We start from the raw sequence: 43,305 nt of genomic DNA on the forward strand, positions 1-43,305 counted from the left end.
CCACCTTTTAAAGTTTCTCCGTTAGAAACAGCTAAAACTTCTGTTAATTCAACTGTAGAATCTACTTCAGCGTTTAATTTTTCAACGTATATTACGTCTCCTTCTTGAACTCTAAATTGCTTTCCACCTGTAACTAATACTGCGTACATTAAAACACCTCCTCTAAATACGGTCTCGCCTCTGCAGGTACAAAGATTTAACTTTGTTTTACTTAAAACCTGTTACGTGCGGTCTACAAATGACATTCTATCACAAATTTATACATCTTGTAAAGAAATTTATCATACTTTCTCAATAGTTTTTATCTTGTAATGTTGGTAATTATCTTTTTGATTCGAAAAGATAAGTGGCTCTATTTTATAACCTTCAATATCATATGCAAAGTTTAAATAAATTTCTTTATCTAAACCTTCAATATTTTTTATAAAATTAAATAAATCCCCAGTAATATCATGTTCATAATTCTTATCTATCTCAATATAAAAATCCTTTATTGAGTTTTCTCTAGAGCATTTGATAATTTCATTTCTAATAAGATTTTCAATATATGATCTTTTTAGTAAAAATCCATTGCTTTTGCATACTTTACAAGGTTCTTCTAAATATTCATAAATTGATTTTCCTTTTCTTTTTCTTGAAACCTGTATAAGCCCAAGCTCTGTAAAAGGATATACCTTAACGTTACCTTTATCTTCTTTTAAAGCCTTACGTAATTCTTCTATTATTTTAGGTTTTTGATAATCTTCTCTTAAATCTATAAAATCAATTAAAATAATACCACTTAAATTTCTCAGTTTAATTTGCCTTCCACACTCTCTAGCTGCTTCTAAATTAGTTTGGAATATAGTTTTAGAAAAGTCACGCCCCTTGATATTCTTTCCGCTATTTACATCTATAACATACATAGCCTCTGTCTTGTCAATTATTATATATCCACCGCAAGGTAAATTAACTTTTTTATGACGTAATTTTAATATTTCCTTTTCAATGCCATAGAAATCAAATAAACTTCTTTTTTCACCATATAAAGATAACTGTATATGCTCTTTATCTTTTAATATTTCACTTATATTGTTTAAATATTCTTCATTATCAAAGAATACCTTAGTTTTCTTATTCTCTATTTCTTCGAAAAACTTCTTTAAAATAGTATTACTTTGAAGTTTGCCTAAATTAGTTGAATATCTAAGCTTTCTTTCCATAGCATCTTTCTTTTCTAGTAAGATTGCAAGCTCTTTTAAAAGTTCTTCTTCTGTAGCCTTTACAGATTCTGTCCTTAATACTATGCCAACATCTTTAATAGGCTTAATAATTGAAGTAAGTCTCTGTCTATCTATTACATCTTCAATTCTTTTAGACAAGCTTAATCCTTCATCTCCCATGATTAAAACTATATTCTTTCCTGCTATTGATATCTTATGAGTTACTTTGGCACCTTTATCACATAAAGGCTCTTTAACCACTTCTATTAAGATATCCTGCCCTTTTTTTATATTCATTCTTTTAAGCTCATCACTATAATACATATAAGCTTCTTTTTCCAGGCCAATATCTACAAAAATAGAATTTATAGCAGGCACTATATTTTTAATTCGTCCTTTATAAATCTCACCTATCTGTGGCTTTGATGTTTCTTCTTCAACTATACATTGAACAAGTTCACCATTTTGTTTTACAGCAACTCTAATCTGCTTTTCTCTACTTTCAACAAAAACTTCTCTCATATACACACATCCTAAAGAGCTTTAAATAATGGTACATACTTATTATCTTTTAATACGTACATTTCTTCTCTTTTTACACTAACAAATGATTCTGCATTTACATTCTCTATCTTGCTTGTTATAAATCTTGCTAAAAGATCAGCTGATAGATTTTCTCTACTTCCTGTAGCAATCAATGCATTGATAACTAATTCTCCATCTTTAACCCAATACTTTAACTCTTTAACTAAAGGCTTTATATCAGCCATCTTTTCCCCTTTTTTGCTTTTCTTTAAAGTTTCCCAAGCATTTTCATTTAAAAGTGAAGCCATTTTTTCCTCAACTTTTTCTTCATTAACTAACTTTAATTTAATTATGTATCTCCCTGCATCTAAAAGTGCCATGGCTTGTGGTACTCTCTTAACATTTTCTACAATTTCAATTGGAGTAGCTTCAAAAAATCTGATTGTTGGTGGAGCTGCCTCATTTAATCTTGCTAAAATATCATCTACTTGCATCTTTTCAGTTAATACTATATCCATGTATTCCCCATCAGAATAAACACCTACTGAAAGAGGTTGTGCTAAAGATAGTGCCATATGAGGATTGAATCCTTTAGAATATTCTATTGGAACTTCTGATCTTCTTATTATTCTTTGAATAGTTCTCATTAAATCCAAGTGAGAGATAAACTTTATACCTTCCCCTTTAGAAAATTTAATTAAGTATCGCACCTTCAAAACACTTCCCTTCCTTAAAGTTTACATTGATTCCACATCCAGTACAGCCTTCTCTACAGTTTCTTGTAGTTGCTGCAACCTTTGCTTTTTCATTTTCTCTTTCAAGATATTTTCTGTTTACACCTATATCTATGAAATCCCATGGTAATATTTCATCATAACTTCTTTCTCTATATACATAGAACTCTGGATCTATATTACATTCTGCCATTGCTTCATTCCAAATATCCATACTGAAGTATTCTGACCACCCATCAAACTTAGCTCCCTTTTCAAAAGCCTTAATTAGAGCTGCACAAGTTCTTCTATCTCCTCTAGCAAATACCGCTTCCATAAGAGATGTATCTTGGTGGTGGTACTTATAGCTTACAGCCTTGCTCTTAATAGCATATTTGATAGCTTTTATTCTTTCAGTTACAACTTCTGGTCTTTCCATTGGAGCCCATTGGAACGGTGTAAATGGCTTTGGTACTAATATTGATGAACTTGCTGTTATCTTTAACCCCTTAGCTCTTTGTTCTTTTGCTATGCTATAGTATACTTCTGCTATCTTATCTGAAAGCTCAGCAATACCTACCGCATCTTCTAATGTTTCATATGGAAGTCCTATTATAAAGTATAACTTAATTGTACTCCAACCTGATTCAAAAGCACTCTTAGCCGCTTCTAATATTCTTTCTTCTGTTAATCCCTTATTGATTACATCTCTCATTCTTTGGGAACCGGCTTCTGGCGCAAATGTAAGTCCACTCTTTCTTACTTTTTGAATTTCTTTTATTAAATCAACTGAGAAAGCATCAACTCTTATTGATGGAAGAGCTATACCTACTTTATTTCCTTCATGCTCAGCCACTAATTCAGTAATAAGCTTTTGTATATCAGAATAATCACATGTACTTAATGAAGATAAAGAAATTTCTTGGTATCCAGTGGCTTTCACAGCATCTCTTGCTTGTTTTATAAGTGTATCTCTGGTCTTTTCTCTTACTGGTCTATAAATCATACCGGCTTGACAGAACCTACATCCATTTGTACATCCTCTAAACGTTTCAAGAACAACTCTATCATGAACTATTTCAGTGTAAGGTACAATCATATCAACTGGGAAGTCTACCTTATCATAGTTATTTACTATTCTCTTTTGTACCTTAGCTGGTACATCTTCATACTTAGGTGTAAATTCCTTGATAGTTCCATCTTCATTGTAGGAAACATCATATAATGAAGGTACATATATACCCCTTATCTTAGATATTTCTCTTAAAAATTCTTTCTTCTTCCCTTTACCTTTATACTTTTTATAAACATCAAGTACATCATTCATCATTTCTTCGCCTTCACCAATTTCAAAGAAATCTACTATATCACATAATGGTTCAGGATTATATGCGCAAGGTCCTCCAGCCATAATGATTGGAGCATCTTCTCCCCTTTCAGAAGCTCTAAATGGTATTCCAGACATATCAAGCATATTTAATATATTTGTATAACTCATTTCATATTGAAGAGTAAATCCTAGTATATCGAATTTATCTAATGAATCTTTTGTTTCTAAAGTATATAATGGAATATTATTTTTTCTCATTAATTCTTCCATATCTGGCCATGGTGCAAAAGTTCTTTCACAATATGTATCTTCTCTTAAATTTATTGTATGATAAAGTATTCTAGTACCTAAGTGAGACATCCCAACTTCATATACATCTGGGAAACAAAATGCAAATCTTATATCAACATCTTTGGGATTTTTAATTACTTGATTTAACTCCCCACCAACATATCTTGATGGCTTTTCAACTTTACATAAAATATCATCACTAATTTTATTCATAAGTTCCTCCCTTATACATAATAAAAAGAAGTATCTAAGTACTTCTTTTTATTTTTCATTTTAACATATTATTAAATTAAATGAAACTAATTACTACACTTATCTCTTACCATAATATTCCTCTAAGCTAATGTTTCCATAAATTTTTAATCCTTCTATCAGTTCATCTTCTGCAATAATAAATTTTACTTTTAAATCATCATCAAGCACATAAAAAATATTAAACCTATTCTTATCCACTATCTTCATTAAATCCACAAGTCCCAATTTATAATATACAGAAATCACCCTATTTTCTAGATAGTTGTTCCTAATTAACTTTCGTACTTTTTTATAAATATTCCCCATTAAGATATACATAACCGCCTTTTTTTCAGTTCTCGTTATATAAATGATAATAACAGCAACTAGCAGCATAGTTACATTAATAGAACTATATTTATACACTCCATAAAAACAGATGGCAATGAATGCTCCCCCAATAAAATAACTTATGCCTGCTATCCTAAGCTGTGCTTCTTTATATAGCATCTTCCTAGATAATATAACCTCTAAAATTCTTGCACCATCTAAAGGATATGCTGGCAATAAATTAAATATTGCTAACCCTATATTAATAGTTACAACAATTTCAGATAGCTCAAATCTTACATAATAATTTACTAGTATAAATATAATAGCAATACATATATTAGATAAGGGACCAACTATGTATATAAGCAGCTTTTCTTTATAATTTAGCTCATCTACATCAAGCAGATCCACTCTTGCACCATATATATGCATTTGAAAATTATTAAATTTACTACCTCTCATCATTGCCAATATTATGTGACTGAATTCATGTATAAGTATTGATATAAAAGATATCAGCAAATTTTGTTTTTGTTCTAGATGAAGTATGATAAACATCAGTATTATTTCTGCAAAAATCAATATATTCCATCTATATAACAAACTGCACTTTACCTTTATGAAACCTTTTAAAAATATTTTTTTTATTTTCATATCATTTCTCTATTGGTGCTTCACTAATATTCTCTCTTATCCATTTTAAACATTTTGCTGCTCTACTTTTTATATCGCTAATCTTTACATACTTTATATCATCTATTATTTCAGAATAGCTGCTTCTTTCACTTATATTTTCTTTAAAGACATTAAAAGCTTCTACAGTGCTAGTATTATTGGAATACTTCATTGCTAATACTGTCACTAAAACAATAAATGTTACTATACATTGAAATATACAGTATTCACTACATTGCCTAAAAACATTACTACTCTTATTTTTCTTATAGCCATTACTAATATTCCTATATGACCTTTGGACTTTTGATTTATTAGTTATAGAATTATAGTATTTACTATATTCTGAATTATACTTTCCCATAGACAACCTCACAATAACACTTCAATACTAATTATATTTTTCTTATTAACAAATTATTCTATTACTACCTATAAAGAATGTATACTTCTTAAATATTTATCTATACATAAAAAATAGCCATGGATATTTTCCATAGCTATTTTACTATAACTAAAAATATATTTTCTTTTTACTCATTCCTATATTTAAAACAATTCCTAAAGAAAGAATTGTTGTTAAAAGAGAACTTCCTCCATAGCTTACCAATGGAAGCGTGATTCCTGTTATCGGCATAAGGCCTATTGTCATTCCAATATTTTGTGTTATAGCAAAAAAGAAATAGGACACCATTCCAATAGATACACATCTACCAAATATATCCTTGGAATTTTTCGCAATTTTTATCATTCTTGATATAAGAATACCATAAAAACTTAATAATATTATGGCTCCTATGGTTCCCCATTGCTCTCCTATTTGAGCAAAAATGAAGTCAGTTTCAACTTCTGGCACATATTCTGATGCAAAACCACCAGTACCATCATTACTATAACTATTATGTGCACCAAAGAATCCTCCTGAACCTATTCCAATAAGCGATTGCCTTAAGTGATATCCTGAATCAGAAGTATCAGTATCTGGATTCATAAATGATGTTATTCTTGTTTTTTGATAATCTTGAATAAGTCCTGAATTCCACAATAAAACTACTGCTAAAAGCATTGACCCAAGACCATAAAGTATTACTCTTTTATCAAGTCCTCCTATAAAATAAACACCTAACACCATAAAAAATAATACCATGGTCATCCCCATATCTGGTTGAATAACAATAAGTGCTGCTGGAATTACAGCATATATAGCTAAGGTGAAAAAATTTTTCACCGTATTTATATTGCCTTCCATTTCTTCAAGTTTTCGTCCCATCATCATAATAGTTGCAACCTTAGCAATTTCTGCTGGTTGTAGTGATATAACTCCTAAATCTATCCATCCTTGAGCTCCATTTACTGTTTTTCCTATAACTAAAACTAGTACTAATAATACTATTGATCCGCCATAAAATAAATTTGTAAATCCTTTAATAGTATTATAGTCTGATGCTAAGACAAAATATAAAGCAACTAAGGCAACTATAAAAAATATCAATTGTCTTTTAGGATAAAATATACCATAGTTTCCCTTAGTCGCTAAATATATATTAAGAATACCAAATGAAACTATACATATAATAGAAAAAAGCATCCATTTATCTAATTCTTTAAACTTTTTAAAATCAATTTTGAAACTTGGTATTAACTTCATTTTTTCACCTCCACAACTTATCATCTTATTATATAATAATTGACCGTTTTTCTCTATAAAATTTATGTAAATATAAAAGTTCTTTAAGCTTTCTGTAAGAAAGTAAACTTAAAGAACTTTATTTTTTACTTTAAACAATTGTTAGTATATAAAATTTATCTTCCACGCATATTTTTTATAGGAATATTTGCTACAAGAGCAGGTCCATTACCTGTTTCACTTGTTTCAGTCCTATTTAATGCTATTTCAACATCATCTGCATCAATCTCAATATATTTTGATAATACTTGTAATATTTCTACTCTTATTTTGTCAATAGTTTCTGGGTCTATATCCCCTCTATCGTGAATAAGTATTAATTTTAATCTATCTTTTGCTACATCCTTAGGAGTCGTTGTCTTATTATGAAAAATTTTTAACAAATCCATCATTCTTACCTCCTAATTCTTTTTAAATATTTTTATTAATTTTGAAAATATACCATTAGACTCTTCACTTAAATCTAATAGTGGAACATCTTCTCCAATAATTCTATTGGCAATATTTCTAAATGCTTTTCCTGAAATAGATTTATCATCTAAAACTATTGGCTCTCCTTTATTGGTTGATACAGTTATATTTCTATCATCTGGTACAACACCTAAAAGCTTCACTGATAAAGTCTCTATAATATCAGGTACATCAAGCATATCTCCTCTTTTTGTCATTTCATAGTTTAATCTATTAACTATTACTTCATGTTTATCCAATCCTTTAGCGTCTAGTTTTCCAATTACTCTATCTGCATCTCTCACTGATGTAATTTCAGGGTTAACTACCACTATAGCTCTATCAGCTCCAATAACAGCATTTTCAAAGCCTTGCTCTATTCCTGCTGGTGAATCAATGATAACATAATCAAACTCTTCCTTTAATGTATTTACTATGGATAACATGTCTTCTGACTTTATATCATCCTTATCCTTAGTTTGAGCAGTTGGAAGTAAGAATAAACTTTGGTATCTTTTATCCTTAATAAGTGCCTGCTTTAATCTACATCTATTTTCAATAACATCCATTATTGTATAAACTATTCTATTTTCTAATCCCATTAAAACATCAAGATTTCTTAATCCTGTATCTCCATCAACAACCACTACCTTTTTTCCGATAGCTGCAAGTGCTGTTCCTATATTAGCTGTTGTTGTAGTCTTTCCTACTCCACCTTTTCCAGATGTTATTACTATAGAAACTCCCATTTTTTTATCCCTCCAAAATTAATAACTATACTTATTTGGTAAATATGGCTCAACAATTATCATTCCATCCTTAACCCTAGCCACTTCAGGATAAGGAGGTTTAACATCATCAGGAGATACTGTAATTAAATCTCCAATTTGCAGAAGTTGAGGCTGTAGTATAAATGCAGCTATTATCGCTTCTCTATTGCCTCCAATACCTGCTCTTACACGCCCTCTTATGCTTCCAAGAACTATAATATTTCCACCTGCTGATACTTCTGCTCCACTATTAATATCACCAATAACAACAATATTACCTTTACTATTAATACACTGGCCACCTCTTATGGTTTTTTTTATAAATTTAGTTCTTCCTTCATATATACCTGTAAAGACTGTATCAGCTTCTATTTTTCTTTTGTTTGTATCATCAAATATACAATCTCTTATATGTATTTCTTCAAATAGCTTATCTTTCAATTTGGCTATTTCACTATCTGATACATTCTTAAGGTTTGCTATAATTTTTATTATAGAATTTTTATAAAACCCTTTTCCTATAGATAATACGCTTATAATTTCTGCAATAACTTCATCGAAATTTATAAATTTATCTATATTAACTATAACACTTATGCCCTCTTTATCACCTTTTATTTCAATTCTATTTTCCTTCATTGGTTACCCTCCACCAATTTCATACACTTTTTATTATAATTATACCATATATCAACAGTTAATAACATAATATACTATATATTTATAATTTCTACTAACTTTAACATAGTTTTTTTATTTTATCTTTTCTATATATATTATTATCGAACATTGTTTTAAAAAAATAATAGAGTTATCAAAAAATTGATAACTCTATATAATTATTGTGTACTTTCAGTTGCATCACTTTCCACATTATGGCTATTTTCTTCCTGATTTTCTTTATTATCATTTAGCCCATTTGCTACATATTTTTGATAACTTTCTGAATTTTTAGTATAATTTGAATAATTACTTTCTAATAATTCCTTAAAGAATGCTTCATATATAGCTAGATGAATAGTTGCTCCTTCACTACCTTTATTACCATCATATAAAGTTGAGAATATAGCAATTTGTGGATTATCCATTGGTGCAAAACTTATATAGTTACCATATGGTCTTCTTCCTATGACTGTATAATTTTCTTCACTACCAAAGTCTGCTGTACCTGTTTTACCTGCTACAGCAATTGGAAATGAATTAAAACTATTATAAGCTGTACCATTACCACTATAAGTGTTAACCATCCTCATACCTTCTTTTACAGCTTGTAAGTATTCACTAGGTATGTCTAATGTATCCACTATTTCTGGTTCAAACTCTTCAATTACTTCTCCATCTGGCGAAGTAATTTGATCAACAAGCCTAACCTTATATCTTGTTCCCCCACTTGCTAATGTGGCAACATAATTAGCTAATTGTAATGGCGTAAAAGCATTCATACTTTGACCAATAGCATCCTTAACTATTTCTGCATAAGTATCTATCTGAGTACTCATGTCGCTTATAGTGTATTGTGCTATAGCATTAGCTATTATCTCTGCTTGTTCATCAATACTAGTCTTACTACTTCTAGTACTATTATAACTTTCTAATGATGCTTTATATTCATCAGAAAGTTCCATTATAGATTTTATATAACTTATTAATTGACTAGCAAATTCATCAGCACTTGTAAGCTGTGCATCTGTACCCACTAGCTCTAAAGCTTTATTAATTTGTTCCTTCAAGTCTGACTTAGCATTAGCTAATGCTTCACTATCGGTATCATTTTTAGAAATATTCAACGGTGCATAATAGAATATTCCATTATAGTTTCCAGTTTTCAGACTATCTACTAATGTATACATAGGTGTATCAAGTATTCTATTTTTCCATGACTTAAAGTTATATGTCTGGCCGAAGTTTTCTTCTATTTCTATACCTGTAGAAGCATTGCCACCTTCTGTTACTCCAAGTCCAAATTTATAAGCATAATGAGCAATACTATCTAGTGCTGCTACTCTTTCTTTTTCATCATTAGAATTTCCACCATTTTTAAGATATAGTTCATACCCTACATTGTGGAAGAAGAAGTTTGATGAATGCATTAAAGCTTCTCTTACTGAAATAACTCCATTTCCAGTCTTTTGAAAGTTGTATTGTGTAAGATTTCCTACCTTCCACACTCCTGTATCATTTACCGTTGAATTAGTGCTAATTACTCCCTCCATAAGACCTGCAATTGCAGTTAATGGTTTAAATACAGAGCCTGGTGGAAGAAGTGCTTGTGTTGAATAATTGAACATTGCCTTTGGATATAAATCATAGGTATCTTCTCTTGTTCCATCTTCATTTAATGGAAATAATTCATCAATTGTTGATGTTGCACCAGTCTTAGCTATATGCTCAGCAGCAAAGGCTTTATAATCTGGTGAAAAGTATTGTTCATATAATTCATCACTTAATTGTCCTGTAGCAAAATCATTAGGATTAAATGTTGGGTAGCTTGCCATGGCAAGTACTCTTCCTGTACCAACTTCAATGGCCACTACTGAACCTCTAGTAGCATTAGACCTACCATTACCGTAATCTTTATTAGTTACATTAGCATCAACACGAGCTAAGGTATCTTTTAGTGCCTGTTCAGCTGCATATTGTACATCTTTATCAATGGTAAGATGAATATTATTCCCTGCATAAGATTCAAGCTTAAATAACTCTTCGGTAGTTCTACCTTCTGAATTAACTTTTACAGTAGTCCCTCCATCTTTTCCCTTAAGCTGTTCTTCAAAGGCAGCTTCAATTCCTGCTGCTCCAACTAAATCTGTGGATGCATCATATCCCTTTAGTTCATATATTTCTTCTTCAGTACTTGTTATAGACGAAACATAACCAAGTATTGATGATGCTACTGATCCATATGGATAATATCTAACTGGCTCTAAGTCAACATCTATCCCTGGAAGCTCATTTAACATCTGATAAAATATAAAAGCAGTATCCTTAGTTATATCACTGGCTATGGTAACTGATTTATATCCTTGATAACTCTGAAGATTTATAGCATCTTTAACTACCATATATTTTCTTATATCTTCTATTGAATATTTCTCTAATAAATCTTTTGTGATAGTCTTTCCATCAACATCCTTATACTTAGCAACAATGGCATTATATTCTTCCTTAGTATAATTTTCTGGAAGAAGCATCTTATACATTCCGTATAGCTCTACTAAATAATAAAAAGTATCCTCTGGTGTTATTTCTAATAACTTTTTATTTATATTAGCAAGTTCTTCATCAGTAAAATCACCATCATGATTTTTATATAACTTTTTTACTACTTCATCTTTTAACCCTCTATCGTTTTTAAATAAAAGTTCTGTAGCTTCCTTCACATCACTATTATCATTTTTAAAAGCAAAATAAAACTGTCCATTTGAATTAACTTTTAAAAGAAGATCATCTTCAAAATTTTCTCCATTTTCACTAAGTACTTTAAATACCTTATCTAAAGTACTAAATATTGCATTTGCAGATTCAGTAGTTTGCATATAGGTAAGTACATAAGTCTGCTCACTAGTTGCTAAAATATTTCCATCACTATCATAAATTATTCCTCTTGGAGCACTTTCTGATATAAATTTTGTGGAACTTGTATCTGCCTTCTCCTTGTAATCATCATATTTATATACTTGAAGATATAAAAGCTTAGAAAATAAGCTTGTAAATATCACTGCCATAATTATATATAACACTGTATATCTTGATATGGTCTTTTTCTTTTTTGGTTTATTTACTATCATTTAAACCTCCATCTATCATTATCCATATATTTATCGCAAGTAGCTAAAACTATATTATAAACAACTATCATAATAATGGAGTTGTAACATGCCGCTAAAATAGTAGCACTATAATTGATACTTTGATTAAATAATCTTAATATTATGGCTACAAAAAAGCCCTTTATTATGGATAATACTAATGTAGATAAAACTGGAACTATCTTATTTCCCTTTAAAATGTTTTCTCCTATTTTTGCCGCTAAAAAGCATAATAATAGATTGCTTAAAGAATTAATGCCAAATCCCTTGACAAAGTATATATCCTGAAGTATTCCACTAATTACCCCTATAAAAACCGCTTCATTTTTTCCACATACTATTGAATAAGCTATTGCAAAAATAAATAAAAGACTTGGATAACTGCCCATTATTTGATAATTAGGTAATAAGGAATTATCTAAGACTAAAAGGAAAATTGAAATAAGTATTATAAATATCTTTTTCATACATTTTCCTCCTAATCGTATTCAATTTCATCAATATTACTGTTAGGAATTACTACAAATAATTCTTCCACTTCATTAAAGTTAACAAAAGGCTCAACTACAGCACTTTTCATAACCCTAACATTATCTTCTTCCACTGATACAACAGTACCTACTGGTATTTCCTTTGGATAAATCTTACCAAGTCCTGATGTTATAATGATATCGCCTTCTTTAACATCTGAGCTTATTGGAAGATTATACACTACAGTCATATTGTTATCTTTCTTATCACTTAATCCTTGAAGCACCCCAGTGGCTTCTCTTGTCTGTTGATCCATTACAGCAACAGCAATATTTTCATTAAGTATACTTTGAACTATAGCAAAGTTACTAGCTACTTTTGTTACTTTTCCAACTAACCCCTTAGAACTTACTACTACCATATTCTTATTTATTCCATCATTACTTCCTTTATCTATTATGTATCCATCTGATAAGGAATTTCCACTATATCCAATTATATTTACTCCTACATACTTATAATTATTCTTAGATTCAGTGAAATTTAAAGCTTCTCTTAAGCGTTCAACTTCATCTTTTAATGATTCATATTCAATTAATTCATTGGCAAGTTTCGTATTTTTTTTCTTTAATTCTTCATTTTCTAATTTAACTTCAGAGAAGTTTAAAAAGAAATCTACTGTTTCTTTTACTCTACTATTTATATTATATACTATTTTTTGTAAGGGACTAACTACTGTACTAACACTACTAGATATACCATTTGCATCACTTTGCAAACTGTATATAATCATACCACAAAAGGCAACTGACAGTAAAACTATAGTTACTGCCAGTTTATTTTTAAAAGGTTTCATTATTGACCTCTTTGAGTTTTACTTAATTCATCAAAATTTTCTAGTGCCTTACCAGCTCCTAAAACAACACAATCAAGTGGTGATTCAGCTATGTGTACTGGCATGTTAGTTTCAGCGTTAATTAATTTATCTAATCCCTTTAATAAAGCTCCCCCACCTGCTAGCATTATTCCTTTTTCAATTATATCTGCTGCAAGTTCTGGTGGTGTCTTTTCTAATGTAGTTTTAATTGATTCTATGATTGCATATACCGGCTCTTTTAAAGCTTCTCTTACTTGTTCTTCAGTAATAGTAACTACTTTTGGAAGTCCAGTAATCATATCACGACCTTTAATTTCTAATGATTCATTTTCATCATCTATCTTGTATGCTGAACCTAATTGCATTTTTATATCTTCAGCAGTTCTTTCACCTATCATTAAGTTAAATTCTTTCTTAACATAAGCAATAATTGATTGATCTAATTCGTCACCAGCAACTCTTAATGATTTGCTTGTTACTATTCCACCTAAAGAAATAATAGCTACTTCTGTAGTACCTCCACCAATATCTACTATCATGCTTCCTGTTGGTTCACCTACAGGAAGTCCTGCCCCTATAGCTGCAGCCATTGGTTCTTCCATTAACACAACTTCTCTTGCTCCAGCATTTCTAGTTGCTTCTTCAATGGCTCTTCTTTCAACTTCAGTTACACCTGATGGATAACAAACTATTATTCTTGGGCTTGTAAATGCACTTTTGCTTGCAACTTTATCAATAAGCTTCTTTATCATTGTTTGAGCAACATCAAAGTCAGCTATAACTCCATCTTTTAATGGTCTTATTGCTACGATATTTCCTGGTGTTCTACCAATCATAAGCTTAGCTTCTGTACCAACGGCTAATGGTCTTTTAGTATTACTATTAATAGCTACAACTGATGGTTCACTTAATACTATTCCTTTACCTTTTACAAATACTAAAGTATTTGCTGTTCCTAAATCTATTCCCATATCTCTATTACTACTGAAAAATCCCATTTGAATTCCCCTTTCAATCTTCAATATTTAAATAATTCCTTTTTCTTTTAAACTCGTATAATTGTTTCTACCAATAATAATATGATCTAAAAGATTAATTCCCATAATTTCTCCGCACTCTTTTATTCTAATACTAACATTAATATCCTCTTTGCTAGGCTCTGGATTACCAGATGGATGATTATGAGAAATTATTATGTTTGCACTACCAAATTTAACGGCTTCCCTAAAAATTTCCCTTGGATGAATCAAAGATGAATTTAAAGTTCCTGTAAAAACATCCCTAGTTCTTATAATATTATTTTTTGTATCTAATAATATTAGCTTTAGTGTTTCCTGATTTAAAACATTCATTTCATTCATAAGCAATTCTGCTATATCACTTGGTCTTGTGATTTTAAATAAATCATTTTTTGCTCTTAAAGTCTTAAACCTTCTAAATAGCTCACTTAATGCAATTATCTGACATGCTTTAACATTCTTAATACCTTTGATTTTCTTGATTTCTTCATAGCTTGCATCCAATATTTTATCTAGTCCACCTAAGTTTAATATCAATCTAGTACTTAAATCAATAACATTTTCACCTTTAGTTCCAGTTCTCAATAATATAGCTAAAAGCTCCTCATTCCCTAAGCTATCAGCGCCATATTTCACTAATTTCTCCATAGGACGCTCACTTAATGGCAAGTCACTTATCTTTATATTACCCATAAAATCTCTCCTTAATTAGTTAAGTATTTATTTTATAGATAATTTTCCCCATCGCCATTATACAAAAACTATTTAACCTCTTCTAAAATATTATTTAATAAATTTAATGGAAGTCCAACAACATTGTAATAACAACCATTAATTCTTTCAACAAAAACCCCACCAATCCCCTGGATTCCATATGCTCCTGCTTTATCAAGCGGTTCTTTTGTAGATATGTACTTCAATATTTCTTCATTAGTCAAATCTTTAAACTTGACTTCAGTAAAAATACATTCTTTTTTTACTTTATTAGTTTTGCTATTAACAACAACAACTGCTGAATAAACCCTATGCACCTTTCCACTTAAATCTTTAAGCATCTTATATGCATCTTCTTCACTTTTAGGTTTTCCTAATATTTTATCACCATTTACAACTATAGTATCAGCTGCAATAATGATACTATCTTCACTTATTCTTGATAATACGTCTAAAGCTTTTCCTTCAGCTACTTCAATTACGTATTCTTCAACATTTCCATTAAACTTAACTTTTTCTTCATCAAAGTCACTTATTATAATGTCAAAATTGTCTATTATTCTATTTAATAGTTCCTGTCTTCTTTCAGACGCGGATGCCAAAATATATTTCATAACTTCACATCCTATTTTTTATTGATTATTTTTCCATATTTAAACTTATTTTAATCAATAAATAAAAATAAGTTTTTTTGAAAATAAAAAAAGAGTCCAACGCTTGTTATTAACCCTTAAATTTTCTTTTATATTTTATCACTTTATATGTGTTCAAACAAGCATTTTCCTCTCTATATAGAATTTTTTTATAATATTGTAAGATTTATTTTTTATAGTTTAAATTTAATTTTATATATCCTTAAAATTCAATAATATTGTATAAATATATTCCATTTCTTTAGGTACATTTGCCTTATTTATTTCTGTTTTTAAATTAGCAATATGTTCTTTTAAATTATTTAATATATCTATTTTCTCTCCTTCAGATATGTTTTCTAGCTCATTAGTCCATCCTTTAAAATCATCTGTATTAATTGACTTTACATCATCACTAACGGCTGTATCTAAAAGTCTTATATATCCATCACATATACTTGCAATCTGATATTCTACTTTATCATCATTATTAAAGGAAAATTTAATCTTTGTACACTCAATATTGCTACTTTTTAACTCACTTACAACTTCATCTACTTTATCACTTTCATATACTCCTGATAAGACCCTAAACTTATCTTCATCTTCATATATGAATGCACTATACTTTCCACTTATGGAATTTAATATATGATTAGCATTGCTTTCATTAGAAAAATATCCACATTGGACAGTATAAAAAACATAAGTATTACTTATAGCTGTACTACTACCTCCTTCTGAATTAGCAATTTCATTGCTATTAGCTTCTATAGAAGTTTCTTTACCTCTGTTTCCTGATGGAAGCTCATTATTTTTAGTTAATATGCTAAAAGCCACATATGCTAATGTAATACCACAAATCCCTGCTCCCACCACAGTTCCTACTAATTTTAATATAAATCTAAACAAATCATTATTTTTACTTTTCTTATAGTTATATCTTGTATACCTCATTTTCTCATCCACCACCTCTTATATTTTTATACTTAATATATATTCTCTTTCTTTGGTGGATATACTAACATCTTTTAAATTATGTTACACATTTCATTGGTATCATAATTAAGTCAGCATATACTTTCAGTAATACTCTAATTAAGTCGTCACAATTGACTAATGAAACGCTTATGTCTCTATGCTAATAAGCTAGTTAAATTTTCAAATTCAAGCATTAAAAAAATAGACCTTTCGGCCTATTTTTTTATTTAATTGATTTTAAAATTTCAACTAAGTATTCATAGCAATTTTTAACTGATGAAATACTCATATGCTCTTCTGGTGTATGAACATCATATAAATTTGGTCCAAAGCTTATCATATCTAAATTGCCTAACTTTTCATTAAATAATCCACATTCAACACCAGCATGGATAGCTACAATTTCTGCTTCTTTTCCATACATTTCTTTATGTACAGATTGGCATATTTCTCTTATCTTTGAATTAGAATTATATTCCCATGCTGGATATCCTGAATTACATTCTAATTCTCCACCTAAAAGATTAACTATAGTTTTACTTCTTAAAACTATTTCCTCTTTTAATGAAGATACAGAACTTCTTACTGCTGAATCATACTCTACAAAACCTTCAGTAGTTGTTAAAACTCCTAAGTTAGTTGAACTTTCTACTAGACCTTCTATTTCTGTACTCTTACTATTTATTCCTGATGGATAAAGATATAATAAATTAACTGCTTTTTCTGTGCTTTCCTTTGTAAATACTTTAGATACTGCTGCAACTTCTTGTACTTCTATATTTAACCCTGCATCTTGAGCTTTTAATTCATTTTTAACTAGCTTAGCAAATTCTAAAACTAATTCTGTTGCTTTTACTAAATCACTATCAGCTACCATAATAACCGCTTCTGCTTCTCTTGGAATAGCATTATTCTTTGCTCCACCATTCATTTCACATAAAGAGTATTCAACATTATTTAAAAGATGCTTTAGGATTCTTCCTAAAATTTTATTTGAATTTCCTCTTTCTTTAATAATATCCATTCCTGAGTGTCCACCCTTAAGTCCAGATATCTTTATTTGCATTGCTTTACCATTTGTTCTTTCTTCTCTTATCACTGGAAGCTTTCCTTTAGTTCTTATTCCACCAGCACAACTTACTAAAAGATATCCTTCTTCTTCATTATCAAGATTTATTAATATCTTTCCATGGATATGTTCTGGTGAAACAGCCATAGCTCCTGACATTCCTGTTTCTTCATCAGTAGTTATTAAAACTTCTAATGATGGATGCATAACATCATCTGAAGCAAGTATAGCCATTGCATAGGCAACCGCTATCCCATTATCTGCTCCTAATGTGGTATCAGTTGCATATATGTAGTCATCTACTATTCTTAATTTTAAAGGATCTTTCTCAAAGTCATGATTTGTTCCTTTATTTTTTTCACATACCATATCCATATGCCCTTGTAATATTACTGTTGGAGCATTTTCATACCCCTTAGTAGCTGATTTCTTTATTATTATATTCAAAGCCTCATCTTGAATGCTTTCTAATCCTAAACTCTTACCAAAATTTAAAAGATAATCACTTATTCCTTTTTCATTTCCTGATCCTCTTGGAATTTGTGATATTTCTTCAAAATATTTAAAAACTAATTTTGGTTGTAAATTGTCTAACACTGCCATAATTTTTCTTCCCTTCTGCTAAATTATACTAGAATTAAAATATATATCTAAGTATATCATATTACTAATGATACTTAAATTTATTATACCTAATTTAATGCTCTATTATTTTTAAGGTGTTAATATACAAAAAAAGACAAAGATACCTTACGATAACTAATAAAAATACCTATAGGCTTAATTCCCATAGGTATTTTTATTAGTTGTCAAAAAGTCCTTTAAATAAATCTCCTAAAGTTTCACCTTCATCGCTATCATTATATGCTAAGTATTCTTGACTTTTTTCTACTGCATCTCTAATGCTTAATGATAATTTTTTATTTTCAATATCTGCATTTAAAATTTTAACCTTTACTATTTGCCCTATTTCTAAAGCTTCGCTTGGTTTTGCTATATTTTCATCAGTAATTTCATTTATATGAACTAATCCTTCAACTCCAGGGAATACTTCTACAAATGCCCCAAAGTTTAATAGCTTAGCTACTTTTCCTTCTAATACATTTCCTTCTTTTAAGCTTTCTCTATGAAGGTTCCAAGGCTCATTATTTACATCTTTTAAGATTAATGATACTTTTTCATTTTCTGCATCTACATTACCTACAAAAACAACTACCTTATCCCCTACAGAAACTACATCTTCAACTCTCTTTACCTTTTCCCATGCTAAATCACTTATATGAATAAGACCTGTTATTCCTCCAATATCAACAATTGCACCAACTTTTAATATTTTTGTAACAACACCTTCTCTTTTTTCTCCAGATTTAACATTTTTCCAAAGTTCTTTTTTATGAGCATTGTATATTTCTTCTTCAATAACTCTTCTTGAAGCAACTACTTTTCTATTTCTTAAATCTAGCTCTATAAGCTTAACTTCTAATTCCTTACCTAAAAGATTCTTTAATTCAATTCTTTCTCTTGCAGCTTGTGATGCTGGTATAAATACTCTAATCGATCCATAGTAAGCTGCTAATCCACCTTTTATTTCTTCTTTAACAACTACTTTGATTGTTTTATTATTTTTATATGCTTCTTCTAATTCTTCTTTTTCTGTGATTTGAAGAGCTCTTACTCTTGAAAGCTGTACATACCCTTCACCATCATTTGGAGATAATACATATACATCTATTTCATCTCCTGGCTTAACTACTTCCAGTGGAGAAGCATCTGCATTTGTAAGTTCTTCTCTGGAAATTACACCATCAAAGGCATAATTTATATTAACTCTTACTTCTTTTTCATCAGCATCTATTACAATACCTTTTAATATATCTCCGCTTTTGATTCTTTTAACATCAAAATCCTTTAATAATTCGCCCATTGTGCTTTCTTCTCTTTTTTCTGAATTCATTAAACTCACTTCCTTAATAAACTTTTGTATTTTATCTAATTAATTTTTGAACTTTTTCTAATCAAGTTATAGCAATAATTAATAATATCGCTTCTTTTTATTATACCTATAAAAATTCCTTCATCATCTACCACTGGCACAAAATTTTGAGTAGTTGCTAGATTTATGATACTTTCTACATCTGCATTTATTGAAACAGACTTATGTTTTATTTTTCTTGGTATATCACTTACTTTTACACATTCAGTATTTCTAAATGTTAATTCAGGAGTATTTTTAAGTTTCCATAATAAATCTCCTTCTGTTAATGTACCTACGTACTTTCCACTTTTATCAATAAGTGGAATAGCTGTATATCCATGATGCTCCATCTTCTCAATTACTTGTCTCATAGTTACATCTAGATATTCATAAATTACCTCATTCTTTGGTGTCAAAAGAAATGCAATATTCATATTTCTTACCTTTCCCTCAAATATTCAATTAATACCTTAAGACATTATTTTTCTATACATAGCAATTATATAATTTTATTATAAAACTTTCAAATGTAAATCTATACACTTGCATTTTTCTTAATAAGTCTATTTTCATATTTTAGAAATTCAATCTCATCAATAATACTGTATACTTCCCTATAGATCATTTCTCCACTTAAACTCTTCTTTACAATAACCTCTTCTAAAATCCTGCTATTACATTTGGAGCATGTCCCAATAGCGACAAATCTCCATCCTAAATTAGTAAAATTATAATCTAACTCAATATTTCTTTTACATCTAGGACAAACTGGATTAATCTTAGAATAATCCAGTTTGAAGTTTTGAAGAGATTTTATCTCCAGTGCTGGCATATCAAATATATCCTTAACAATAAATTGTTTTACTGCTCTGGCATTATATATATTCTTAAAGACGCTTAATGTATATATAGAATCATTCAAAGCATCATGAAGCTTGCTTTCATCAACTTTTATCTTTAATTGTTGAAGAGCATTTTTTAAACTAAGAATATTCTTTTTACCTAATATCTTTGTTGTATATTCCTGAATATCAAGATATCTTTCTATCCAGCTTAAATCACTATATCCATGATGATTTGCATTCCTTATTATTTCTGCAATATCATCCTTTGCCCATGAGCATATGACATCTCCTTTACCTACCATCTTCTTAAGCATATCAAGCCCTTCATTAAAACTTACTCCATTTTCTAGCTCTTCTTTCTTTATATTTGTAATACTTAGTATTTTAGGATTGACTACAGGTATTACTGATGGCTTAATATATACTTTCAAATGCTCTAAAGGCTTCATATACATATCAACTTTAATTGCTCCAATTTCAATTATTTCATTAATTAAATCTAATTCTTTTAAATTTGGCATATCTTTATATATATTTGGATAATATTTATGTATTTCACTTAAATTATTAAATTCCAAATCAATTATAATAAAAGCCACTGCTCTTCCCCCCCATATATTAACCCTTTATATTGCTTTCTTAATTATACTTCAAGTTTTACTTTTTTTCTAATTTTCTACAATTTCTATTCCTGCAAGCTTCATTAAATATTTTGCATTTTGAGTCATACTTCTTCCATTTCTTAGTTTATAATCAAATTTAATCTTATCATCTATATAGTATTCTTGGAAATTAAAATTAATAAGCCAATTGTGTATGTTTTCTAAATCACATAACTCAAAGTCATGAGTTGAAACAAGTCCAATACCACCACTTTTCACCAATTGCTCAATCAATATTTTAGCTCCATCATGTCTATCTTTCGAATTTGTTCCTTTAAATATTTCATCTAAAAGAAAAAATACCTTTTCCCCACTTCTGGCAGCCTCTATCACTAATTTAATCCTCAATATTTCTGCATAAAATGAAGATATACTTTCTTCTAGATTATCTTGTGTTCTCATACATGTATATATACTAAAAATCCCACTATTCAACTTTTCAGCTCTCACAGGACTACCTATATATCCTAAAACCATATTAAAACCTATAGTTCTTAGGAAAGTACTCTTACCAGACATATTTGATCCTGTTATAAGAGCAGCTTTTTTGCCATGATGTAAAGCAAAATCATTACTTTCAGCTTTTTCTCCTAATAAAGGATGAGCAATCCCCCTACATTCAATGCTTCTTTCTTCAGCAAAGTCTGGATATGACCACTTTGGATTATCAAATGCTATATTAGAAATACTAATTAGAGCTTCAAACTCAGCTATAGTTTTAATCCATGTTCTAATCTTAAACCCATTTTTTCTTCTCCATTTTTCAAGATTATATAGAACAAATATATCACTTAGCATAAACACATTTAAAAGTAGATAATATGCATTAGCATTACTATCTCCTATCCAATTAACAATATTTTTAAGCTTATTAATTTCCACCATGCAGTTTTCTCCACTATTTATAAGCTTTTCTTTTAATTTAACAAGTTTTCTTGTAGAAAACTCTTCACTACTTAATATTCTTAATATCTTTTCATATTGAATAATGGCATTTTTATTTTCCAATATAATATTTATACTATCACTTAAATTCTTCGTTAATAGCTTTACCACAAGATAATTAACAAATAAATCTAAAATTAAATAATTTACAGGTACCCTTCCAGCAGCTGTAAGATATAAAAACAGCAAGGTAATAATGATAAATAAATATGGTACATATCTTACTGTAAAACTTATCTTTTCCTCCTTTTCCATCCAAGCTAAAAACTTATCCACTGAATGCTTATCTTTTTTTCCTTTATTAAATGATATATAAATATTTTCACAAAACTCTCTCTTTCCACTAAGTTCCTTAATAGCTTCTTGTCTATCCTTTATTATTTGCTTATTAGGCAATGACTTAAGAGATAATATTTCAGCTAATTTTTTTCTACCAAGGGGACTTTTAGTTGTATTTATCCATTGAAATAAAGAGTTCTTACCAAATATATCTAAGTCACCACTAAAATTATGGCTGTTATTTAAAAACTCTTCTCCTTTATCCTCAAATTCCTTCCACTCTCCATTTATCCTCTTTAACCCCTTTTCATTGTATTCTAACTTCAATAAGTACTGTTCTTTTTCATTTATCTTATTATTATGGAATATAGCTGTTAAAATAAAAATTAACAATGTAGCTAAAAATGAAGCACATAAATAAATAAACTTATCAGCTTTATATAGATAGTACATTACTGCTATGCCCACAATTACTATTATTAATCTTAGCACTGCAAAAGTTAATATTATTCTTTCTAATTCTCTTAAATTTTTATTAATTTTATTAATATTATTTTCATAATACTCTTTTGGATTTTCCATATCTCTACCTCATACTTATTTTTAAATTTCATTTATAAATGAATTTTTTAACTTTATAATCAATTGTATCATAAGAGAGAATATATCATAAAAGAAATTTTTTTTAAAACATTACTACTTATGAAGATAAAAAAAATAGAATATTATAAAACATATGAAGTTAAAGAATGTCTTAAGATTTTTATTAATGGAAGGTTATGGACAGCAATTTCTTTTTACATATCAGCATAGAAAAAAATCACTTGAAGACCTTACTATAGACTTTAATTATCTTGAATTATAACAAATCCCTTGATAAAAGAAGAAGATGCATTGCTGCATCTTCCCTTTTGTAATGATAAATCAATTTTTTGGTGGTTCATCCATTTCAGTCTCCATCCTTTCAAGGCATTGACCCTCTCTTGAGATTTCATACCGTTGTGGCTTATCTTAACCCACTTTCATATTGTTCTACCATTCTCTTAACCATTTCACCACCAACGGAACCACATTGTCTTGAAGTTAAATCTCCATTATATTCTTTAAATGGTACTCCTAACTCCATTGCTACTTCGTTCTTGAATGCATTTAACCCTTGCTTTGCTTCTGGAACTAATGCTTTATTTGACATTACAGATTCCTCCTTCGGCTACCGGTCTATATAAACAAAAGTACAAGAAAATTCTTCTTTACGAATTTTTTTACCTCCTGTTTACACTATTATATTGCCCCAGTATCTTTATATTATGCATATAAAAATTTATAAAGAATAATATTTTTTTCCTAACAAAAAATAATACTGTTTATAAATATAATTTAGGAGGTTTAATATGAAAATTAAAACTATAAAATTCTGCAGTCTTTTTCTATATGTTTTACTAATTTTTCAATTAGTATCAGCCTTTCCAATATCCTTTAGCAATAAAAATGAAACTTTAATTGTGAAAGATAGTGATGCAATCACTGGACTTCCAAATCGTTTTAGAGATTTAACTAATTTAAATATTTCAGGTAGTGCACAATTTACACCTTCTCAAATAGAAAATATAAAAAACTCCATAAATAAACCTGATATATGCATAGTTGATTTAAGACAAGAATCTCATGGATTTATAAATGATTTAGCTATCAGCTTCTACAGCATTGGTAAAGATTTAAATAATGGATTTATCACAGAAGAAACCATTTCTACTGAAGATAAATTATTAAATTCCATTAAGCAAAATTCACAAATAAATATATATGATAAACTTGGTAAAGTTTTAACTAATATTACTGTTGATTCTGTTTCCACTGAAAATAATGCAATTAATAAAAATGGGTTAAAATATCAGCGTTTTGCTGTTAAGGATGGTGGAATTCCATCTACTACTGTAATAGATGATTTTGTAGATTTTATTAAAAATAAACCTGAAGGGCAGCATCTTCATTTTCATTGTGATGCTGGTGAAGGAAGAACTACAACTTTTATGGTACTATATCAAATTATGACTGATAATGGTAACTTAGCCTTAGATCAAATCTTATGTTATCAATATAATATGGGTGGCATTATTTTAACTGATGATGTAGATAGAGCCTACTTTCTAAACTCATTTTATAATTATGTTGAAAAAAATAAAGCTGATAACTATAGCATTAAGTTTTCTCAGTGGATTAAGCAAAAATAAGGAGCTGCTAAAAAATACAGCTCCTTATTTTTTAATTATCTCTTGTTGCTAAAACAACTCTATGAATATGCATTGTTAAATATATTATTTCATCTTCATTAACTTCATAATTATATGTATTTTCTATATAATCTTTTATCTTCAGTGCACATTTATACGCCTCAGAATAGCTATTTTCAATAATTTTAGCAAATATTTCATCACTAGTATTCTCTTCTTTACTACTAGTAATAATTCTCTTAGTGAAATATTTTAAATGAGTAAGCAATCTATCATAATTCAAATCATCCTCATTAAATTCCAATTTATAATTTAACCTGATAATTTGTAAGATATCTTTTATTATATTAGTAGAAGTAATTGATTCAGTGGTAATTTTATTATATGTTGCATTAACAAAATGAAGTGCTATAAAGCCAGCTTCATCTTCTGGAAGATTTATTTCTAATTTTTCATTTAAATAATCAACAACCCATAATGCCACTTTAAATTCTTTTTTATGTATTCTTCTAATTTCATTAAGTAAATCATTTTTTAAACTTATATTATTTTTAAATCTCTTTATAGCAAATGATATATGATCTGATAATGAAATATATATTTGATTATCTAATTCTGTATCTAATTCTTTCGATGCATAAGAAATTATTTCATCGGTAATTTCAAAGACACCTTCAGGTATTTGATTGATTAGTTTTTTTATTTTATCACCTAAAGTCTTATTTTCTACCATAAATCTTTTTTCAATTTTACTTTCATCAATTTCCTGACCTATTTTTTTTCCAAAGGCTATTCCTTGACCCATTAGAATTATTTCTTTCCTTGTCTGTGGTTCTATAGATACAACAACATTGTTATTTAATACCTTTTCTACTATCATTGATTACCTCATCTTCTACATAAAATATAAAAACCTAAACTAAGCTCATCTTAATTTAGGTACCTATATTATTTTATTATATACTATCATTACATAAAAACGTTGTCAATACATAAATAAAGCATATACTACTTATTTATAAATTATATCAATTTATCTATTATTTTACAACACATATTTTGTCATCTGAAATTTTTATAAAAAAAAAGTTAGTATAAATACTAACTTTTTTGTGGCAGGGGCAGTAGGATTTGAACCCACAACCAATGGTTTTGGAGACCACTACTCTACCGTTGAGCCATACCCCTTTGACAAAAGTTATTTTATCATAGTCCACAATAATATGTCAACAAGTTTTTTCTTACAATAAACAAAGTTATTATAATTGATACTGGATAATTGATAATTATCCAATATCAATTTTTAAGAGGCTGATTCTTCAATTATCTTTTTAAGTATAATTCCTTTTATAACATCATAGCTTATATTGCTTGGAACCTGTTCTTTTATGGCCTTAAGTTTATTAAAGCCCACATTCTTAATGACTCCCTTTACTATTTCCTCATCCTGTTCATTAAATATATCACTAAAGTCTATTTTAAAATCTATGCTATTTCCTTCACTTATATATTTTTCAACATGAGAAATAATGGTAGTAAGCGTTAATTCTCTTTCTCCAGCAGTCTTCCTTAAACTACCACATACTCTTAACATCTCCACTGTATTTATATATGATTTTTCTTTAATATTTTTGCTACCCTCTATATTATTTTTCTTTTCTTCTATTGATATATCACTCTTAGCTTTTGATATCCATATATGATTTATATTATTACTATTTAAATAATTCATTATCTTTTCAATAAATTGCTGACCATACTTATCATATTTTCTTTCACCTACACCACTAACCTCTAACATCTGTTCTTTATCTACAGGCATTCTTGAACTTAATTCTTTTAGTGTACTGTCTCCAAATACCATATATGGTGGCACCTTTTCACCAACTGCAATTTCATGCCTTAGTCTTCTTAATATCTCAAATAATTCATTATCAACTGTAAAACTAGCCTTATTGATTTTATGTTCTCTAATCCACACAGTTCTTTTACCTTTTACTATATCCATAGAATTATTATTTAAGCTAACTACTGGATATTCACCGCCATAATTTAAATATCCTAAAGCGATTAAGGTATTGATAAACTCCGTAAGATTATCCTTTGAATAATCCTTCATTATGCCATAAGTACTAACTTCATTTAATTTTAAATCCAATAATTTTTTATTTTTTGAACCACGTAAAACATCTACAAGCATGCCAACACCATAACCTCTTTTTACCCTATATACACAAGATATAACCTTTTGAGCATCTATGGTCTTGTCTTCCTTGCTTTGCTCTGTATCACAATTACTACATTTATTGCAGTTCCCTTCATATTCTTCACCAAAATAATTAAGAATATATTTTCTATAACATTCTTGTGTATATATTAGGTTTACCATCGTCTGAAGCTTTGCATATTCCTTTTCTTTTCTAACACTGTTAGAAGTACCTATATCTATAATGTATCTTTGTGTCTGTACATCTGAAGGTGAAAAAAGCATTATACATTCACTTTCCTCACCATCTCTACCAGCTCTTCCTATTTCCTGATAATATCCTTCCAAGCTTTTAGGCATATTATAGTGTATTACATATCTGATATCAGGCTTATCAATTCCCATTCCAAAAGCATTAGTAGCTACCATCACATTGGCCTGATCATAAATAAATCGTTCCTGTGCTACCCTACGCTCTTCATCATTTAATCCTGCATGATATCTTTCACCCTTTATATTATTTGCTATAAGCATTTCATATATAATATCTACATCTTTTCTGGTGGCACAATAAATTATTCCACTGGCACCTTCGCTACTATTTATGTAATCCAAAATATACTGCTTCTTCACTACAGCTTTTTCTATGGTTATTTTTAAATTCTTCCTATCAAATCCAGTTATAAAAATTTTCGGTTCATTAAGCCTTAATAGATTTATAATATCTCTTCTGACTTCCTCAGTGGCAGTAGCTGTAAAAGCTGTTATTATTGGTCTATATACTAACAAATCAATAAACTTACTTATCCTTCTATAACTACTTCTAAAATCATGTCCCCATTGTGATATACAATGTGCTTCATCTACAGCAATTTGTGATATTTTTACCCTTGTTATCAAATTTAAGAATTCTGTTGATTCCAATCTTTCTGGTGCAACATAGAGAATTTTCACCTCATTTTTAATTACATCATTTAATATACTCTTAATTTCGTTCTCACTTAAGGTTGAATTTATATATGCACTTTTAATCCCCATATTTTTAATATTATCAACTTGATCCTTCATTAAAGATATTAAGGGAGAAATTACAATAGTAAGTCCATCTAATATAAGGGCAGGCACCTGATAACATATAGATTTTCCGCCACCAGTTGGCATAATTGTTACTACATCTTTTCCCTCTAAAATAGACGTAATAATTTCCTCTTGCCTTTCTCTAAATGAATCATATCCATAATATTCTTTAAGGACTTCTCTTGCTCTATTTATCATCTTATCACTCCTGACTATTCTTTTTTATTTAAAATTATTAACATTCTTTATTTTTCTATTCAAACATTTGTTCGTTTTTATATTATAAGCATTAACATGAATAATACTTGCTAAAGCAATCATATTACTATGTTAATGCAGACTAATTATAAATCATAAACTTTTTTTATTTTCTTCTATAAATTAATTATACATATAAAACTTGTCCTACATATATCAAATTTGCATTGCTTATATTGTTTAATGATACTAAATTTACTACTGTTGTGCCAAACTTTGTTGCTATAGAGCTTAAAGTATCACCTTCCTGTACAATATAAGTTCTACTACTATTTCCTGATGATGGTAACTTTAAAACTTGACCTACATATATCAAATTAGGATCACTTATATTGTTTAATGATACTAAATTTGCTACTGTTGTCCCAAATTTTGTTGCTATTCCGCTTAAGGTATCTCCAGCTTGCACTACATAAGTTATTCCTTGACCTAATCCTGAAGAAGACTTATCTGAAAAATATAAAATTTGCCCTACTGTTATTAAGTTAGGATTAGAAATATTATTCCATCTTACAAGCTGATCTACTGTAACACCAAAATCATTGGCAATGGCACTTAAAGTATCATTACTCTTCACTGTATAAGTTCCATCTAAATTCTTTGTTCTTCCTACTGGTGCTGGAGTTACTCCACCTGTACTTTCTCCGCTGCCTGGATTTCCAATAAACATTCCATCATAAAAAGTATTTAAATCTACATATGCATTTATTCCAGGAATTATCCCTTGATCTGAATATTGATGTCCTACAAATCCAGTCCAAATACCTCTTAGTGTTGGAGTTGATACATAATAATGAGCAACCCAAAGTCCATAATTTAAAAGATTTATATCTATAAGATTATCTCCAGCAAAATATGCACCTGAATATATTACACAATCTAATCCTAAAACTTGCTTTACCCTATTAATAAATAATAAAACCTGATTATTTATATCAGCCATTGATACTTCAACGTCAATAACAGGTTTTATGGTCATTCTATCTTTATATTTATTTATTACACTACAAAAATAATCAGCTTCTGCTATTCCTTGCCCTCTGAAGAAATGATAAAAACCAACATTAAGCCCTGCATTTAAAGCTCCAGAAGCATGGTTATCAAAATACATATTGGTATATGTGGTACTTTCAGTAGCTTTCACAATACATATTTCAACTCCACTATTTCTTACTGCCGAAAAGTCAATATCGTACCCTTGATAACTAGAAATATCAATTCCTTTATAACTACTCACGTTTTCATCCTCCTTGATTTTTATATAAGAATACTTCTTTCCTCTTATATAATATTTACATAAAGGTGAAAATGTTAAAAATAAAAATTAATTTTATATAAATATATATTTTTACGCATAAAAAAAAACTAGCAAGTATTACTTACTAGTTTTACTGGCAGGGGCAGTAGGATTTGAACCCACAACCAATGGTTTTGGAGACCACTACTCTACCGTTGAGCCATACCCCTAAGTACAAAGTATATTATATAATGAAATATTACAAAAATCAATATTTTTATTCTAATTTATATAATTCTTTTCTTTTTTATATATTTTGGATAGAATATAAGTTAGAGAAATATTAGTTTAATTTATGTAATTAAGCTTTATTGTTGAAAGGAGAGGAAATATGATTTTTTCTGTTAGTAACATAGAAGAAACTACTTCCATAGGTTATGAACTTGGAAAATTACTTAATGCTGGGGATATTATATGTCTAACTGGTGATTTAGGTACTGGTAAAACTCATATAACAAAAGGAATTGCTAAGGGCCTTAGCATTGATGAATACATAACAAGTCCAACATTTACAATAGTTAACGAATACGATTCTGGAAGATTAAAATTAAATCACTTTGATGTTTATAGAGTTTCAGACCCTGATGAAATATATGCCATTGGTTTTGATGATTATATATTTTCAGATGCAGTTTCAATAATTGAATGGGCTAACTATATAGAAGATATTCTACCAAAGGAATATTTACATATTCATATTGAAAAAAATCTTGATAATGGAGAAAATTTCAGAACCATTACATTAACACCATATGGTGAAAGATATAATTACATAAAGGAGTTAAAAGTATGATAGTTTTAAGCATGGACTCTTCATCTTTAGTTACTACAGTTGCACTACTTAAAGATGAACATTTATTAGGTGAATTTACCTTAAACTTCAAAAGAGAACATTCTGTAATCCTTATGGAAAAGATAGAAATGCTACTTAATGATTGCAATATAGATATTAGCGAAGTTGATGGCTTTGTGGTTTCTAAAGGTCCTGGTTCATTTACAGGTCTTAGAATAGGTATGGCTACAGTAAAAGGATTAAGCATGGGTTCAAATAAACCTTATCTAAGTATTTCTAGTTTAGATGCATTAGCTTATTCCCTAATTAATTTTGATGGCATAATCTGTCCTATAATGTATGCATTAAGAGATAGTGTATTCACATGCATGTATAAATCTTCTAATGGAGAACTTTCAAAAATAATTGACTATAGTGCTCTTTCTTTAGATGAACTAGTAGAAATATTGCAAGAAAAAGATAAATCTGTCATCTTTACCGGTGATGGAGTATATAAGTATAAAGAATATTTATTAAAAAAGCTTCCTAACGCTAAGTTTGCCCCTAACCATCTAAGTGTTGTAAAAGCTTCAGCTCTAGGAGAGCTAGGAATGGAACTTTTAAGACAAGGCCAATGCGATGATATAAATTCTTCACCTTTATATCTAAAGAAGCCTCAAGCAGAAAGAGAATTAGAACAAAGGATGAAAATGCAAAATGGCCATATTGTATAAGCCAATGGATTCATCCCATGTACAAGGAGTTTTTGAGTTAAGCAAAAACTCCTTTCATATTCCTTGGAGCTTAGAATCTATAAGTCAAGAGATTACTAATACTCTTGCTAGATATGTTGTTGCTATTGATTCCCATAGTAATAAAGTAATAGGCTTTGCAGGAATGTGGATTATTGCTGGTGAAGGCAATATTACAAACATAGCAGTTGATGTTGATTTTAAGCGTCTTGGCATCGGCTATAATTTATTATCTTCCTTATTTGATATCTGCCAAAAAGAAAATTGTCCAGATATAACTCTTGAAGTAAGAGTATCTAATATTGCTGCACAAAAGCTTTATGCCAAGGCAGGATTTATTAATGAAGGCATAAGAAAAAAATATTATGATGATAATGGCGAAGATGCCATGATTATGTGGAAAAGAAACATTATATAATTTAAATTATATTAATTTTTAATTCATATTACTTCTCTTAAACGTATAGTATAGTTAATAAAGTGTATTAAGTGGAGGTATTTATATGGAAACTAATGCTGGTTCTACTCTTTTACCTGTTATTAAAATTATAAATAATACTACGAAAGAACTTACTAATGTGGTATTATCTTATGAAGGTCTTAATGACTCTTCAATACAAATTAGCAAATTAAATACTAACTCAGAAATTATTACAACCATAAGTACATCATTTGTTAAAGATACTGTGAACCTTATACTAAGCTACGATCATGATAATATTCATGAAGAAAAGATAGTTTATCCTAATTTCACTGCCAATTCATTAATTAAATTGACTTTAGAAATTAGTGATGTAAATGGTGAACATAATATAGTAAGTATCATTGAAAAAGATCCTGTGGATAATCCAATAGAATTAATGAAAGCAGAAAAAACAAACACTCATAAATTTATAATAATTGCAGGTATAGCTACTTTAAGTGCTCTTTGTTTATATACTATTCAAAAAAATAAAAATTCAAAATGAAAATATTTAATGACAGCTATAATAGTAGCTCACTATGCAAAAAACTTCTTTAGTGCAATAATTTCTATAACTATTTCACCAAAGAAGTTTTTTTATTTTAACTATGCTACATTTCTTTTATCTCCCAATCTTGAATCAACCTTAAATATAGACATTGATAATCTTTTATATAATATAAATGTACCAATACACACAATAAGCGCCTTTATACCATTAAATGGTATAAGTCCAACAAAAACATATTTTGTTAAATCAACTTCTATTCCATAGGCTGGAAGTAAGAAGTATATATTAGCAATAATCCCTACTAATTGCATAACTAATGCACCAACTACCATCCCTGTAATAGCAGATTTCTTGCTTTTATTTCTATTGTATAACCATGCCGCTGGCGTTACTAAAGCAACCCCTACTAATATATTGGCAATTTCACCTACTCCAAAAGTTGCGCTTCCTTTAAGTAATAATTTCAAAATAACTTTTAATACTACAATGATTCCACCAATAACTGGTCCATAAGCAAATCCTCCTATTAATGCTGGAATTTCACTAAGATCAATCTTTAGCCACGGAAATATAGGTACAATTGGAAAGTCAAAATACATAAGTACTACTGCAATTGCCACTAATAACGATATTTTTATGCTTTTGTTTAAATCTTTTCTTTTATTCATATATAATCCCCCTTTATCTCTCAGTGGAGGTATAAGTTTTGTTTCATTTATATTTTTATATCCTAGAAACTTTTTATACTTTAAATTAATGCACAGGCATAAAAATATTTTGCTGTAATAAAAAATCCTGATGCTATAAAACATCAGGACGTAATTAACTTTATTTTAAATATAAATAAAACTTACTTATTGCCTTCTTTCATCCAGACTATACTGTCGGCTTCGGAATCACACCGAATCATGCTATTTCTAGCTCGTGGGCTATAACCACCGGTGGGGAATTGCACCCCGCCCTGAAGATATATTATTTTATACTTATATTATAGTTCTAATAGATTCTTATTTCAAGATATACTTATAATAATTTCGTTATTCCTTTATATCTTTCATAGTAAGTGCAATTCTCTTTCTCTTGCTATCAACTTCCATAATTGCAACTTTTACAACATCGCCAACTTTCACAATATCAAGAGGATGCTTGACGAATTTATTAGCCATTTGGCTCTTATGCACCAATCCATCTTGATGTACTCCTATATCAACAAATGCTCCAAAATCAGATACATTTCTTACAGTTCCCATTAATACCATTCCTGGAGTTAAGTCTTTTAAATCTATGACACCTGTTTTTAAAATAGGCTTTGGCATATCTTCTCTTGGATCTCTTCCTGGTTTTTGCAGCTCTTTAATAATATCCTTAAGTGTAAGTTCTCCTACTTCTAATTCCTGTGCTAAGTTCTTCAATCCTTTAGTCATAACTCTTTCTTCAATATCATTTAATTTTCTATCAGATAAATCTTCTTTAGAGTATCCTAATATCTCCATAAGCTTTTTAGCTATACTATAAGATTCTGGATGAACAGAAGTATTATCAAGAGGCTCTTTACTTTCCATAACTCTTAAGAAACCAGCACATTGCTCATATGCTTTTTGACCTAATCTCTTAACTTTTAGTAGTTCTTTTCTGCTGCTAAACCCACCTACTTCATCTCTATACGCTACTATATTATTAGCAATGGATGTGTTTATTCCTGCAACATAAGTTAGCAATGAAGGTGTTGCTGTATTTAAATCTACTCCAACCTTATTTACTGAATCTTCAACTACTCCACTTAATGATTCATCTAATTTTTTAGGAGTTACATCATGTTGATATTGACCTACACCAATGGCCTTGGGCTCTATCTTTACTAGTTCTGCCATTGGATCTTGCAATCTTCTTCCTATAGAAATAGCTCCTCTTATGGTAACATCTAAATCTGGATATTCTTTAGCTGCTAACTCTGAAGCAGAGTATACTGAAGCTCCTGCTTCTGATACTATTACATATGCTAGTCCCTTATCTGTTTCATTCTTTATTTCACTTATTATTTCAGCAATTACTTCTTCTGATTCTCTTGAAGCAGTACCATTTCCTAAAGAAATTACATCTACGTTATATTTCTTAATCATTTCTTTTAATATTTCCTTAGTTCCTTCTATATCTCTTTTAGGAACTGTAGGATATACTGTTGCCTTATCCAAGAATCTTCCTGTTGCATCTAATACAGCCACTTTACATCCAGTTCTAAAGCCTGGGTCATATCCCATAACTACTTTACCTTTTATAGGTGGTTGCATAAGAAGTGCTTTTAAGTTTTCCTTGAATATTAATATTGCTCCCTCTTCACCTTTATCAGTAAGCTCATTTCTAATTTCCCTCTCAATTGATGGGAATATCAACCTCTTATAAGAATCTTTGATGGCTACTTTTAAATATTCAGCCGTTATAGAATTCTCTTTAAGTATCTTACTTTCTATATAGCTTATTATCTTCTCATCATTAACAGAAATCTTTACAAATAATATCTTTTCTTTTTCACCTCTGTTGATTGCTAATATTCTATGAGAAGGTATCTTAAATACCTCCTCACTATAATCATAATACATTTCATAAGGAGTGCTTTCTTCACTTGAACCTTTAGTTTCAATTTTACCTTCTTTAAAGACTATATTTCTAATATACTTTCTAAGGGCTGCATCATCAGATATTCCTTCGGCTATTATATCTAATGCTCCAGCTATAGCATCTTCAATACTGTTTACAGCCTTTTCTTCATTAATAAATGCTTCTGCTTGCTTTTCAACTGTGCCATTAAAATTACCTGCCAAAATAATATCAGCCAATGGCTTTAATCCTTTTTCTAAAGCAATGGTTGCTCTTGTTCTCTTTTTAGGTTTAAAAGGTCTATATATATCTTCTACTTCAGTAAGGGAATCAGCCTTTTCTAATGCTTTAACTATTTCCTCAGTAAGTTTCCCTTGTTCATCAATTAATCTTAATACATCCTCCTTCCTATCCTTTAAACTTCTTAAGTATGTCAGTCTTTCAAAAAACTTTCTTAATATATCATCACTTAAAGCACCTGTCTGCTCTTTTCTATATCTAGCTATAAAAGGTACTGTATTTCCTTCATCTAATAATTTAATTACATTTTGTACCTGTACTAATTTTATTCCTAATTCTTTTTCTAATCTTTTTTCAATATTTACCATTGTTCTCTCCTGTAAAAATATTTTTCCCAATACCTCTATTATAATATTTTTATTTTATTTTTACAGTATTGATATTAAGTTATATTGGATTTATAATTAAATTGTAATTTTTTACCATTAAGAGGTGATTCTTTGCGTTCTATCTTTAATAAATTTATTAATGTAATGCTTATTCTTTTACTTGTTATTTTAATTTTAAACAGATACTATGTTATTGAATTCAATGTTACTTTAAGAAATATATTTATATACCTTTCCTTAATCATAATATTGTTAACTTCCATTAAGGAAGCCTTAGAAGGATCAGGATTTAATAAATTTCTTGGCATAATAATTATACTTTTGGCTATTGTCGGCGGCATTATTACTGTTATAAATGGTAAAATAAACTTTTTTGTTTTTCTCTGTCTTTTATTTTCCTTAGTTCATAGTTTTTTAGAAATTGTATATTCAAAATAATAAATATTTATTATGGTATTCATATTACACTGCCTCAATTAATAATATTAAGTATATATTATTAGCTGAGGTATTTTTTTATGAAAAAAAAGATCTTTTATTTTTCAACCTTATTGATTACTATTCTTTGCTTGTTCACATGTATTGCCTTAAATGATCACATATATAATTTCAATGCCGAAAATGTTGTGAAAAATATAAAATATCTATCTTCCTCATCCTTTGAAGGAAGACGTTCTGGTAGTGATGAAAATCTTTTAGCTGGGGAAATAATAAAAAATAAATTTAAAGATTTAAAATTAAGCCCCTATAAGAATACTTATATTGAAGAATTTATTACAACTTGCCCAGTAAAAACTGATGAAACAGTTTATTTTAAAATTTTTGATGATAATGGAAGTGAATATTTAAAATATGGCGAAGACTATAAGGAGGATATGATTAATTTCAATGCTAATTCCTTTACTTTTTCTAATAAAGATAAGATAAATATTTTTTCTACCTCTATTGAGGTATCTAATGATGAAGGAACTCTATTATTTTATCTAAGTCAAAATGATGATTTATCATTTAGAAGTTCTTTTATGTGTGAACTACGTTTTGATTTAGTAATTGCTCTATCTTCTAAAGGCTATAATAAAATAATTGATGCCTTAAAGAATGGTAAAACCTTAACTACTTATATTCCTTTTAAAAATGCAGACAAAAATTTAGTTAACATTCAAGGAATTATTGAAGGTTCAGATCAATCACTAGCACCATTAATCCTTACTGCACACTTTGATCATCTCGGTAGTGATTCACAAAATAATATTTATTACGGTGCTTTAGACAATGCTTCTGGTACTTCATTTTTATTGGAACTTGCCAATACCTTATCCACCTTTGGCAAACCTAAACGCTCCATAATTTTTGTTGCTTTAAATGCTGAAGAACTTGGACTTAAAGGGTCTAACTTTTTTGCTGAGAACAATTACTTTGATATTAAAAATTCAAAAGTTATTAATTTTGACATGATAGGTGCAAAAGATTGTCCCATTACCTTTATTCAAGGAGTAGCCTTCAAAGGTAATTCTTCTAACATCTTAAATTCACTTTCTAATATCTGTTCAAATGACTCTATAGAATATCTAGTGGAATACGAAAATTCTAGCGATCATGCAAGCTTTAATGAATTAGGCATTGATGCATTAACCATTTGCCATAGTGATACGTCACATATTCATACACCAACTGATACTGTAGACTATATTGATACTGATGCCATAAATACAGTATATAAAGTAGTTAATAAAGAAATTAAAAAAGATTGCTACAGTACTGTAACAACCTTTATATATAGTAGAAAATCTATTAATTTATTATTAATTATACTTTTAGCACTTATTATCATTGGCATACTAAATACAAAACCTTTTAAAAAAGCTAAATAGCTTTTTTAAATTATGAATTATGAGTGATGAATTATGAATTATGGTATAAACTCCTATAGGGAGTTTAAAAAATTTAAATATAGAAACTCTTTGAGTTTCATCCTTTATTCATCATTCATAATTCATCATCCATAATTACTTTTTAGCTTCTTGCTTTAAGTAGCTTATGATAAATTGGTCGATTTCTCCATTCATCACAGCATTTAAATTAGATGTTTCTTCATTTGTTCTGTGATCCTTCACCATATTGTATGGATGGAATACATATGATCTTATCTGACTTCCCCATCCCATATCTTTAAGCTCACCTGTTAAATCTTCGATTTTTTCTTTATGAGCTCTTTCTTTTAATTCAATAAGCTTTGACTTAAGCATTGCCATTGCAGTATCTTTATTGGCAAATTGACTTCTCTCATTTTGACATTGCACCACAATACCTGTTGGTAAGTGAGTTATTCTAATAGCTGATTCCGTCTTATTAACGTGCTGACCACCTGCTCCACTGGCTCTATAGGTATCTATCTTTAAATCCTCTGGTCTTATATCAATATCTTGATCCTTAGTTAATTCTGGAAGAACTTCTACTGAAGCAAAAGAAGTCTGCCTTTTTCCATTGGCATTAAATGGTGAAATTCTTACCAATCTATGGACTCCTTTTTCAGCCTTTAAATAACCATAAGCAAATTCACCTTTTACTTTTAAAGTTACACTTTTAATACCAGCTTCATCACCTTCTAAAAGATCTAAAGTTTCAACTTTATATCCCTTCTTATCACACCATCTTGTATACATTCTAAGAAGCATTTCAGTCCAATCATTAGCATCTGAGCCACCAACACCTGCATGTAAGTTTAAGATGGCATTATTTCTATCATATTCACCTGATAAAAGAAGCTCTACACGATAATTTTCAACTTCTTTTTCAATTGATCTTATTTCTTTTATAACTTCATTTATAGTATCTTCATCCTCTTCTGCTAATTCAGCCAATACTTCTATATCATCAATTCTACTTACTAAGTTTTCATATCTTTCTATTTTATCTTTTATTATCTTACATTCTTTAGTAACTTCTTCTGCTCTTTTAACATCATCCCAAAATCCATTTTCTTGCATTTGAAGCTCTAATTCTTGAAACCTTTTTTCTAAGCCTCCTTTGTCAAAGTGAAGCCCCCATTTCCTTTAATATATTTTTTAAGCCTGTTAGTTTAGAAACTTCTTGTTCTAACTTTAATAACATTGTATCACTTCCTTACCTTAAATAAGCAAGGTGAAAAATGCCTAATTAAAATAAGACACTTTCCACCAATAGTTTTATATTTCTAATTATGCTTCTCTACCACAGCAGTTTTTATATTTCTTTCCGCTTCCACATGGACACATATCATTTCTGCCAACTCTATTTTCACTTTTTACTGGCTCATTTTTCACTGACTTATCATTTCCATGACTTGCACCAGTTTCTTCTGCAACCTTTTCTCTTTCAACTGGTCTTTCTGCTCTTACATGATATAGTAATTTAACAGTTTCCATCTTAATTCCTTGTATCATTTCATCAAACATTGCACTACCTTCCATTTGGTATGCTTGAATAGGATCTTGTTGCTTGTATGCTCTTAATCCCATTCCTTGTTTTAAATGATCCATATTATCTATATGTGCCATCCATTTTTGATCAACAACTCTTAAAAGAATTACTCTTTCAATTTCTCTCATTTGCTCTTGACCAAACTCTTCTTCTCTTTCACTATAGATACTTCTTGCTTTTTCTACTAATATACTTATTATTTCTTCATTAGATAAATCTGCTAACTCATCTACAGTAAATGTTCCATGTGGGAAACATATATCTTCAAGATATTTTAATAACTCTTTTATATCCTCTTCAATATCTATATGTTCACCAACTAAATGACTGTTAACTGAAGATGTTATTACTTCCTCTATCATTCCTTCAATTTGCTCTTTTAAGTTCTTTCCATCAAGAACTTCAGCTCTTTGCTTGTAAATAACTTCTCTTTGTAAATTCATTACATCATCATAACCTAATAAATTCTTTCTTATGTCAAAATTATTTCCTTCAACCTTCTTTTGAGCATTTTCGATAGCCTTAGTAACCATTTTACTTTCTATAGCTTCATCTTCCTGTAATCCTAATTTATCTATAACACCTTGAATTTTTTCTGAACCAAATATTCTCATTAAATCATCTTCCAATGAAATATAGAATACTGATTCACCAACATCTCCTTGACGTCCTGCTCTACCTCTTAATTGATTGTCAATTCTTCTTGATTCATGTCTTTCAGTACCAATTACTTTTAATCCACCAACTTCTAGTACACCTTCTCCAAGCTTAATATCAGTACCTCTACCAGCCATATTTGTTGCTATAGTAACCATACCTAATTCTCCAGCATGAGAAATAATTTCAGCTTCCTGTTCATGATATTTAGCATTAAGAACTTGATGTTTTATTCCCCTCTTCTTTAATAAAGATGAAATATATTCTGACTTATCTACACTAGCTGTACCTACTAATACTGGTTGATTTTTACTATGAGCCTCTATAACTTCTTCAACTATTGCATTATATTTTCCTTTTGCATTTTTATAAATCATATCATGTCTATCTATTCTTGCTATAGGTTTATTTGTTGGAATTACTATAACATCTAATCCATAAATTTCTCTAAATTCATTTTCTTCTGTTAAAGCTGTACCTGTCATACCTGAAAGCTTATTATACATTCTAAAGTAGTTTTGGAAAGTAATTGTTGCAAGAGTTTTTGATTCTCTTTGAATCTTAACTCCTTCTTTAGCTTCAATTGCTTGATGAAGCCCATCTGAATATCTTCTACCTTCCATAAGTCTTCCAGTAAATTCATCTATAATAACTACTTGATTATCTTTAACAATATAATCTTTGTCTAATCTCATTGTATAATTTGCCTTTAATGCTTGAGTTACATAATGTTGAAGTTCTAAGTGTTCTGCTTCTGCATAATTTTCAATACCAAAATATTTTTCTGCTTTTTCCATACCACTATCTGTTAATAAAACAGCACTTGCTTTTTCATCAATATTGAAATCTTGATCTGCTATTAAACTTTTAACAAAATTGTCTGCTACATTATAAAACTTGGTAGACTTATCTCCCATTCCTGATATTATAAGAGGAGTTCTTGATTCATCTATTAAAATTGAGTCAACCTCATCTACTATTGCAAAATTAAGTTCTCTTTGAACTCTTTCTTCTTTATATATAACCATATTATCTCTTAGATAATCAAATCCAAATTCATTATTTGTTCCGTATGTTATATCACAGTTATAAGCTTCTCTTCTTTGAGCTGGTGTAAGTCCATGAATTATACATCCTGTTGTTAAACCTAAAAATCCATATAGTTTTCCAACTAATTCTGATTGAGTTTTTGCTAAATAATCATTTACTGTGATTACATGAACACCTTTTCCTGCTAAAGCATTTAAATATGCTGGAAGAGATGCAACAAAAGTTTTACCTTCCCCTGTTCTCATTTCAGCTATTCTTCCTTGATGAACTACCATTCCTCCAATAAGTTGAACTCTAAAATGCTTTATTCCTAAAACTCTCCATGAAGCTTCTCTACAAACTGCAAATGCTTCTGGTAATATATCATCTAAAGTTTCACCTTTTGATAATCTATCTTTAAATTCCGTAGTTTTATTTCTTAACTCATCGTCACTTAACTTTTGCATTGATTCATCTAATGATTGTATTTTATCTACTACAGATCCAAGTCTTTTAACTTCTCTCTCGCTATAAGTCCCAAATAGTTTTTCTATAAATCCCATAAGTATATCCTTTCGTCATCTATATCAAATGATTTTTTCTTTAATATTCTTTCTATAGATTATAACATTTAGCATATTTATAATTCAACTATAAAACTACTGTCTTTCAATCTATATGCTTTCTCCAAAAATAAAAGCCACCTATCTTCTAAAATAGGTGACTTTTTCTATAATATTATTTATAATCTGGTTCTAAAAGTCCATAATTTCCATCTTTTCTCTTATATATTACATTTACATTATTTGAATCAGCATCTCTGTATACAAAAAAGTTATGTTCAATTAACTCCATCTGTAGCATTGCTTCCTCTGGACTCATTGGCTTTATATTAAATCTCTTTACTTTAACTATTTCTCCATCTTTTTCTTCATTTTCTTCTACTGTTAAAGGCTCAAAATTAGTAAATCTTAAAGAATCATTATTTCTTCTTTGTAACTTAGTCCTTTGCTTTCTTATTTGTCTTTCTAATTTTGCTTCTACTAAATCTATTGATTTGTACATATCTTCAGTAGTTTCTTCACATCTTAGGATAACTCCATTAAAAGGTATAGTAACCTCAAAAATTTGATTGTTTTTTTGCACTGTAAGTGTGGCTCTTGCTTCTATATCTGGACTAAAATATCTATCTAATTTAGATATCTTCTTTTCAACCATCTCTTTTAATGCTGGTGTTACATTAATATTTTTACCTATTACTGTTACTTTCATAAAGTCAACCCCTCTCGTTTTTACTCAAAATATTAATATAAATATTAATATGACCTTTCATATTTATATTTTACCACCATTCCCTTTGACTTACAATAAACATATGTTAAATTTTCAGAAAATTAAAACTCTTTTTTCAACATCCTTTTAATGACTTTTACATTAATTTTCAAAATATTATCTACTTTAAGTAAAAAATAAAAAAACACTAATTTAAATTAAATTAGTGTTTTTTTATAAAGCTAGCTGACCTGGCTTTTGCCCCCACACTCGCCTACTGGAGCTTTTGCTACCCGGAATTAACCTCTCACTACTAACACTCTCAACATCTCTGTTGGTAGGACTAACATCTATACCGCACCATGCTCATTAGCTCTTTGTCTAACTTACGTGGATCGTTTCGCCTGCGACTGGCATCGACTTTCATCCACAGACCTAGCTTTATACTACTATTATATATTGCTTTTTGCAATTGTCAATAGATAAATTTTATTTATATTGCATTTTTCGATACTTTTTTTACATTCATTTATAGTAGCACCAGTGGTATAAACATCATCAATTAATAAAATATTTTTTTTAAAAAGCTTTTCTTTATTTTTTATTGTAAAAGCATTTAATATGTTTTTTGCTCTTTCTTCTTTCCCTAAAAGCTTTTGTTCTTTTGTTTCTTTTACCTTTACTAAACAATCAATAATAGGTATGTCTAAAGCTATACTCATATTTTTTGCTAGCATCCTACATTGATTAAATCCTCTTTTTTTTAATGATTTCTTACTTATGGGTACATAACATATGTAATCTATACTTAAATGTTTTTCCCTAATTATCTGGCATAGAAAATCAGCTAAAACCTCACCTGCTATAAAGCTCTTATGATATTTTAAATTTAGAATAAGTTTTTTAAGTACTCCTCCATAATATCCATAAGCTATTATTTCTTCTTGCTCTTGAACTCTCTTTATATCACTTTTGCACCTGCTACATATTCCTCTAAATCCTTCGATTCCACAAATTATGCATTTATTATCATATGGGTAAATAATATCTAAAAGTGCTTCTATTACAATATTTATTATCTTAATAAATTCTTTTCCCATAATTTTTTATTAAATTCTCTTATTATATTCCTAGACTTATCCATCTCTACAGAGGTTTCTCTTGAAACCAAAAGAACTTCTGGTAATATATCACTTTTTACATATATACATCCACATAAATACACAATTTGTTTATAAGTATAACTTGCATCATCACCAAATAATATTAATATATTCACATCTTCAATGCTATTTATATAATCTCCCATGCTGTTTGTTACTATAAAAGCAGGCTCATTTTTAACAATATTTTTTATATTTTTAAAATCATCACCTTTTTCATACTTAACAACTTTTGCATTATTATCTTTTAAATTATTCTTATAGGTATAATATACCTTACTTAGTTTTTCTTCGTCAGGAACCATAATAATTACATTTTTATTATTATAGCTAAACCATTTCACATATTCATATACCGCCAGTGGAATATCATCTTCTAATTTTATCCTAGTATTTAGAAATCTTGGTTCTATCATTGGCATAGGATTTAATAAATAAACCAAATC

38 protein-coding genes, 2 tRNA genes, 1 pseudogene and 1 riboswitch are annotated in these 43,305 nt (G+C 29.0%); of the genes and pseudogenes, 6 read left to right on the plus strand and 35 right to left on the minus strand.

Features of this window, described 5'->3' with window-relative positions; genetic code table 11:
- The 23 genes from rplU to Q5O29_RS04660 form a co-directional block, all read right to left on the minus strand.
- Positions 1–149: 50S ribosomal protein L21 (gene rplU, locus Q5O29_RS04550; protein WP_302631754.1), on the minus strand; the 149-nt coding region annotated here is incomplete at its 3' end.
- A 132-nt stretch (positions 150–281) separates the two neighbouring features.
- Positions 282–1,724: an Rne/Rng family ribonuclease gene (locus Q5O29_RS04555; RefSeq protein ID WP_022211815.1), complete on the minus strand. Its 1,443-nt coding sequence runs from the start codon at positions 1,722–1,724 to the stop codon at positions 282–284.
- 11 nt (positions 1,725–1,735) lie between these two features.
- Positions 1,736–2,437, minus strand: coding sequence for a TIGR03936 family radical SAM-associated protein (locus tag Q5O29_RS04560; RefSeq protein WP_022211816.1), 702 nt, complete (start codon positions 2,435–2,437; stop codon positions 1,736–1,738).
- A complete protein-coding gene (locus tag Q5O29_RS04565; RefSeq protein WP_022211817.1) occupies positions 2,421–4,274 on the minus strand; it encodes a TIGR03960 family B12-binding radical SAM protein in 1,854 nt (617 codons plus the stop codon). Before Q5O29_RS04565 ends, Q5O29_RS04560 begins: the two co-directional genes overlap by 17 nt.
- Before the next feature lie 99 nt (positions 4,275–4,373).
- On the minus strand, positions 4,374–5,282 hold the full coding sequence (locus tag Q5O29_RS04570) for a site-2 protease family protein (RefSeq protein WP_022211818.1): 909 nt from the start codon (positions 5,280–5,282) through the stop codon (positions 4,374–4,376).
- 1 nt (position 5,283) lies between these two features.
- The gene (locus tag Q5O29_RS04575; RefSeq protein WP_022211819.1) at positions 5,284–5,667 is read right to left on the minus strand and encodes a hypothetical protein; all 384 of its coding nucleotides are present in this window, start codon (positions 5,665–5,667) and stop codon (positions 5,284–5,286) included.
- Positions 5,668–5,817: 150 nt separating this feature from the next.
- Positions 5,818–6,951: a rod shape-determining protein RodA gene (gene rodA / locus Q5O29_RS04580; RefSeq protein WP_022211820.1), complete on the minus strand. Its 1,134-nt coding sequence runs from the start codon at positions 6,949–6,951 to the stop codon at positions 5,818–5,820.
- A 155-nt stretch (positions 6,952–7,106) separates the two neighbouring features.
- Positions 7,107–7,379, minus strand: coding sequence for a cell division topological specificity factor MinE (gene minE / locus Q5O29_RS04585; RefSeq protein ID WP_186835153.1), 273 nt, complete (start codon positions 7,377–7,379; stop codon positions 7,107–7,109).
- Between the two features lie 12 nt (positions 7,380–7,391).
- Positions 7,392–8,189 carry a septum site-determining protein MinD gene (minD, locus tag Q5O29_RS04590; RefSeq protein ID WP_022211822.1) on the minus strand — a complete coding sequence of 266 codons (798 nt, stop codon included), beginning with the start codon at positions 8,187–8,189 and terminating at the stop codon, positions 7,392–7,394.
- Positions 8,190–8,207: 18 nt separating this feature from the next.
- Entirely contained in the window at positions 8,208–8,849 is a 642-nt protein-coding gene (minC, locus tag Q5O29_RS04595; protein ID WP_022211823.1) for a septum site-determining protein MinC, read from the minus strand.
- Positions 8,850–9,049: 200 nt separating this feature from the next.
- Positions 9,050–11,998: a penicillin-binding transpeptidase domain-containing protein gene (locus Q5O29_RS04600; RefSeq protein ID WP_022211824.1), complete on the minus strand. Its 2,949-nt coding sequence runs from the start codon at positions 11,996–11,998 to the stop codon at positions 9,050–9,052.
- Complete coding sequence (gene mreD / locus Q5O29_RS04605; protein ID WP_022211825.1) at positions 11,995–12,486, minus strand: rod shape-determining protein MreD; 492 nt, start codon at positions 12,484–12,486, stop codon at positions 11,995–11,997. The genes Q5O29_RS04600 and mreD overlap by 4 nt, the downstream gene beginning before the upstream one ends.
- Positions 12,487–12,497: 11 nt before the next feature.
- Positions 12,498–13,346 (minus strand): rod shape-determining protein MreC, encoded by an 849-nt coding sequence (mreC, locus tag Q5O29_RS04610; protein WP_022211826.1) that lies wholly within the window; start codon positions 13,344–13,346, stop codon positions 12,498–12,500.
- The gene (locus Q5O29_RS04615; protein ID WP_022211827.1) at positions 13,346–14,365 is read right to left on the minus strand and encodes a rod shape-determining protein; all 1,020 of its coding nucleotides are present in this window, start codon (positions 14,363–14,365) and stop codon (positions 13,346–13,348) included. The genes mreC and Q5O29_RS04615 overlap by 1 nt, the downstream gene beginning before the upstream one ends.
- A gap of 27 nt (positions 14,366–14,392) precedes the next feature.
- Entirely contained in the window at positions 14,393–15,079 is a 687-nt protein-coding gene (radC, locus tag Q5O29_RS04620; RefSeq protein ID WP_022211828.1) for a DNA repair protein RadC, read from the minus strand.
- A 68-nt stretch (positions 15,080–15,147) separates the two neighbouring features.
- A complete protein-coding gene (locus Q5O29_RS04625; RefSeq protein WP_022211829.1) occupies positions 15,148–15,714 on the minus strand; it encodes a Maf-like protein in 567 nt (188 codons plus the stop codon).
- Between the two features lie 231 nt (positions 15,715–15,945).
- Entirely contained in the window at positions 15,946–16,689 is a 744-nt protein-coding gene (locus Q5O29_RS04630; RefSeq protein ID WP_022211830.1) for an SPOR domain-containing protein, read from the minus strand.
- 247 nt (positions 16,690–16,936) lie between these two features.
- Positions 16,937–18,385, minus strand: a complete 1,449-nt coding sequence (locus tag Q5O29_RS04635) for an aminoacyl-histidine dipeptidase (protein ID WP_022211831.1) — start codon at positions 18,383–18,385, stop codon at positions 16,937–16,939.
- Positions 18,386–18,584: 199 nt separating this feature from the next.
- On the minus strand, positions 18,585–19,736 hold the full coding sequence (rpsA, locus tag Q5O29_RS04640) for a 30S ribosomal protein S1 (RefSeq protein ID WP_022211832.1): 1,152 nt from the start codon (positions 19,734–19,736) through the stop codon (positions 18,585–18,587).
- 35 nt (positions 19,737–19,771) lie between these two features.
- Positions 19,772–20,191, minus strand: coding sequence for a CBS domain-containing protein (locus tag Q5O29_RS04645; RefSeq protein ID WP_022211833.1), 420 nt, complete (start codon positions 20,189–20,191; stop codon positions 19,772–19,774).
- Positions 20,192–20,292: 101 nt separating this feature from the next.
- A complete protein-coding gene (locus Q5O29_RS04650; RefSeq protein WP_022211834.1) occupies positions 20,293–21,201 on the minus strand; it encodes a 3'-5' exonuclease in 909 nt (302 codons plus the stop codon).
- Between the two features lie 69 nt (positions 21,202–21,270).
- Positions 21,271–23,070 (minus strand): DNA mismatch repair protein MutS, encoded by a 1,800-nt coding sequence (locus tag Q5O29_RS04655; RefSeq protein WP_022211835.1) that lies wholly within the window; start codon positions 23,068–23,070, stop codon positions 21,271–21,273.
- A gap of 424 nt (positions 23,071–23,494) precedes the next feature.
- Positions 23,495–23,680: an alpha/beta-type small acid-soluble spore protein gene (locus tag Q5O29_RS04660; protein ID WP_022168533.1), complete on the minus strand. Its 186-nt coding sequence runs from the start codon at positions 23,678–23,680 to the stop codon at positions 23,495–23,497.
- A 199-nt stretch (positions 23,681–23,879) separates the two neighbouring features.
- On the opposite strand from Q5O29_RS04660, the gene Q5O29_RS04665 reads away from it, so the two are divergent.
- Positions 23,880–24,719: a dual specificity protein phosphatase gene (locus tag Q5O29_RS04665; RefSeq protein ID WP_022211836.1), complete on the plus strand. Its 840-nt coding sequence runs from the start codon at positions 23,880–23,882 to the stop codon at positions 24,717–24,719.
- Between the two features lie 31 nt (positions 24,720–24,750).
- Here Q5O29_RS04665 and licT read toward each other — a convergent pair whose 3' ends face one another.
- From licT to Q5O29_RS04690, 5 genes are all read right to left on the minus strand, one after another.
- Positions 24,751–25,599 (minus strand): BglG family transcription antiterminator LicT, encoded by an 849-nt coding sequence (gene licT, locus Q5O29_RS04670; protein ID WP_022211837.1) that lies wholly within the window; start codon positions 25,597–25,599, stop codon positions 24,751–24,753.
- Between the two features lie 233 nt (positions 25,600–25,832).
- Positions 25,833–25,907, minus strand: a tRNA-Trp gene (locus tag Q5O29_RS04675).
- 115 nt (positions 25,908–26,022) lie between these two features.
- Positions 26,023–28,197 carry a DNA helicase RecQ gene (gene recQ, locus Q5O29_RS04680; protein ID WP_302623294.1) on the minus strand — a complete coding sequence of 725 codons (2,175 nt, stop codon included), beginning with the start codon at positions 28,195–28,197 and terminating at the stop codon, positions 26,023–26,025.
- A 190-nt stretch (positions 28,198–28,387) separates the two neighbouring features.
- On the minus strand, positions 28,388–29,497 hold the full coding sequence (locus Q5O29_RS04685; RefSeq protein ID WP_022211839.1) for a LysM peptidoglycan-binding domain-containing protein: 1,110 nt from the start codon (positions 29,495–29,497) through the stop codon (positions 28,388–28,390).
- 155 nt (positions 29,498–29,652) lie between these two features.
- Positions 29,653–29,727, minus strand: a tRNA-Trp gene (locus Q5O29_RS04690).
- A 161-nt stretch (positions 29,728–29,888) separates the two neighbouring features.
- Here Q5O29_RS04690 and tsaE point away from each other — a divergent pair.
- The 4 genes from tsaE to Q5O29_RS04710 all read left to right on the plus strand — a co-directional run bounded on the left by tsaE (position 29,889) and on the right by Q5O29_RS04710 (position 32,049).
- Positions 29,889–30,350 carry a tRNA (adenosine(37)-N6)-threonylcarbamoyltransferase complex ATPase subunit type 1 TsaE gene (gene tsaE, locus Q5O29_RS04695; protein WP_022211840.1) on the plus strand — a complete coding sequence of 154 codons (462 nt, stop codon included), beginning with the start codon at positions 29,889–29,891 and terminating at the stop codon, positions 30,348–30,350.
- The gene (tsaB, locus tag Q5O29_RS04700; protein WP_022211841.1) at positions 30,347–31,063 is read left to right on the plus strand and encodes a tRNA (adenosine(37)-N6)-threonylcarbamoyltransferase complex dimerization subunit type 1 TsaB; all 717 of its coding nucleotides are present in this window, start codon (positions 30,347–30,349) and stop codon (positions 31,061–31,063) included. Before tsaE ends, tsaB begins: the two co-directional genes overlap by 4 nt.
- Positions 31,047–31,499: a ribosomal protein S18-alanine N-acetyltransferase gene (gene rimI / locus Q5O29_RS04705; protein ID WP_022211842.1), complete on the plus strand. Its 453-nt coding sequence runs from the start codon at positions 31,047–31,049 to the stop codon at positions 31,497–31,499. The genes tsaB and rimI overlap by 17 nt, the downstream gene beginning before the upstream one ends.
- Before the next feature lie 85 nt (positions 31,500–31,584).
- Positions 31,585–32,049 carry a hypothetical protein gene (locus tag Q5O29_RS04710; RefSeq protein ID WP_022211843.1) on the plus strand — a complete coding sequence of 155 codons (465 nt, stop codon included), beginning with the start codon at positions 31,585–31,587 and terminating at the stop codon, positions 32,047–32,049.
- 101 nt (positions 32,050–32,150) lie between these two features.
- Here the strand turns inward: Q5O29_RS04710 and Q5O29_RS04715 are convergent, their stop codons facing one another.
- Both Q5O29_RS04715 and Q5O29_RS04720 read right to left on the minus strand, forming a co-directional pair.
- On the minus strand, positions 32,151–32,723 hold the full coding sequence (locus Q5O29_RS04715; protein ID WP_022211844.1) for an ECF transporter S component: 573 nt from the start codon (positions 32,721–32,723) through the stop codon (positions 32,151–32,153).
- A 187-nt stretch (positions 32,724–32,910) separates the two neighbouring features.
- A riboswitch (FMN riboswitch) is annotated at positions 32,911–33,028 on the minus strand.
- A 64-nt stretch (positions 33,029–33,092) separates the two neighbouring features.
- A complete protein-coding gene (locus tag Q5O29_RS04720) occupies positions 33,093–35,258 on the minus strand; it encodes a Tex family protein (protein WP_022211845.1) in 2,166 nt (721 codons plus the stop codon).
- A gap of 539 nt (positions 35,259–35,797) precedes the next feature.
- Between Q5O29_RS04720 and Q5O29_RS04725 the strand changes: the two genes are divergently transcribed.
- The gene (locus Q5O29_RS04725) at positions 35,798–37,150 is read left to right on the plus strand and encodes a M28 family metallopeptidase (RefSeq protein WP_022211847.1); all 1,353 of its coding nucleotides are present in this window, start codon (positions 35,798–35,800) and stop codon (positions 37,148–37,150) included.
- Positions 37,151–37,285: 135 nt separating this feature from the next.
- On the opposite strand, the gene prfB is transcribed toward Q5O29_RS04725, so the two are convergent.
- From prfB to Q5O29_RS04750, 5 genes and pseudogenes are all read right to left on the minus strand, one after another.
- Positions 37,286–38,390 (minus strand): peptide chain release factor 2 gene (prfB, locus tag Q5O29_RS04730; protein ID WP_186835719.1). Its coding sequence is split into 2 segments (ribosomal slippage): positions 37,286–38,311 and positions 38,313–38,390, totalling 1,104 coding nucleotides; the frame shifts between segments, so codons are not numbered across the junction.
- An 86-nt stretch (positions 38,391–38,476) separates the two neighbouring features.
- Positions 38,477–40,987, minus strand: a complete 2,511-nt coding sequence (gene secA / locus Q5O29_RS04735; protein ID WP_022211849.1) for a preprotein translocase subunit SecA — start codon at positions 40,985–40,987, stop codon at positions 38,477–38,479.
- 175 nt (positions 40,988–41,162) lie between these two features.
- Positions 41,163–41,696: a ribosome hibernation-promoting factor, HPF/YfiA family gene (gene hpf, locus Q5O29_RS04740; protein WP_022211850.1), complete on the minus strand. Its 534-nt coding sequence runs from the start codon at positions 41,694–41,696 to the stop codon at positions 41,163–41,165.
- A 452-nt stretch (positions 41,697–42,148) separates the two neighbouring features.
- Positions 42,149–42,796, minus strand: a complete 648-nt coding sequence (locus Q5O29_RS04745; protein ID WP_022211851.1) for a ComF family protein — start codon at positions 42,794–42,796, stop codon at positions 42,149–42,151.
- Positions 42,772–43,305, minus strand: a pseudogene (locus Q5O29_RS04750) (hypothetical protein); the annotation flags it as partial. The pseudogene Q5O29_RS04750 and the gene Q5O29_RS04745, both read right to left, overlap by 25 nt.

Source organism: Clostridium sp. CAG:265 (assembly GCF_000436575.1).
Taxonomy (GTDB): domain Bacteria; phylum Bacillota; class Clostridia; order Clostridiales; family Clostridiaceae; genus Clostridium; species Clostridium lentum.

Coding starts and splice junctions, on each gene's coding strand:
- Q5O29_RS04555 (WP_022211815.1), bottom strand. CDS start 1,724: ATGAGAGAAGTTTTTGTTGAAAGTAGAGAAAAGCAGATTAGAGTTGCT.
- Q5O29_RS04565 (WP_022211817.1), bottom strand. CDS start 4,274: ATGAATAAAATTAGTGATGATATTTTATGTAAAGTTGAAAAGCCATCA.
- Q5O29_RS04570 (WP_022211818.1), bottom strand. CDS start 5,282: ATGAAAATAAAAAAAATATTTTTAAAAGGTTTCATAAAGGTAAAGTGC.
- Q5O29_RS04575 (WP_022211819.1), bottom strand. CDS start 5,667: ATGGGAAAGTATAATTCAGAATATAGTAAATACTATAATTCTATAACT.
- rodA (WP_022211820.1), bottom strand. CDS start 6,951: ATGAAGTTAATACCAAGTTTCAAAATTGATTTTAAAAAGTTTAAAGAA.
- minE (WP_186835153.1), bottom strand. CDS start 7,379: ATGGATTTGTTAAAAATTTTTCATAATAAGACAACGACTCCTAAGGAT.
- minD (WP_022211822.1), bottom strand. CDS start 8,189: ATGGGAGTTTCTATAGTAATAACATCTGGAAAAGGTGGAGTAGGAAAG.
- minC (WP_022211823.1), bottom strand. CDS start 8,849: ATGAAGGAAAATAGAATTGAAATAAAAGGTGATAAAGAGGGCATAAGT.
- Q5O29_RS04600 (WP_022211824.1), bottom strand. CDS start 11,998: ATGATAGTAAATAAACCAAAAAAGAAAAAGACCATATCAAGATATACA.
- mreD (WP_022211825.1), bottom strand. CDS start 12,486: ATGAAAAAGATATTTATAATACTTATTTCAATTTTCCTTTTAGTCTTA.
- mreC (WP_022211826.1), bottom strand. CDS start 13,346: ATGAAACCTTTTAAAAATAAACTGGCAGTAACTATAGTTTTACTGTCA.
- Q5O29_RS04615 (WP_022211827.1), bottom strand. CDS start 14,365: ATGGGATTTTTCAGTAGTAATAGAGATATGGGAATAGATTTAGGAACA.
- radC (WP_022211828.1), bottom strand. CDS start 15,079: ATGGGTAATATAAAGATAAGTGACTTGCCATTAAGTGAGCGTCCTATG.
- Q5O29_RS04625 (WP_022211829.1), bottom strand. CDS start 15,714: ATGAAATATATTTTGGCATCCGCGTCTGAAAGAAGACAGGAACTATTA.
- Q5O29_RS04630 (WP_022211830.1), bottom strand. CDS start 16,689: ATGAGGTATACAAGATATAACTATAAGAAAAGTAAAAATAATGATTTG.
- Q5O29_RS04635 (WP_022211831.1), bottom strand. CDS start 18,385: ATGGCAGTGTTAGACAATTTACAACCAAAATTAGTTTTTAAATATTTT.
- rpsA (WP_022211832.1), bottom strand. CDS start 19,736: ATGAATTCAGAAAAAAGAGAAGAAAGCACAATGGGCGAATTATTAAAG.
- Q5O29_RS04645 (WP_022211833.1), bottom strand. CDS start 20,191: ATGAATATTGCATTTCTTTTGACACCAAAGAATGAGGTAATTTATGAA.
- Q5O29_RS04655 (WP_022211835.1), bottom strand. CDS start 23,070: ATGGAAAATCCAAAAGAGTATTATGAAAATAATATTAATAAAATTAAT.
- Q5O29_RS04660 (WP_022168533.1), bottom strand. CDS start 23,680: ATGTCAAATAAAGCATTAGTTCCAGAAGCAAAGCAAGGGTTAAATGCA.
- Q5O29_RS04665 (WP_022211836.1), top strand. CDS start 23,880: ATGAAAATTAAAACTATAAAATTCTGCAGTCTTTTTCTATATGTTTTA.
- licT (WP_022211837.1), bottom strand. CDS start 25,599: ATGATAGTAGAAAAGGTATTAAATAACAATGTTGTTGTATCTATAGAA.
- tsaE (WP_022211840.1), top strand. CDS start 29,889: ATGATTTTTTCTGTTAGTAACATAGAAGAAACTACTTCCATAGGTTAT.
- tsaB (WP_022211841.1), top strand. CDS start 30,347: ATGATAGTTTTAAGCATGGACTCTTCATCTTTAGTTACTACAGTTGCA.
- rimI (WP_022211842.1), top strand. CDS start 31,047: ATGGCCATATTGTATAAGCCAATGGATTCATCCCATGTACAAGGAGTT.
- Q5O29_RS04710 (WP_022211843.1), top strand. CDS start 31,585: ATGGAAACTAATGCTGGTTCTACTCTTTTACCTGTTATTAAAATTATA.
- Q5O29_RS04715 (WP_022211844.1), bottom strand. CDS start 32,723: ATGAATAAAAGAAAAGATTTAAACAAAAGCATAAAAATATCGTTATTA.
- Q5O29_RS04720 (WP_022211845.1), bottom strand. CDS start 35,258: ATGGTAAATATTGAAAAAAGATTAGAAAAAGAATTAGGAATAAAATTA.
- Q5O29_RS04725 (WP_022211847.1), top strand. CDS start 35,798: ATGAAAAAAAAGATCTTTTATTTTTCAACCTTATTGATTACTATTCTT.
- secA (WP_022211849.1), bottom strand. CDS start 40,987: ATGGGATTTATAGAAAAACTATTTGGGACTTATAGCGAGAGAGAAGTT.
- hpf (WP_022211850.1), bottom strand. CDS start 41,696: ATGAAAGTAACAGTAATAGGTAAAAATATTAATGTAACACCAGCATTA.
- Q5O29_RS04745 (WP_022211851.1), bottom strand. CDS start 42,796: ATGGGAAAAGAATTTATTAAGATAATAAATATTGTAATAGAAGCACTT.